The following is a 57,671-nucleotide window of genomic DNA, read 5'->3' as shown; positions in this document are numbered from 1 at the left end:
TCCCCTGATTGTTGGCAGTGGTGCTGAAGTTGCAGAATATCTCATTGAACTACTCGATCAAACTGGCATTGATGGTTTTAACCTGACTCGTACGGTTGCACCTGAATCACACCATGATTTCATTCGACTGGTGATCCCTGAGTTACAGCAACGTGCACGTTATAAAACTGAATATGCCACAGGATCATTACGCAATAAGCTATTTGCACAAGGTGATCATTTGGCCACAAGTCATCCTGCTGATCAGTTTCGATGTAGAACGCATAACAACACACATGACCTAAAAACAATCGAAGAAATTAGTGCTTAGCATTTAAACATTTAAGAATAGAATTGGAGAAATATATGGCTCAAACAGCCTCTAAAAAATGGTTGGGTATTGGCCTTGTCATTGTTGTTGCGATTATTGCCTTATTGATTTGGAATAAACAAAGACAGAACCAGAGCAGTGAACTGGTGATTGGGATTAGTCCTTCTTTTGCCCATCCACTGCAAGTTGCAGCGGATGAAGCCAAACAGCAAGGTTTGAATGTCAAATTGGTCGAGTTTTCCGACTGGAATACCCCAAACATCACTTTGAATCATGGCGATATTGATGCGAACTTTTTCCAGCATCAACCTTTCTTGGATAATGCGATTAAGGAAACGGGCTTTAAATTAAAATCCTTTGCTGCAGGTGCAGCATCGCATGTCGGACTGTATTCAAAAAAATATAAAAGCTTTGATGAACTACCAAATGGTGCAACGGTTGCCATTCCAAATGATCCTGTGAATCAAGGTCGTGCTTTATTGCTATTGCAACAAGCCAAGCTGATTGAACTGAAAGACAGCAATAATCACCTTTCTGCTCTGAAAGACATTACTGCAAATCCGAAGAACCTGAAATTTACCGAAGTTGAAGGCCCACAAACTGCACGTGCCATTGATGATGTTGATCTGGCGTTTGGCTATCCACATTACCTACGTTTAGCCAAAACAGCTGATCCTGAAAGTGCCTTATTGTTTGATGACAATACCAATAAGCGCTATGCGATTTTATTTGTGGTGCGTGATGACTATCAGGACAAGGACAATAAACTACAGAAATTTGTCGAGATTTATCAAAACTCACCCAAAGTTAAAGCTGCCCTGGATAGCGATTTCGGCCCAACGCTTTGGTTCCCTGGCTGGAAATAAGGAGAATAATGATGGTGAGTTTTGGTTCACAGGTCGATTTTTCAGTTCCACATCTGAAAATACGCGGTTTAAATAAATTTTATGATGTAAATGGCCAACGCTTACACGCCTTAAAAGACATTAACCTTGATATTCCCAACGCACAGATTGTTGGGATTATCGGAAAAAGTGGTGCAGGAAAATCCTCCCTACTGCGTACCTTAAATGGCTTAGAGTCGATTGATACAGGCAGTATTTTGATTCATCAGCAAAATATTGCTGAACTCAGCCATGCAGAGTTGATTAAAACTCGGCAGAAAATTGGCATGATTTTTCAGCATTTTAATTTAATGTCTGCCAAAACGGTGTGGGAAAACGTGGCTTTACCGCTACGTATTGCGGGTTATGAAAAGGCTGAGATTGAACAGCGGGTCAGTGAGGTACTGACGCTAGTGGGATTAGCAGCAAAGCGAAATGATTACCCTGCTCAACTGTCTGGTGGACAGAAACAGCGTGTAGGGATCGCGCGAGCCTTGGTTTCTCAGCCTGAAATCCTGCTTTGTGATGAAGCCACTTCCGCACTGGATCCTGAAAGTACAGCCAATATTCTGTCTTTATTAAAACAGATCAACCGAGACCTTGATTTAACCATCGTCTTGATCACCCATGAAATGCAAGTCATTCAAGAGATTTGCGATCAAGTCATCGTGATTGATCAAGGTGAAATCGTTGAGTCTGGACAAGTTTGGTCGGTATTTTCCAATCCACAACAACAGATCACACAGGAATTACTCAACTTTGAACAGGTGAATTTACCCTTTGAGTTGAGCCAAACCATTCTGCCTCAGAGTACGCATCAGATTTTAAAATTGAAATATGTCAGTGAATCGAAATCGGTGCCTGATTTATATGAACTATTGGATGGCTTTAATAGCCCTGTTCAGGTTTATCACAGTCAAATTGATAGCATTCAGCAACGTACCATCGGCTCATTGATCATCGGGATTCGTAATCTCGACTTTGATCTAAACCACTCACAATCTGAAAAACATCCTGCAATAACACAACTTGAGGTGATCGGTTATGTCCAATCAACTCATTGATCTGTTACTGACAGGCACGACCGATACTTTAATCATGGTCGGTGTTTCTGCGATTCTCGCCTTTTTGATTGGTCTGCCAATTGCTTTAATTCTAGTGAGTACTGCTGATTTTGGGATTTATCCTTCTAAGAAAATCAATCAGTCATTGGGCTGGGTGATTAATATTACCCGCTCTGTACCTTTCCTGATTTTAATGGTGGCATTGATTCCATTTACCCGATGGATTGTCGGCACCAGTTATGGGGTCTTGGCTGCGATTGTCCCCTTAACCATTGCAGCTATTCCGTTCTTCGCCCGTATTGCGGAGGTCAGTCTACGTGAAGTTGATCAAGGTTTGATTGAAGCAGCACAAGCGATGGGCTGTAACCGCAAACAGATTCTTTGGCATGTATTGCTTCCTGAAGCTTTGCCGGGGATTGTTGCAGGTTTTACCGTGACTATTGTTACCATGATCAGTTCATCTGCTATTGCAGGTGCGATTGGTGCAGGTGGTTTAGGCGATATTGCCTATCGTTACGGCTATCAACGCTTTGATATGCAAGTGATGCTGGCGGTGATTTTAGTCCTGATTGTTTTGGTCATGTTGGTACAAACGACAGGCGATAATATTGCCAAACAGCTCGATAAACGCAAAGTTTAAGCTCGAATTATTAATCCACTCAAGCCATGACCTGACTTTGTCATGGCTTTCATGTAAAATCAGCAGCAATTTTTAAATAACACATTTGTGAGTGGTTTCATGGGTTTTAATTGCGGTATTGTTGGTCTGCCAAACGTAGGTAAATCTACATTATTTAATGCATTAACAAAGGCAGCGATTGCTGCTGAAAACTTTCCGTTCTGTACCATTGAACCGAATACAGGCATTGTCCCTGTTCCAGATCCACGTTTAGACAAACTTACAGCAATTGTTAAACCGCAACGTGTTATCCCGACCACAATGGAATTCGTTGATATCGCAGGTTTGGTTGCTGGTGCATCAAAAGGTGAAGGTTTGGGTAACCAATTCCTTGCCAACATCCGTGAAACAGATGCTATTGCCCATGTAGTTCGTTGCTTCGAAGACGAAAACGTGATTCACGTAAATGGTAAAATTGATCCATTAGATGACATTGCAACCATTAACACTGAACTTGCTCTTGCTGACCTTGATACCGTTGCAAAAGCCTTGTTACGTTTAACTAAAGCAGCAAAAGGCGGTGATAAAGAAGCACTTGCAACTAAAGCAGTTTTAGAAAAAATCCAACCTTTGCTTGATGAAGGTAAACCAGCGCGTGCGGCTGACCTTTCAGATGATGAACGTAAAGCGGTTCGCGGTTTCGGTTTAATGACGCTTAAACCAACCATGTACATTGCTAACGTAGCAGAAGACGGTTTTGAAAATAACCCACATCTTGAAGCGGTAAAAAAACTTGCTGCTGAAGAAAATGCGATCGTTGTACCGCTTTGCAACCAGATCGAAGCTGAGATTTCATTATTAGAAGATGAAGACCGTGCTGAATTCTTGGAAGCGATGGGCATGGAAGAACCAGGACTAAACGTCGTGATTCGTGCAGGTTATAGCTTACTTGGCTTACAAACTTACTTCACTGCGGGCGTACAAGAAGTTCGTGCTTGGACTGTGAAAGTTGGTGCAACTGCGCCGCAAGCAGCGGGTGTGATTCATACCGACTTCGAAAAAGGTTTTATCCGTGCTGAATGTGTTGCCTATGATGACTTCATTCAATACAACGGTGAAAGCGGTGCCAAAGAAGCAGGTAAATGGCGTTTAGAAGGTAAAACGTATATCGTTCAAGATGGCGACGTATTGCACTTCCGTTTTAATGTATAAATCAGTGTTTTGATTTTCAAACCGCCAGTAACGATCTTATTGGCGGTTTTTTTATTTAAAAAATTCATGTTAAATAAACACTTTATCAAAGCCTATGCGTATAGATAACACCCCAGTAAAGATGCTCATTTATAATTTTTATCAAGCCATTTTTTAATAGTAGCAATATCTTTGAATTTAAAATGCATATAATCATCAGACACTCCCTCCAACCCACTCTGAGAGTTTCCAAGAATATTACTTATATCAACTAACCTAACTCTTTTCCCAGTTAAATAAATTTCATATAAGTTAACATTATAAAGGATACCATTGACTGTTGGAGAATCCCATACTTGTGTATGAAGTGTAATTAACAATGGTCTCTGATTATCTTTTTTATAAACACTTACAGCTTCCAACTTTGGCAACCACTTCCCTATATTTATATCATATTTATTAATAAATATTTTTTGATCACCTCCTTCTAAATAATTAATCACAACTGGATTTTCGTCATTACAAGATTTACTTACTATTCGAAAATCATCTTTCACCTTAAGACTTATTTTCGTATATTTTACATCGCAGCCTTCATAAGTATCTTTCGTTTTTGCATTAGTACAACCAATCATTAAAAATGAGTATTGTAACTAACAGAAATTTCATAAAACCTCACTATTGAAAAATACTTTTAGACTTATCAAAAAAAGAACGTCTATCTTCTATTATTTTTGAGATTGATCCAGCATTAATACTTCCCCGACATTTCAAATAGGAAACGATTTTATAATATTTATGGATAATTACTTTAAAATAAAAAAAATAATTATTGAAATCAACAAATAACAAGAGGAGTGAAGAATATTGCTCGTAACAGATTTATACCATTTTCCGTGATTATTTAGCAATAAATTAAGATTTTTATCATTCATATTCGGGGATAAAGGTAAGTACCCTTTAGAAAAGACTGAATTTCTTTTAAGTATCTTCAACTCTCTAAACCTTAATGCGGCGATAGAACCTACAGCCATTTCTATTAAAAAGTGATTAGCCCAATCCAATTTTCTATAATATTTAGAATCTCCAAAAAACAAAAGAGAGATAGATTGAAGATTTTTTTTAACATATTTATAGCTTTTAAATACAGCGATAGGATAACTGACAAATAAAAGTGAGATTGAAATAGCTAATATTACTTTCAGAATATTCTCTAACATTTTATTTAGTCATCCATTCTATACTACGATCAGCACCACTACCAACCTGATATGTGCTGAATTAGCAGGAGACTTTCACTTGGGATATGCTAGGCAGCTAACCGATAAAAGTTCTCTGCTATTTGATTTGGCGTTTTAAAATCCAAACTCTTTTGAATTCTTCGCTGATTATAAAATAACACAATGTATTTTGTAATATCTGCTTTAGCTTCATCTCTGGTTTTATAGTTGCAATGATGCCCACTAATTCATTCTTGAGTATGCCCCAGAAACTTTCAATCGGTGCATTATCGTAACAGTCCCCACGTTTGCTCATTGAACCTTGAAAATCACATTTTTCCAGTATCTTTCGATATTCATGGCTGCAATATTGGCTGCCTCTGTCCGAATGAACAATTAAGCCTTTCGTTGGTTTTTGATTACGAATCGCCATAGTCAGTGCATTGCAAACAAGTTGTGCGGTCATACGCTCATTTAAGCTATAGCCAACCACTTGTTTCGTGTACAGGTCTTTTACTGCTGCCAAGTATAACCAACCTTCAGCAGTCCAAATGTATGTAATATCGCTTGACCATGCAAGATTGGGCTTAGTCATTGAAAACTGTTGCTCTAGTAAATTTGCGTAGATCGCTCGATTATGATCACTCTTCGTAGTTCTTTTGAAACGCTTATGACGCTTACAATACAGCTGGTTGAGCTTTTTTATTTGACGTACAGCATACGTACTGATTTTGATACCTTGCGCTTGTAAATGCTTAGTTAATCGAATATAGCCATAGCTTTGTTTAGTTTCCTCATGAGCTATTTTGACCAAAATTGTCTGTTGATTTCGCTGAACCAATCTTTTATTCATGCCTCGTTTTAGCCAATCATAAAATCGTGACACTGAAACGTGAAGTAATCTAGCCATAAAGCTAATCGGGAATAAATGTCTTTGCTGTTTCATATAGGCGTACCTTACTGACTTTCTTTCGCAAAGTACGCTGCTGCCTTTTTTAGAAATTCACGTTCCATTTCAGCTGTTTTGAGCTGTTGTTTGAGCTTTTTATTTTCTTCGAGTAAGGCATTTAGATCAGGTGAATATTGTTTAGTGCCTGCTAAGGTGCCAGTCTTTGCTTTATTATTCCAATTTGAAAGAGTTTGCATTGAAATGCCAAGTTGTCTGGCTGTTTCCGATACATTGCCTTGATTGGCTTCAATCAATTTTATTGCTTCAACTTTAAATTCTGCGGTGTAAGTCTTCTGTTTCTTGCTCATGGTAAACTCCTGATGAGTGTCTATAGTTTACCAAGTTAAAACCTCCTGTTTTCTCAGCACACATCAACCATTTCACCTATCCATCCTCCAAAAATCCCACCTCCTATTCCTCCTGCAACAGCACAAGCACCGATAACAACTAATCCAACACCCCCTGTACCAACACCCAATACTAAAACGGCAGTCGCAGTAGCTGCTACAGCTCCCATCCTTCCACCTACTAAACTCCCTCCTAGCTTTAAGGGTTCTACTAAGACTGCTTTTCTAATTTTTTTATTCTCCCCCGTCTCAGTTGCTTGGTAAATATTAATTCCAGCTTCTGCAATTCCAACCCCAATCATAAAGTTACCACCTTGTTTAAGAACACTAGTCACACGTCCAACCTCATTCATATTCTTTAAATAGGCTGGCAATCCACCTTGATAATAAGCGCTTTTTACAAATGCCGTACTTTTCAAATTTTTTCTTAAATTTGATGTTTGTATTCCTGTATCCCACTTAAACATCCTTTGGGAAATGCTATTTTCAAAATCTTTCAGCAATGCTGTGTTGGCCGCTTCAAACTTATTAAAGTGTTTAGGATTAGCTAAACGCGTTTTCTTCTGATGTTCTTGGGCATAATTTTTTACTAACTGAGAATAAGCCCCCAAAGTTCTATTTTTAGTTTCCTCAACAAATAATAGTGCCCCGTCTACTGTATTTTTTGCTGTTGTTGCTAGCATCGTACCAGTACCATCAACATTTTCTATAGGTTTGTGGCTAAGACCAACATAATCCTCATTTATTAAGGAGTTATAAAAAAATTCATAGTTTTGTGCAAAAAACTCGGCATCAAAATCTTTATCCTTTTTCATTTCCTCTAAGTTTTTAAATGCATCTTGAGCATCCTTTTTATATTTTGGAAGCTCTTTTGCTGTGGTTGAATTTGAGAGAACAATGACCATTCCAGGTGACAATATTCGAATTGGCACGATATTCGAAATATGTGGGTTGTTTGCCCGTAGTATATCCCAATCTGATGCGATTAAAGGCCTTTTAAAAACTCGTTTAGACCAGTCATGCATGGTTTCTGCCTTTTTAACCAGATACCAAGCAACTTCCCCATCATCTAAATAAATTTCCTTAATATTCTGTTTCACCTTCTGCGTTATTTCTGTAGTCATTTTAATGGTAAAGGTGCTATGCGTTTTTTTATTTGGATAAGCTTTTACAGCAATTTTCTGTAAACTTTCACCACGCAAATAAACTTCATAAATTAACATAGTATTTAAGTTATGTATTTCAGTCCAACCTGTTAAACCGTGCTCATCAAAATTACCTTTAAATGTTGTTGTTTTCTTAGTCACATTATTAATCACAAAGAATTTATAAGTTAAATCTTTCAATTTGAGAGGGGCTTGAACACTGAGCTTTAGACGACTGAAATAGGTATTCATAGTTGATCTCCAGAGTCTTCTTCTCCAGCGTGTTCAATTTCATTCATCATTACTAGAGTCGTAATTTGTTGAGCAGATGGCGATGTTTTTAGCTTCATAAATCCTTTTTGATCAGTTTTTCCCTTTTGAACATTTCCCTCTTCATCAAATAAGATGTAAGGTTTATCAGCCATGACCTGACTTTCTTTATTTTTTACCAAGTATTGTAAAACATAAAGATTTTCTACATCGGGTAATACTGAAAGAACTGTATTTACTTTCGCCCCACCCATAAACACATGCTGACCTGCCTTCACTTCAAATTTGCCACCTGTGGTAGCAACAATTCCTGAACCATTCAGTTTCAGTTGAGAGTTTTTGCCTGTAATCACAATTTCTTTTGCACTAATAATTTCAATCCGATCTTCAGTCGAAATAATTTGAATGCCTTGTTTGGAGAACAAGTCTATGCCATCCGTTTGCGCATGGACTTCAAACTTTCCTTTCGCCGCAACCTGTTTAATACCTGTTTGGGCAGCAAACAAACTAATCCTGTTTTGCGCATGGGCAATCAGATTTTTTTGTGTACTCAGATGAATACTCTCGCCAGCGATCTGATTGATCTGTCTATCTGCCGAGAAATGAATATCTTCATGGCTACTCAGGCCAATACCATCGGGTGAACTCAGTAACAGCAATGCTTTATTGAACTTGGCAATCTTTGCTTCGATCTGTGCAGCGAACGCTTTTAACTGTGCCAGTGACTCAATTTCATCTGTCTGCTGATTTTTAGCGACGTCACTCAGTGCTTGGGCATTATTCTGGTTCGCTTCAAGTTGCTGTCTGGCTAACTGTGCATCCAGATGTTCGCCTTGTGCTTGGTCTTGCTTATGGGTTGAAAGCAATAAACCTTTTCCCGCACGTACTGCACCCCATAAATCGGTACGCAGTTCAAAGCCCTCGCCACGGTCTTCGCTTTCAGCCTTGTCTTTTGGATGACTGAGCTGACCGAGATTTAATTGACTGGCGGCATGGCTACTTTGCAGTTGTGTGCTGATCTGCCCTAAGCTGTCATCAAAACGCAGTTGATTAAAGCCTTCACCTTTGTATTCGCGTGATCGAATGCCTGACAGTTTTTTGGTCTCAGGGAGTTTTCCTATTCGATCAAACAGTGTGGGTGAACGCTGCGCTTCATGAATCCTCCCCAGCACAAAAGGACGGTCAAAGTTGCCATCAAAGAAGTCAATGACCACAATTTCACCGACGCGTGGCAAAAACCGTGCACCAAAACCTTCGCCAGCCCAAGGGGTCAGGACATCGACCCATGCTGAGTCAGTATCATCATTGTTGGTTCCCGCACCACCATCATGGCTATGGTCTTCTGTACGGGTAAATAGAAAACGAACTTTTATACGCCCCCATTCATCCACATGGATTTCCTCTCCTTCAGGACCAACAATTCGGGCTCGCATTGGGTGAGCAGTTGGCCTATGAGTTAAGGGGTTATATTCAGGTACGATTTTGATATTACGGCGTTGTAGTGTCAGTTGATTTGCCTGACGTTGTTCAGAGCCAATATTCTGTTGTTGCCACTGACTTTGGTTAATCAGATCTTGGATCTGTTGGCTTAGGTCTTTTGGTAAATTATTCTGACTATAAAACTGCTTGGCAATGATCAGGAATTGCTTATCATCCCCTTGATGTTGATCTATTTCAGGGTGTCCTGCCAGTTCAAACCAATACCCGACATGGGTGTCTCGAACGGTGCTATTCGCCACAAATTGCTTTGCTTGTAAGTCGTGGTATTGCCCAATCTGCTGGTTAAACCTTTCAATTTGCGCATGGCCTGACGGTGTTGCACCATCTTCACCCTTTAGGTCCTGCATCCATGCTGGACTGAAATGCCATGCATCTTCGAGTCCCAGTGAGGCTGCATCATCGCCTTCAATGTGCTGATGTTTGCTTTGCACACTGCCTGCTCCATCCTCTTGTTCCAGTGCATCGGCTTGCCAACGCTGGATATGCACGGCGGTCGGCTGTAAGCTGCGTTCTGCCCTCAGTTTGGTCATGCTGTCGTATTGTTCGGTGGCATCACTACGATGGTAACGAATCGTTCTTCTCGCTAGGGCTTGATACTGGCTATTGTCATCAATCAAACGTAGTTTTTGCGGTTGGATTGGACTATTGGTAGTTGGAACAATAAGCTGGGCTTCGTCGACCAACCAGCTCAGCCCTTCACTCCGCATCAAAAATGTTAAAAACTCTGCATCGGTCTGATTATGTTGCATAATAAAGGGCCGAACATCATAGTCTTTGCTCAACCCACTTAAATCCAGTGTCAAGCTTGAAGCAAATAATAGGCTCCTTTGTTGCCATTCCTTAAATATGACTTGCACCACCTCACACACGCTTTTATTAATAAATACGCGAGAATTTCGTCTTTTATGCCACAGTGCGGTTGGATCTTCTAAAGTCAGTTTATAGAGGCTTAAACTGCCGTCAGATACGCCTTGTGATGCTTGGGTGATAATCCCAGTGACACGGCTAAACTGCCCCTGATCAGTCATTGTATCAATCGCAGCCTGACTACCAATAAATTGCTTGAGCGGGATGGTAGCATTCGTTGACAGACAGATTAGTTCAGCCTTGAGTCCTTGATTAAGGCCATGAACGCCCTCAATATACTGCAAAAAAATTTGAGAATTTAAACTCTGATTTTCAAACTGAATATGAATGGCACGTTTATGTGCAGTCAGCCCTATTTTTTCAAATAAGAGCTCAATATTATTTAATCGCATATTAATCTTTTTATATAAAAATAAATCCATTTAATTATTTATTGTAGTTCAGCTTACTGTCTTTTATTTGCTACTTTAGGACATTTTATAAAACAACTTATTCCTTTATTTACCCAAGATAAGATAATAAAATTTTCGATGTGTTTTTTATTTTATACGTTAGCTTTCAAGCTATAAATTCAATTCGAATTAAAATAAATAAACTGCATAAAAAAACCCCTAAAAATTAGACATTTTCAGGGGTTTTATGCAGGGCTTTTACATCAAACTGACGACTTAAGACACAGTCTGTGGCTTCATATCCATTTCAGCACGTTTCATTTGTGCCTCTTTTAAAATGCGCTGATGTAAGGGCTTACGGAAACCAAGTAAGAAGATAAACTCTGCTAATACAAATAATGGCCCAATGGCGAGACCAATCACATCATCAACAAAGGCTGGTTTTTTCTTTTCAAAATAATGACCCACAAATTGAAATACCCAACCCACCACAAAAATACCGATACTCGCACCTAGCCAGTTCCACGTTGCTAAAGCCGCAATTTTCACAGCCAGTGGATATGCCAAGACAAATAAAACCAACATCAAAAGACCGAATAACTTATCCAATGAAATATAGTAAATGCTACTTAGAACGATGAGCAACATGGCTAAAGTGATTGAAAAGCCCGAAATTTCTACGCCAGCACGTGCAGTTAAACATAGAATAGAAAAAACAATTAAGGGAATTCCCACAAAATGGGTCACAACATTATTTCGATCTAAGTGATAAGCCGCATATTGACTAAGTAGACGTTCCAAATTTGTCATTTATCATTCCTCATATAATTCGTTTATGCTGTTAATCTATAAGAAATATTGCAGCGAAGTTGTCATGTAGCTGACAAATGGATTTATTTTTATCAAAGGAACTCATTGTGCTAGATTCGATTTACATCCAACATTTGCAGCAAAATTCATGGTTTAGCCACTTAGCCGAGCCTTTTCAAAATTTTATTATTGAACATGGTAAGAAGCATATCATTGAGAAAAATGCAGCTGTTTTTAGTGCGCAAGATCGATTTGATGGAGTTTATGGCGTATTGGAAGGCTCAATTAGCTTGGGTTATATCGATGTCAATGGCAATGAAGCCATCGCTGCAATTGCGGAACCGATCATGTGGTTTGGTGAGATTTCCCTCATCGACCAGCAGCCCCGTTCACATGATGCGATTGCATTAAAAAAAAGTGTGGTGCTGCAAATACCCGCACAACCACTCAATGATTTCTTGCTCCAAAATCCATATTACTGGTACTACTTTGCTCTGCTAACCAGTCAAAAACTACGCTATGTATTTTTAGAGCAAATTGCGATTCAAACCCAAAGCATTACTCAGCGTCTGGCTCAACGCTTACTGTTTATTTTAGAAGGTTATGGCAATCGTTCCTTTATTCAGGATTTTAGTATTCAGATCTCACAAGACCAATTGGCCAATATGTTGACGGTATCTAGACAGACTGTAAATCAAGAGCTCAACCAGTTTGAGAAACAAGGCGTCATTCAATTAGGCTTTAAAAAAATCGAAGTGCTGGATTTAGAGCGACTCAGAAAATTGGCAACGGTGGGTTATTTGAAAGAGTGACCACCATTCTTGTATTTTAAATGCATAAGCACAGCATTTTTTGCAATATGCTTTTAAGCTTAAACATAAATTAAAAGATAAACTCTCACTATAAAATACTACTGATGCCCTAAAATATTTCACAAAATCAGTCTGCTTTCCTGTCTTCAACACGCCTAAATTAAAGCTAAGCACTATCGCTTAACCGATGCAGATGACAATCATGAGAAAAATTGCAACGATTCTAACAGCAGGCCTATTTACCGTACTCAGCGCTAGCGCATTTGCCTGCCCGAAAGGAACTCAAATTCAAGGTGGTACAGGACCAAACCACAAAGGCGGTAAATGTGTTGCAACAAGCGTGGTAAAAACCAAGAAAGAAGCAACCAAGACAACCGACACTGCAAAACATGACATGGCGAAAATGAAAGATACAGCCAAACACGACACAATGAAAGCAACCACAGATACTAAAAAAGTGGCCAGCACAACAGCAAGCAAAGCCAAACAGGAAACAGCAAAAACGGTAAAAACCTCATAGCCGTTTGATGACTTTAACCATAAAAAAGCGAGATAAAATATCTCGCTTTTTTATTGAAATAACATCCAGCCATCCAAAGCTACCAATCTAAGCTGGGGATAAACTCCAAATGAGATAATTTCAATTTGAAGCTTTGGCCAATTTCATTTTTTTGACAATATTGTTAGCCTGACGCAATTGCTCCTTGGCTGGTAAGCGATCATCAATCAGGAAACACCATAATTTTCGATCTGAAATAGGTCTGTAAACCCCTTGTATAACCGTTGCAGGCTGACCATCAATCATAACGCCTAAACCAATCATCTGATTAAATAGACCTTGATCTTGGCTTTCTGTATTTCTGTTGGCCAACTGATTAAACTTTTTCTGTGCCGAAGCCGAAATTTCGATTTCAACAACAGCCCTTCCTTCAACAAGAATCGCCTTTGCATTCACTAACTCATTGGCATTAAAAAAAGGAGACAGACTAACAAATCTAAATAAACGATCATTAGAAAAATGTACAGGCTTCGTCTTCGGCATTTGCACCTGATACGCAAGATGAAAATCTACTTGGGCATAACTGGTGTTTATTCCCAACGGACTAAACAGAATCAAGAAAGCCGATAAAATACGAAGATACATTTTTCACTCCTACTTTGGAGAGGTATTACCTAGCGCAGGATTATCAATTGCGTCCTTACACTGCGCTTTATCACGCTCATAATCTGCCTGTTTCTGAGTCGATGAATTCGCATTATCTTTTACATCACGTGCCCATGTATCCAAACTGGTCAGTGCTTTACGGCACAAGGCATATTTCCCTTCAGTCACGGAATCGGTCATTTTGACATTGATACGCCAATCAGTACTGAGCTGACGCAATGGCTTTCTGACTTTGTCTTCAATCTCAGTGAATTGTTTATTATAAACAATTGGATCGATGTCATTAATCAACTTCCATGCTGTATTGGCATAGGTGGTTGCATCATTGTTAAGTTTCGGCGCAGGTTTGATTTCTACCTTTTCTTTTGGCTCATTATTTGAGTTTCCGCAAGCTGCCAATAAAAAGGCACTACACATCAGGATTGCGGTTACACGAGAGTTTGGACTAGACATAGCAAATCGCCAATGAAACATTTGGCCATTATGCTAGTCAATTTGGGAATAATTCTCAATGCTTGTTACTTATTTACCCATCAGAATACTTTTTATTCTAAGCAATTGATTTTATGCTTTTATTCAGCATACTGTCAGACTTGTTCATATATAAAAAATTAAAACTTCAAGAAGGAAGAAATCAACAATGTCACAAATCAAGATTTATGCCTTACAAACCACTATCAAACAGTTTAGGAATCAACTTTCTCATGCCGTACATCAAGCACTGGTTGAAAGCTTACACTATCCCGTCGGAAAGAAATTTCAGCGTTTTATTGCGCTTGGGGAAGAAGACTTTATCTATCCCAATGATCGAAGCCAGCATTATCTAATTATAGAAATTTCGATGTTTGAAGGCAGAAGCACTGAAGCAAAAAAACAGTTGATTCAAAGTATTTTCACTTATATTGAGCAGCAATGTGGGATTTCAGCACAAGATATTGAAATTACAATTTTTGAAACACCAAAATGCAATTGGGGAATCCGTGGTCAACATGCAGATGAATTACAACTGAATTATCAAGTGGATGTGTAAGCAGGCAAATCGCAGATGAAGTGCAATTTTCTGTCTAACAAAAAGCAGGTTTTTTGTGTCGGATAAGCTTAATTCAGCAAAAAGTTCTGCTATGCTTAAACGCAAATTACTCAGGATAGGATTATTCGCATGAGCGTCACTCTTGGAACTCCACTTCAATCTTCTGCATTTAAGGTTTTACTGTTAGGTTCTGGAGAGCTGGGTAAAGAAGTGGTGATTTCTTTACAACGCTTAGGTGTCGAAGTTCATGCTGCAGATCGTTATGATCACGCACCTGCAATGCAAGTGGCTCATTATTCGTACACGTTGAATATGGCTGATCCAGCCGAATTAAAACAACTGATTGAAAAGATTAAACCCAATTTAATTGTTCCTGAAATTGAAGCCATTGCCACCGAAGTTTTAATTGAAATTGAACAAAGCCAAACTGCAACGGTGATTCCATCTGCAAAAGCAGTTAACCTCACCATGAATCGTGAAGGCATTCGCCGTTTAGCAGCTGAAGAACTCGGTTTACCGACCTCTGCTTATCGCTTTGCTAATACCCTAGAAAGCTTCCGTGCGGCATGCGATGACATTGGTTATCCAAACTTTGTAAAACCTGTAATGTCTTCTTCTGGTAAAGGTCAATCTCGTGTTAAGAGTTTTGATGAAGTGGATGCTGCTTGGGATTATGCGATGCAAGGCGGCCGCGTAAATCAAGGCACCGTGATTATTGAGTCACAAATCGATTTTGATTTTGAAATCACCCTGCTCACCGTGCGTGCAAAAAATCCAGAAACAGGTGAAATCGAAACCCATTTCTGTGATCCAATTGGACATCGACAAGATGCGGGTGATTATGTCGAGAGCTGGCAGCCGCAACAGATGACGCCTGTTGCCTTACAAGAATCAAAACGCATTGCCAATAAAATCACTGTTGCTTTAGGCGGCTGTGGTATCTTCGGTGTAGAGCTCTTTATTAAAGGCGATAAAGTTTGGTTTAGTGAAGTTTCACCTCGTCCTCATGATACAGGTCTAGTCACTTTAGCTTCACAATTCCAAAGTGAATTTGAATTACATGCCCGTGCAATCTTAGGTCTACCTGTCAATACTGCACGCCATAGTGTCGCTGCAAGTGCCGTGATTTATGCAGGTGTTGATGCTAAAAACTTGAGTTTCACTGGCTTGAATCTTGCTTTAGCAAATCCAAACACAGACTTACGTCTATTTGGTAAACCTGAGGGCTTTAAACGTCGCCGTATGGGCGTTGCAACTGCCCGTGCTGAAACAACGGATCTTGCACGTGAATTGGCACAACAAGCCGCAGACCAAATGAGTGTACAAACCAACGCTTAAGTTGACCTTAGGTTATTATCATCACAACTTCCCCTCTTTTTAGAGGGACTTTGATAGAAGATCCAGCTTTATGATCAAGACCTCTCCTTTGTTGAACTACGTCACCAGTCTTCATGATATTCAAGCCATTAACCAATGGCGTACGGATGTAGAAAAGCAATTACAGGAGAGCTATGAAAATGGTCAACCTATTCGTGAAGTAATTGGAGCGCGTTCAGACTCTATTGATGAAGCCCTGATCTTTCTTTGGAATCATGCAGGTTTAGATCAAACTGAACTGGGCTTGTTTGCAGTGGGTGGTTATGGTCGCCATGAAATGTTGCCCTATTCAGATACCGATATCATGATTTTATCTGAGGATGAAATCAGTGAAGAACAAGAAAAACTGATCTCGACCTTTATTTCATCTTTATGGGATGTAGGTAATTTCAAACCGGGCATCAGCGTTCGTACCATTCAAAACTGTGTTGAACAAGCCATTAATGACTTAACTGTTGCCACTACGTTGATTGAAGCACGCCTCATTACAGGTAATCAGCAACTGGCAAAATGGCCACGCCGTATCGTTGCGCAAACATGGACAGATCAAACTTTCTATGATGCCAAAATGGTTGAACAAGCCAAACGCTACGCACAACACAACAATACAGAGAGCAATTTAGAACCTGATATTAAAAATGCCCCAGGGGGTATTCGCGATATCAATCAGATTGGCTGGATTGCCAAACGTCACTTCCGTGTCAATCGTATTTATGATTTGGTGCATTTGGGTTTTATCACTGAATTTGAACTGGGTGTATTGGAAGAGGCCGAAAGCTTTTTATGGGAAATTCGCACCCATTTACACCGTTTAGCCAAACGCGATGAAAACCGCTTATTGTTCGAATATCAACGTGATATCGCTGCAAAATTTGGCTATGTTCGTGAAGAAGGTCAACCTGTTAACTTTGCTGTTGAACAGTTCATGAAGCGCTACTATCGTACCGCGCAGCAAGTTTCAACACTCAACGAAATGCTACTCGCCTATTTCAATGAATCGGTGATTACCCCACGTCTACCTGATTATGAACGCCACATTATTGATATTAATGAACGTTTTAAAATTGTCGATGGAAAATTGGCTGTTCAACATCACAAAGTATTTTCAGAAGAACCGATTGCCATCTTAGAACTGTTCTATCTGTTGGCAAATCGACCTGAAATTACGGGTATTCGTGCCCGTACCTTACGCCTGCTGGTGCTTGCTGCAAAACGGATTGATCAGCGTTTCCGCGATAATCCAGAACATCAAGCCTTATTTATGTCGATTATTCGCTCACCACATTTGTATGACACGATGGTGGCGATGAAGCGTTATGGCGTGTTGGGTAATTACATTCCTGCTTTTGGACAGATTACAGGTTTGATGCAATATGACCTATTCCATATTTATACCGTCGATGCACATACCCTGTTATTACTGCGTAATTTAAGTCGCTTTAAAGAACCTGAATTTGCCAAAGAATTCCCAGTGGTCAGTTCTGTATTCCAGCGGATTGCCCGCCATGACATCGTGTATATGGCCGCGATTTTCCATGATATTGCTAAAGGTCGAGGTGGTGATCATAGTGAGCTTGGTGCACTGGATGCAATTGAATTTTGCCGCACCCATGGCTTTACCGAGCGTGAGTGCAAACTGGTTGCATGGCTGATCAACAATCATTTACTCATGTCACTCACGGCTCAGAAGAAAGATATTTCCGACCCTGATGAAGTCAAAGACTTTGCTGAAAAAGTCGGTGATATGGAGCATCTCGATTATCTCTACACCCTGACGGTTGCTGATATTAACGCAACCAATCCGAAGCTGTGGAATACATGGCGTGCGTCCTTGATGCGTCAGCTGTATACCTACGCACGTGATGTGATTCGCTCAGGCTTAGGTCGTCCAGTTGACTATCAAATGCTGATTGAAGATACCAAGTTTGCTGCCAGTGAACTCTTGGTCAATGACTTCTCTCTGGCTGAAGTTGAAAAAGTTTGGCAAGAGCTGGGCGATGAATACTTTGTAAAAGAGTCAGCCAATGAAATTGCTTGGCATACCCAAGCAATTTTGCAACACGGCGATAATCCAGAACCCTTAGTTCTATTACGTGCACATCGTAATGCTGCTGATGATGCGGTTCAGATCTTTATCTATACCCGTGATCAACCCAACCTGTTTGCCACCACGGTTGCGGTACTGGATCGTATGAATCTTGATGTTCAAGATGCACGCATTATCACCGCCTCAACTTCATTCAGCTTAGACACTTATCTGGTCCTTGATCGTTTTGGTACATTGTTGACTGATCCAGATCGCGAGCGCAAAGTGAAAGCTGCTTTAGTCGATGCTTTAAGCCATTCAGATCAATATCCGGGTATCATGCAACGCCGTATTCCACGTCATTTGCGTCATTTTGATGTGCAAAATACTGTAGATATTGTCTTAAACCCTACGCTACAGCAACACATGGTTGAAATCTCAACCCTCGACCATCCAGGTCTGTTGGCGCGAATTGGTGGTTTATTCATGTTGCAAGGTTTGGATATCCATTCTGCAAGAATTGCCACACTGGGCGAACGTGCCGAAGATATTTTCTTCGTCACCAAGAAAAATGGTGTCTTGCTCACCGATGAAGAAGTGAAAACTTTTGCGGAAAGCTTAAAAGCCGCTTTAGATGAAGCATCGAATCAAATTTGTAATCCATCTTAAATTTTATTGTTTGGTAACTGTTTAAATGAACTCTAGCTTGTCGTTATTGCATCCCTATCCTTTTGAAAAGTTAAATCAACTTTTTAAAGATGTGCAACCTGCCAATTTACCGTTGATTCCTTTATCGATTGGTGAGCCTAAACATCCTGCTCCAGAGTTCGTTAAACAAGCGATTATTGATAATTTTGCTCATCTATCGACCTATCCAAACAGTAAGGGTCTGCCTGAGTTGCGCCAAAGCATTGCACAGTGGCTCAGCAATCGCTTTAAGTTGAATCATATTAGTGCGGAAGATCATATCCTGCCTGTTTCTGGTACACGTGAAGGTATTTTCTCTTTTGTACAAGCCTTGATTAAGCGTGAAGATGCACCGTATGTGGTGATGCCAAATCCGTTTTATCAGATCTATGAAGGAGCAGCCCTGCTTGCAGGTGCAAAACCCTATTTCATTAACTGTACCGAAGAAAATGGTTACCTAGGTGACTTTGATGCTGTCCCTGCGGAAGTATGGGAAAAAACAGCATTACTGTTTGTGTGCACGCCAGGTAATCCAACAGGAACGGTTCTATCAAAAGAACAGTTTAAAAAGTTAATTGCCTTGTCTGATCAATATGATTTCGTGATTGCATCGGATGAATGTTACTCGGAACTTTGGTTTGATCAAGCGCCAATCGGCCTGTTAGAAGTCTGTGCCGAAATGGGACGTGATGATTATAAAAATTGCATCGTATTCCATTCACTTTCTAAACGTTCAAACTTACCAGGCATGCGTTCTGGTTTTGTTGCAGGTGATGCCGCTTTATTAAAACCATATCTGCAATACCGTACTTATCACGGCGCCGCGATGCCGGTACAAAATCAATTGGCTTCAATTGCGGCATGGAATGATGAAGCACATGTTGAAGAAAACCGTCAGCAATATCGTGCTAAGTTTGATTTATTCCAGTCTGAACTTGGTCATTTATTGTCTTTACAAAAACCAGATGCAGGTTTCTATTACTGGTTAAAAGTCGATAACGATGAGACTTTTGCCAAAATGCTAATGGAAAAAGCGCATATCAAGGTTTTACCGGGTCGTTATCTGTCTCGTGACACAGAACAAGGTAATCCGGGTGAAGGTCATGTCAGAATGGCATTGGTTGCAGATTTGGCTCAATGTGAAGAAGTGGTTAAACGCCTGAAAGCAGTTTTATAAGCTTTTATTTGTTGTTTCAAATAAATGAGGCTAAATCTGATTGGATTTAGCCTCTTTCTTGTTAAACGTGATATTTCAAATTACCACTTATAGTTGACACGTAAATCAACTGAACGACCTGCGCCATAATAACAATAGAAAGAACAAGCACTCACATATTTTTTATCGCTTAAGTTTGTTGCATTGACTTGGACATCCAACTGCTTATTGAGCGGATAACTGGCCATCGCATCAACAAGAGTATAAGACTTCACTTTATAGTCTGGATAATATTGCTCATCATTAGTACTTCCTACATAACGCACACCTGCTCCTAAACGTAGTCCATTTAGGAAGGTCATATCTGTAAATAAATAACTAAACTTTGCAGCAATTTGATCATTCGGAATTAATGGCGTACGAATGGTTTTTCCACCATCAAGATCCTGTTTAGAATCATTATGCGTATAAGCAAGTTGAGTTGATAAATTATCCGTTAATTTTAAATCTGCTTGGAGTTCAACGCCTTTATTGGTACGTTTCCCCGCCTGTGACTGCACATTAGAAGCATCACTGACAAAAGCATTTTTTTCAGTTAAATCGAAATACGCAAGGGTAATCTGACCATTGATCCAGTCTGGAGCGTATTTGACACCCACTTCATACTGTTCACCTTCATAAGGCTTATAAAAACGGCCTTGCCCATCTTTACCTGTAGATGGTCTAAATGACGTTGAATAGTTTAAATAAGGTGAAATACCCAAAGGTGCGTGATACATCACTCCTGCATTATAACTGGTATGATTCACATCGTAAGCTTTGCTATTGTCTACAGTAGACTCCGCTTGATCATGACGCACCCCAAGATTAACATCGATAAGATCATTAATATTGGTTTGGTTTCCTACATACACTCCCAACTGTTCTGTTTTAAGATTATACGGTGCTCCTGTTACTGCAAAATCTGGTGTATGTACAGGATTAAACATATCGATTTGAGGAACAAAGCCAAATCCGTTATTCACCCCATCAATTTTGTTATGTTGGTAATCCATACCCAACATAACTTTATTTGAAACAGGGCCAAAGTCAAAGTCTTTTACAAGACGGTTATCAACGGAATAAGTATCAGAAGTGCCATTGGTATAAGAATAACCACGATTTGCCAAACGATTATTATCAGAACCCCAAGCAAATGTAGTGAGTTGATTTAAATCAAGACGTCCCCAACGAAAATTCTGACTTGCAACCAAACCATTTTCAAATTCATGTGAAAGTTCATAGCCAATCGAAGTTTGTTCGAGTTTAGAATAATCTCTTTCAGGTTCACCTAGATTAGTTTTAGGATTAATTTTACCGTAAGGTGTATCTAGAACCGTCCCGTACAACGGCAAGAAGCCAGATGTAGGTACACCATCTTTTTTGAGAAAACTGGTCAATAATGTGAAATGTGTCCGATCCGTGATGTCCCATGCAAAGCTTGGTGCAACATAATAATGATCCATCTCTGAACCTTTTTGCTGACCATCTGCCTGACGGAATAAGCCGACTAAGCGATAACGAACATCATCTGTTACTACACCACTATAATCAGCTCCAATCTCACGCTTATCCAAACTACCAACTGAATATGTCACTTCACCCTGTGGTTCTAATTTTGGGCGTTTTGATACTAAGTTTACATTACCACCGGGCTCGGATGCACCATAGTTAAATGAGCTCGCGCCTTTAACAATTTCCAAACGCTCCAAGCCATAAATTTCAGGCTCCCAAACAAAGAATCCGTTCGGTGCTAAGGCTGTCCCATCAAGCGTCTGACTGGCATCAAAACCACGAATCTTAAACCATTGCGATTTATTATCTTTTCCATAAGGCTGCGCTAATATTCCAGCTTCATAAAATAAGGCATTATCTAATTTATCAGCGCCACTGTCTTTAAGCTGTTGCTCACCAATAATACTCGTAGATAACGGTTGTTTAAGTAATTCTCCGCCATCTTTAGCCGCAGAACCAACAATAACGATTGTCGGTAAAGTCTGTGTTTCCGTTTGTGAATCTTCTGCAAAAACAGCCGTTGTCCCCATTGAAGCACATGCCATCATCAGCACTAATGGTTTAAGTTGTCTACCCATGATCTTTATCAGCCGACTTAAAAAACGCATAATAAATGAGAATTGATACGTTTTACACTATTTTTTACCTCTATGTGCCACTGTACAATTTTATGATTTTGGAATCTCAAACCCTATTAAAATTAAGATCATGAATTCAATAATGATAAATTTAAACCGTTATAAATAGGTAGAATAGAACATCTATTTTAAATTTGCCCAATAAATAAAATTGCTGCGATCAACATCATCAATCCTCCCGAAATACGACTGACTGCTTTTACAGCACGTGGTCTGCTCCTGAGTAATTTTTTGGCTGCGAATCCCACAAACATATACACCACAGCACAACTGATCAAATGAATGAGTCCCAGCAAAATTATTTGTGTTGTTGGTGAAAATGCCATTTTCGGGTGAATAAATGGGGGCAATAAGGCAAAAAATAACAACAAGACTTTGGGGTTTAAACCACTAATTCCCACCCCTTTAATCCACCATGAACCTGCAGAATCAAGTGATTGCATGATATCGGTCTCAGTTGAAATCGTCGCTGGATGTATAAATAGATTGATCCCCATCCATAACAAATAACAGGCGCCCATAATGGTCATCACAGTGAGCAAAATTGGATAATGCTGTACCAATGCACCCACTCCTGCTGCAACACATAAAATCGCCATGAGATGCCCAAACACCAAACCAGTGACGGCATTCAGAATAAATTTACCTTTGATACCTGCAAGAATGACATAAGCCCAGTCCGCACCAGGCGTTAATACGAATAAGATCGAAACACACCAAAAAGCAAAAATAACACTGAGTTCCATAAGCAAAGCCCTTCCCACATCAACAATACGATCTTTGATCGTTTTCTTTTTCACCATTTGGTGAAGATTGTTGAGAAAGGATATGCTTTAATGGTGAAAATGTTATTCCAAATACTTCTATATCTTCAAAGCCCGAGGGGAGATTCTTCTAAATGGATCGCATTGATAAGAAAATTATTGCTGAACTACAAGCAAATGGGCGATTATCTATCACAGAACTGGCAGAACGAATCGGTCTAAGCCTTTCTCCTTGTCACCGTCGTGTTAAGGCATTAGAAGAAAGTGGAGTCATCAAAGGCTACCATGCAGATTTAGAAGCCTCAAAAATTGGCCTTAATTTCTCGGCGATTATCTTTGTCACCTTAAAAGATGGAGATAAAAAAGCACTTTCTAGCTTTGAAGAAAAAGTCATTGAAATTGGCAATGTCATTCAGGCACAACGTTTATTTGGAAATCCTGATTATTTACTGCATGTTGTTGCTAAAGACTTGGCCAGTTTCCAAAAACTCTATGATGACAGCCTCTCAGCCTTACCCAATGTCCAGCGTTTGACCTCAACCATTGTCATGAAAAATGTGGTTTCGAATCGATTATTGCCGCTCTAAACCACCTTTACCTTTTGGGCAAAATAAAAGGTGTGGAATTGAAACAATTCACACTTTTACTCGGCTGAAAAGCAATAAACATAAGCGACTTTATTAATTTTTTTATCTGTCTATTTGCCAGTTGAAATCTTCGTCTATACTTAGCCATCAAAACTTGATGACTATGGAAAGATGACTTATCAAACTCCCAATAAAATAAAGAAAAAGGGTTGGCTCATTTTAGCAATTGCAGTTGTACTTTTAATTATTGCCGTTGTGGTTTGGCAGACTGGAACTGCTAAAAAATCAGTGAATCCTGAAAAAGCTAAAAATGCAGATACCACCGAACAAAAAACCGCTTTAACCGTAACAATTGTTCAACCGCAACAACAAAATTGGGAACAAACCTTTACTGCCAATGGCAACATTGCAGCATGGCAAGAAGTGGTGATTGGCAGCGAACTTTCAGGCCAACGTCTCACCCGTGTGAATGTCAATGTCGGTGATGAAGTACGTCGTGGTCAGGTCTTAGCTGAAATTAATAGCGAAACCATCCGTGCCGATTTGGCAGCAGCCAAAGCCAGTTATGCAGAAGCACAAGCGGTACTGGCAGATGCGATTACCAACAATAAGCGTATCCAGCAACTAAAAAATACAGGCGCAATTTCAGCACAAGAGTCTACTCAGTATCAAACATCTCAAGCAACAGCCCAAGCACGTTTAGATGCAGCTAAAGCACAAATTGAAAGTAACCTATTACGCTTAGCACAGACTCAAGTGGTTTCACCTGACAATGGCGTGATTTCAGCCCGTACAGCAACAGTCGGATCTCTTGCACAAACAGGTCAAGAGCTGTTCCGTCTGATTCGTGATCATCGTTTAGAATGGCGTGCCGAAGTGACCACATCAGATTTATACAAACTCAAACAAGGCATGACCGCACATATCGTTTCACCTGACCCTGCGCAACCTGCCGTAACAGGCAAAGTCAGAATGATTGCACCTGTGATTGATCCACAAACCCGTTATGGCTTGGTCTATGTGGATATTCCAACAACTCAGGCAGTCCGCATGGGCATGTTTGTTAAAGGTGAATTTGATTTAGGTCAGAAACTCGCATTGACAGTTCCACAAACAGCCCTACTGTTGCGTGATGGTTTTTCCTATGTCTTTATTGTCAATGACAAGAATCGTGTCACCCAACAGAAAGTAAATGTTGGTCGCCGTTTGGGTGATCGCGTCGAACTCTTGAATTTACCCGCGAATGTAAAACTGGTTTCTTCGGGTACAGGTTTCTTAGCTGATGGCGATCTGGTCAGTATTGCCAAAGACATTCCAGAGACACCGCTAAGTAAACAACTTGTGACCTCACAGGAGAAATGATATGAATTTCTCTGCTTGGTCAATCCGAAATCCAATCCCCGGCATTCTGTTATTTATTATGCTAGGTTTGGCTGGGTTGCTCTGTTTTAAATGGATGAAGATCCAACAGTTCCCTGACATTGAACTACCTATGGTCACTGTCACAGCGGCATTACCCGGTGCAGCCCCACCACAACTTGAAACTGAAGTCGCACGTAAGATTGAAAACTCGATTGCAACCTTGCAAGGTTTAAGGAATCAGTACACCAATATTCAAGATGGCGTCGTCACTGTCACAGCGGAGTTTCAATTAGAAAAACCACTACAAGAAGCTGTGGATGATGTGCGCAATGCGGTGTCACAAGTTCGTTCTGACCTTCCTGCCGATCTACGAGATCCGATTGTCAGTAAGATCAATCTTTCAGGTTCTCCAATCCTGACTTATACCATCCAATCGCCAAAGATGGATGAAGAAGCACTGTCATGGTTCGTAGATTATGATATCGCCCGCGCGATGTTACAGGTCAAAGGCGTTGGTGCTGTCGCTCGTGTTGGTGGTGTTACGCGTCAAGTTGAGGTCGAACTCGATCCTGAAAAACTGTTGGCGCTGAATGCAACTGCAACCGACATTACCCGCCAACTACGTTTGATTCAACAAGATGCCTCTGGCGGTCAAACCAAAATCGGTGGTAGTGAACAATCCATCCGTACCATTGCGACAGTTAAAACTGCTGATGAAATTGGCGCAATGGATATTGCTCTCAGTGATGGCAGACATATTCGTCTGGATCAGGTTGCAAATGTTCGTGATGGTATGGCTGAACGGCGTTCTGCTGCACTCTTGAATGGTCAACCTGTGATTGGCTTCGAAATCACACGAAGTAAAGGTGCCAGTGAAGTCGATGTTGAAAAAGGTGTCGTCGTCGCATTAGATAAACTCAAAGCCGCACATCCCGATATTAAAATCAACGAAGCCTTTAACTTTGTAAAGCCTGTCGAGGATAACTATAAAGGCTCGATGTCACTGTTGTATGAAGGTGCGATATTAGCAATTTTGGTGGTGTGGCTGTTTTTACGTGACTGGCGTGCCACCATCATTGCTGCAACTGCCCTGCCATTATCGATTTTACCTGCCTTAATTGGCATGTACTTCTTTGGCTTTACCCTCAATACCGTTACGCTTTTAGCCATGTCATTGGTGGTGGGTATTTTGGTCGATGATGCCATCGTTGAGATTGAAAATATCATCCGGCATTTACGCATGGGGAAAACGCCCTATGAGGCAGCCATGGAAGCAGCCGATGAAATTGGTCTCGCCGTGATTGCCACTACTTTCACATTAATTGCCGTATTCCTACCTACTGCTTTTATGAGCGGTATCGCAGGTAAATTTTTCGTTCAGTTTGGTTGGACGGCGGCCCTTGCGATCTTTGCCTCACTGCTTGTTGCGCGTTTACTCACGCCAATGATGTCTGCCTATATTCTGAAACCATGGGTTGGTAAGGTTGAACCACAGGATGAATCAACAACAGTACAAACAGCTACTGATCAAGGTACAAGCAGTCTAGCCAAAGACCGTGCTAAAGACGGCAAAGTTATGCGTGGCTACATGCGTTTGGTGACATGGTGTCTTAATCATCGCTGGATCACTTTAGCTGGTGCAATTACCTTCTTTATCTGCTCAGTCATGCTCATTCCATTACTGCCTACAGGTTTTGTCCCACCACCCGATACAGGACAAACTCAAGTTCGTTTGGAGCTCACCCCGGGTTCTCAGTTTGGAGATACACTTAAGACTGCCGAATATGCACGTACTCTGATTAAAGACCATCCCGAAATTAAAAGCATCTATACCACGATTGGTGGCGGTGCTGCTGGAACAGATCCATTTGCTGGAGGTGCATCAAGCGAACCGCGCAAAGCAACGCTCACGATTCAAACCACTGAACGTTCTGATCGTAGTGCCAGCTTACAAGACATTGAAGATCAACTACGTCAACGTCTCGCCCCACTCCCGGGTGCACGCATTCAAGTTGGTTTAGCGGGCAATAACAGTCAATACCAACTGGCGTTATCAGGCGATGACCCCGAGGCCTTAATGGCAACTGCACGTAGCCTTGAACGTGAATTACGTACTATTCCAAATGTAGGCAGTATCACCTCGAGTGCAGCCTTGATTCGTCCTGAGTTAGTGATTCGTCCTGATTTTGCCAAAGCGGCTGATTTAGGTGTAACGACTTATGATATTGCTGAGACTTTACGAATCGCAACCGCTGGTGATTTTGATCAAAACCTTGCGAAATTGAACTTATCTCAACGCCAAGTGCCTATAGTAATTAAATTACCACTTGCTGCCCGTCAAGATCAGGAACTCATGAAACGATTGATGGTGAAAGGTAGTCGAGGTCCTGTGATGCTCGGCACCATTGCAGATGTCAATATCGAGAGTGGGCCATCACAAATTGACCGCTTCAACCGTTTACGTAACATTAACTTCAATATTGAATTGAATAATCAACCGTTGGGAGATATTGCTGCCAAAGTTGATCAGCTACCAACCATGAAGAATTTACCACCTACGGTGAAGCGTACCAATATTGGTGATGCTGAAGTGATGCAGGAACTGTTCTCTAGCTTTGGTCTAGCAATGCTCACAGGGGTACTGTGTATCTATGTGGTTCTAGTATTGTTATTTAAAGATTTTTTACAGCCAATTACTATTCTCGTGGCCTTACCTTTATCTCTAGGTGGTGCATTCGTGATGCTGCTGTTAGCAAAAAGTAGTTTCTCGATGCCAAGTTTGATTGGTCTGATTATGCTGATGGGGATTGCCAGTAAGAACTCGATTCTACTGGTCGATTACGCGATTATCGCAAGGAATGAAAAGCATTATTCGCGATTCAATGCCCTGCTCGATGCCTGCCATAAACGGGCACGTCCAATCATCATGACCACACTGGCAATGGGTGCTGGCATGCTACCAATTGCGCTCGGGATTGGCACCGATCCGAGTTTCCGTGCACCAATGGCAATCTCGGTCATTGGTGGCTTGATTACCAGTACCTTCTTATCGTTACTGGTGATTCCTGTGGTGTACACCTTTATCGATGATATTAATCGTAAGATTCATAGCTTTAGGAAGACACCACATCAACCTGTTGAACCGACTCAATAAACTTGCATAAAAAGACGGTCAAATGACCGTCTTTTTATTTAATATATGATCAGTACCAACATAAACAACAAAAAACTGAATCCTGCTAAATAATATAAACGGCGCATATGCCGATTTAACCACGACAGGTAAATACTTGAACCGATCAATTGAACAATAGTGAGATTCCAGATCAACACTAACCCAACCATCCAAAAACACAGCAAAGTATTTTGAACAAAATTATATTGCGGATAAATCAAGATCACCAATACGCTATAGAACATCAAATTTTTCGGGTTCAATAAACTGGAAAGTAATCCCGATAGAAACGCCTTCAGGTAAGCATGCTTGTGCAGTTGATGAACGCATTGCTCAGCAAGTTCATTGACCCTCTGTACTGATTGAGCCAAACGAAAGCATTGAATCGCCAAATAGGCAAAATAAACAACACCCAACCACTTCATGAGAATGAATAATTCGGTATTCACCTGACCAATGATAAATAGACTCAAATAGATGCAGATCAATATGATGGCATTCCCAAGTGCGATGCCCACACAGGTGAATCTCGCGGCCTTTTTCTGGCTCTGTATCAAGGTCTTTAAAATTAAAAAGAAATCTGCGCCAGGTGTCAGTAATGCAATAAAATGCGTGATGGCGATGGTTAGAAACAGCTCCATAGATGCTCTCCAAGTGAATGGGAGTCAGCTTAAAAAGCTATAGGGCTTAATTCTTGTATAAAATTGCGTGGACTAAGATTTTTTATAATATTGCTTAGGCGTTATACCAGTGTGTTGTTTAAAAACGCGATGAAAATGACTTTGATCGGTGAAATCGAGTTCGTATGCCAATCTTGCTAAATCACGATCAGGTTCTCTTAAACGCTGCCGAGCTTGGTTTACCTTATAGTTCAACTGATAAGCATGTGGTGTTAATCCAAAGTAATGTTTAAATAATCGTATCAATGCATAACGACTCATGTTCATCTTTTCGGAAAGCTCGTGCAAAGACAGATTCTCAATATTGTCTTCAAGACATCCCAATAAGTCTGGAAGATGCTTCTGAAAATAATGAGAGGAATGTATCTTTTGCCAATGAAAACTTGGTATTAGAATCTCAGTTAAGGTTTGAATTAAACCCTGTTCTTTTTCAAGTATTGAAATCTGATCGTTAAATAGTAGCCGATTCAATGAAGTAAATGCGTCGTAGGCTTTTACATCATGAACAATAGTTGGTCTTAACTGAGGGAGATATATTGTTTGTCTATCAATCTCCAAAGCAATATCTTGGTGTAGTTCTTCAATCAAGGTCGTTAACCAAGCGGCATCCAAATGAATCATCTGGTAACTCCATGCCTGATCAGGTAAAGGATTACAAGAATGTTCTACATGCGCAGGAATAACCACCAAAGTCCCTGTCTGAATGACTTGCTCTTGTGCAAAAGTACTTGAAAAGCGGCTCTGTCCAATATCAACAGCACCGATTGAAAAAGTAGGGTGGCTATGGGATTTATAGCAGATTCGACTTTGACATGCCCTACGCGTTTCGACATAAGGCATGTGTGGATCACTCCAGAATTCAACAGTTGAGTCCAAAAGAATTCAAACCTCAACCAAAAACTTTGCGCATTTATTTCTTCGCCAATGCTTTTTCAATATCAGCTTCTAAAGCTTCAGGCTTCGTGGTTGGCGCATAACGCTCTAAAACCTCACCATTACGCCCCACCAAGAACTTAGTAAAGTTCCATTTGATATTTCGACTCCCCAAAAGACCTTTTGCCTCACGAGTCAAATAACGAAAAATCACATGTGCTTCAGGTCCTTTGACATCCACCTTGGCAAACATAGGAAAACTCACCCCATAATTACGCTGGCAATATGCGCCAATTTCTTTATTTGTCCCTGGATCCTGTCCTCCAAATTGATTGCACGGAAATCCTAAAACCTCTAAACCTTGAGCATTATATTTTTCATAAAGTTTCTCAAGTCCCGCAAACTGCGGAGTAAAACCACACTTGCTTGCAGTATTTACAATCAGCATGACCTTGCCTTTATAATCAGCGAGCGCTTTTGTTTCTCCCTCTAACAATTCAGCTTCAAACTGATAAATGTTACTCATGGATACGTTTCCTCGTCGTTCTTTTCTTCTGTTTTAAGTTGTAATGATGCCGAATTCACGCAATAACGCAGTCCTGTCGGCTGTGGACCATCCTCAAACACATGGCCCAAATGAGCATCGCAATCATGGCAGACAATTTCTGTTCTGACCATACCGTGTGATAAATCTTCATGTTCTTCAATTGCAACGCCGTCAATAGGCCTAAAAAAGCTTGGCCAGCCACATCCACTATCATATTTCGTGTCAGAGGAAAATAATTCCGCACCGCAACAACGGCAAACATAAGTGCCATGTTGTTTATTGTTCCAATATTGCCCAGTAAACGCGGGTTCTGTGCCCTTTTGACGAGTTATGCGGTATTCTTCAGGTGATAATTCTCTTTGCCATTCCCGGTCTGTTTTATTCACTTTTCCCATAACCTGCACCTTTTATTCTGATGTTAGAACTATCTTAATGATCAGGTTTTATATTTACGCCATTCAAAAAAAAAACTCTAGTCTCAGATCGTATAATTTGGTGAAATTTAAGCAATAAAATCATTAAAAGCAAAAAGAAAGCAAACTAAATTCATGTAGTAAGCAATTTTTAACAATATTGTCTTTTGCGTGAGCAAATATGGTGTTATTCTAATTTCGCACGGTTGTATAGGACAAACAATGTCTCAGAAAAAAAGTGTGGTTTTCCAAAATCTATTACCAACCATCAGACAATATCAACAATCAGGTTTTACCCATGAAAAAATTGTTGAATTGTTGAGAGATCAACACGATCTGAATTTGGTAAGCGTTGAAACCTTTAAAAGTTATTTATACCGATATGCAAAAGTGAATCCAGCTATGTCAAAAAATACTGTTGTTCCCCAGTCTACCCATTCAAGCCGAGAAATTAAAAAATCATCTAAGCTTGAGCATGTTTGTTACGACATCCGTGGACCAGTATTACGTGCCGCCAATGAAATGGAAGAGCAAGGACATAAGATCATCAAGCTAAATATCGGCAACCCTGCACCTTTTGGTTTTGAAGCCCCTCAAGAAATTATTAACGATGTTGCATTAAACCTTCCAAATGCAATTGGCTATACCGACTCAAAAGGGATTTTCCCTGCACGTAAAGCCATCTGCCAGTATTACCAGCAGAAAGGCATCTTTGATATGCATGTCAATGATGTGTATGTCGGCAATGGTGTTTCTGAACTGATCGTGATGGCGATGCAAGGTCTGCTTGATGACGGCGATGAAATGCTGGTACCTATGCCCGACTATCCCTTATGGACTGCTGCAGTAAATCTTTCAGGGGGTACTGCGATTCACTATAAATGTGATTCTGAAAACTATTGGTATCCAGACATTGCAGATATGGAAAGCAAAATCACACCGAATACGCGTGGTATTGTGATTATCAACCCGAATAACCCAACAGGTTCAGTCTATCCACGTCATGTGTTAGAGCAAATTGTTGCTCTAGCGAAGAAACATGACTTGATTTTATTTGCCGATGAAATCTACGACAAAATCGTTTATGACGGCATTGAGCATGTGGCGGTTGCTGCTTTAGCTGGTGATCAACTGTGTATTTCATTTAATGGTTTATCAAAAGCGTATCGTATCGCAGGTTATCGTGCAGGATGGATGGCAATCACGGGTAATAAAGCGCGTGCAGCAGACTATATTGAAGGCTTAGACATGTTGGCTTCAATGCGTTTATGTGCCAACCACCAAGCACAATATGCAATTCAAACTGCTTTAGGCGGTTATCAGTCAATTAATGATCTAATTCGCCCAGGTGGTCGTTTATACGAACAGCGCAATATTGCGTGGGAAATGCTGAATGAGATCCCAGGTGTGAGTTGTGTTAAACCTGATGGGGCGATGTATTGCTTCCCGAAACTCGATCCAGCAGTTTATCCGATTGAAGATGATGAAAAATTGATGTTGGATTTATTAAAAGCCGAAAAAGTTTTGTTGGTCCAAGGCACAGGTTTTAACTGGCCTACACCAGATCATTTCCGTGTGGTGTTCTTACCAGCTGAAAATGAACTACGGGAAGCGATCAATCGCTTGAGTCGCTTCTTAGCCAAGATGCGTTAATAAAAAAAAGCCCCCTTTAATTTACGGGGGCTTTTTTTATTTAAGAATCCGAATCCTGTAACTCGTCCCACTGCGCTTCATATTCTTTCGATTTTTTTAGGTTTTTAGTCAAACCATAGCCACCTTTTTCGTATATTCGTGCTAAATCCAGCAACGCTTCATTTTCACCCTGTGCCACAGCGAGCTCATAAAACTCTGCTGCTTTTTTATAATTCTTTGCAACACCTTTAGCTTCTTCATGGATATACGCAATATTAGAAGAACCCAAACCATTTCCTGCACCCGAAGCTAAGCCAAATAAGCGTAAAGCCTCTTTATAATCTTGTTTTAATCCAGCTTTGCCTTCTAAGTAAAAATACCCAAATTATTAATGGCAGAAGACTCATCTTGTTTCGCAGCCAACTGATAATAATGCAGTGCTTTTTTAAGATCTTGTGGCACCCCTTCCTCACCATCATTATATAAATGACCGAGTTCTGCTTGCGCCATATCCAAACCAGCATCAGCCGACTTGGTCATCCACTCCACTCCTTTTTTGGTATTTACACTCACACCATCATCGCCATAAAGATATAAATAACCCAAATAGTATTGTGCATAGAGCTGACCCTTTTGTGCCGCTTGGGTATACCATTTCAAAGCAGTCAGGTTATCTTCTTCTACACCTTCGCCATAATCATACATATAGCCGACTGAAAAAATCGCATCTGTATTGCCTTTTGCTGCCGCTTTTTTGAACCACTCCAATGCTTTACCAAAATCTTGATCAACCTCATTTCCATAATAATAAGCATCACCTAAATTGTTCTGTGCAGTTGCATCACCCGCTTTCGCTTGTTGTACAAGTTCTTGACTAAAAGACACATCATCTGCATGACTAAAGGTAAATAAACTACTGGTCAATAATATTGAAAATACGATGTTTTTTAATTTCATTATTTCGCTCACATTGCTACATTTTTATTCGATTACATTCTAGCGGTAAAACACTTTGTGTAAACAGATATTTATATTTACTGAAAAATCAAAAACTAATTTTTAATATTTTATAAAAATAACAAAGCAAACACACGGTTTGCCAAAATATTAAGCATGTCATTTTCGGTTTGCATGCTAAACTATGCGTTGCTTTAAAAAAGGATAGTCCTTCTATGCGGTTTGTTCATCTCGGTATCCACACAGAATTTTCGATCACGGAATCGATTGTTCGCATACCTGATTTGGTCAAAGCTGCCGTAACAGATGAAATGCCCGCACTGGCATTGACTGACTTATCGAATCTACATGCAGCAGTTAAGTTTTATGAATCGTGCTTAAAAAAAGGCATTAAGCCTATTTTAGGTAGTGTCATTCGCCTCAACGATGCTGAACATCGTGCAACGTTATTGGCCATGAGCAGTACAGGTTGGCGTAATCTGACTGAAATCGTGTCGCGCGGTTTTATTGAAGGCCAGCAACTCAGTCTTCCATGTGTACAAAAAGAATGGGTACTTGAGCAAGCTGAAGATCTAATTGTCTTACTGGGCCAACACAGTGATGTTGGTAAAATGCTCTGCTCTTCCAATCCACAAAAAGCTGAACCTTTATTAGAAGCATGGATTGAAAAATTTGGAAATCGTGTCTATTTAGCTTTAACACGGACTGAACGTGTTGGTGAAGAGGATTTCATTCAGCAAGCAGTAAAACTTGCCGCTAAATATCAAATTGGTGTAGTCGCACATAATGATGTGCACTTTGTTAAACAAGACGATTTTGAAGCACATGAAGCTCGTGTTTGTATCGCCGACGGCTATGTTTTAGGCGATGATAAACGTCCTAAAAACTATAGTACTGAGCAGTATTTCAAAACTGGCGAACAAATGTCTGAGCTATTCTCAGATATTCCAAGTGCGATTGAAAATACCTACCATATTGCAAGACGTTGTAATGTTGCATTGCAGCTAGGTACTTATTTCTTACCTGACTTCCCGATTCCAGATGGCTATACCATCGACACCTATTTTGAACATTTGTCTCGTGAAGGTTTAGAAGAACGTTTAAATCATCTTTATCCAATTGCTAAACGCGATGAGGATTGGGCTGAGATTCGGAAGCCTTATGATGAACGCATCAAATACGAAGTTGATATCATTCTCAAGATGGGATTCCCTGGCTACTTCCTGATCGTCATGGACTTCATTCAATGGGCAAAAAATAATGGTGTGCCTGTCGGTCCGGGACGTGGTTCAGGTGCAGGCTCATTGGTTGCGTATAGTTTAAAAATTACCGATCTTGACCCATTACGTTATGACCTGCTCTTCGAACGTTTCTTAAACCCAGAACGTGTTTCAATGCCCGATTTTGACGTCGATTTCTGTATCGCAGGTCGTGACCGTGTCATTGAATATGTTGCCCAAAACTATGGCCGCCAAGCAGTATCACAGATTGCGACCTTCGGTACCATGGCAGCAAAAGGTGCGATTCGAGATGTAGCACGTGTCCTAGGTAAGTCTTATGGCCTTGCTGATCGTATTTCAAAAATGATTCCAACAAAACCGCTTGGTGTCGATTTGGTCACAGCGATTGACATGGAGCCGCAGCTTAAAGATATCGTCACCAACCCTTCGAATCCTGATAATGATGATGCTGCTGAAATCTGGGAAATGGCACTCAAACTTGAGGGTATTACCCGTAATACAGGTAAGCATGCGGGTGGTGTCGTTATTGCACCTGGTAAAATTACTGATTACTCTGCGGTACTGTGTGATGCAGACGGTACTAACCGTGTCGCACAATACGATAAAGATGATGTTGAGGCTGCGGGTCTGGTTAAGTTTGACTTCTTGGGCTTGCGTAACCTGACCGTAATTGAAGATGCGGTTCAAAATATTAATAAAAGAATTAAGTCTGAAATACCGCTTAATATTGCCAATGTCCCCTTAGATGACAAAGATGCGTATCTGGTCTTTGCCAATGCAAATACCACTGCGGTATTCCAGTTTGAATCCGTCGGCATGAAAAAAATGCTTAAGGAAGCAAGACCAAGCAAATTTGAAGAAATTATTGCCTTCGTTTCATTATATCGTCCAGGCCCAATGGACCTTATTCCAGACTTTATCCATCGTATGCATGGTGGTGATTTTGAATACCTACATCCGTTACTCGAAGGTGTGTTAGAACCAACCTACGGGATTATGGTTTACCAAGAACAAGTTATGCAGGCTGCGCAGTTCTGTGCAGGTTATACCCTTGGTGGTGCGGATTTACTTCGTCGAGCTATGGGTAAAAAGAAACCTGAAGAAATGGTCAAACAGCGCCAGATCTTTATTGAAGGTGCGTCGAAAAAAGATATTGATGAAGCAACCGCTAACCATATTTTCGACTATATGGAAAAATTCGCAGGTTATGGTTTTAACAAATCCCATGCCGCAGCCTATGCCCTAGTTGCCTATCATACGGCTTGGTTAAAAGCACATTACCCTGCTGAGTTTATGGCGGCCGTTTTATCTTCGGAAATGCAGAATACGGACAGTATCGTATTCTTGATTGATGACTGCCGTAATAATAAACTCGAAGTACTGCCACCTTCCGTGAATATGTCTTTGTATCATTTCCATGCTAGCGATGAGCAAACCATTGTGTATGGTTTGGGCGCGATCAAAGGTGTTGGTGAACAAGCGATGCAATCCGTGATTGATTCACGCATCAATGAAGGTCCATATAAAGATTTATTTGATTTCTGTCATCGTATTGATCTGAAAAAAATCAATAAACGTACCTTAGAAGCATTAATCCGTGCGGGCGCACTCGACTGCTTAGGTATTGAACGCTCTAGTTTAATGGCTCAATTACCTGAAGCAGTCCAAGCAGCTGATCAAGCCCGAAGTAACCGTGAAACGGGCATTATGGACTTGTTTGGTGAAGTTGAAGAAGTTCAGCGTAAACCTGCCAAGCCTGTAAAACCATGGGCTGATGAAGTTCGCCTCAAAGGTGAAAAAGACACACTTGGCTTGTATCTCACAGGTCACCCTATTGATGTTTACCGCTCTGAATTAAAATCATTCATTTCTGCCAAACTGAATGAACTGACTCCGACACGTCGTGGCGTAACTACGGTTTTTGCAGGTCTGGTGGTTGATATTGCCAACTTCCCGAACCGTATCATGATCACACTCGATGATGGTACAGCACGCGTTGAAATTAGCTGTAACCATGAGCGTTTCCAACGCTATAAAGATATTGTTCGTTTAGAACAGGTTGTGGTGATTGAGGGTGAAATTTACGAGCGTGAAGGCTTTGATCGCCCGATGGCACGATTAAGTAAAGCTTTTAATTTGAATGAAATTCGCCAAAAACGGGCACAAAGCATTCAAATCCGTCTCCCTCAAGATTTGATGACCAAATCTTTGGCCAAGGATCTACAGGCGATCCTGTTACCTTATTGTAATATCGATATGTGTCAGCATATTGGTCTGCAAATTCTGCTTGAACAAAACTTTGCAACTGCTGAGTTACATTTAGGTGCACAATGGAAAGTTGTACCATTAGATGAATTACTTGGAAAGTTACGCGATTATTTTGGTAAAGAAACTATTTTCATCGAATACCAAGTGAAATCGAAGGCTGCCAAAGCAGCTGAGGCACCTAAAGTTGCAACTGTAGCTCCTCCACCAGACAATATGTCAATGGATGAAGCATTGGATCTTTATCAAGCTGAAGTCTCTCAATACTCTTAATTTTGGATAATATATGAACCTGTTTGACTCAAACAACGTGTCCAAACATTTGGATCATGTGCGTATTGTTATGGTCAATACCACCCTACCAGCCAATATTGGTAGTGCCTTACGCGCAATGAAAACCATGGGTTTATCAAAACTTGTGCTCGTCGCACCTAAGACATATCCACATCCGGATATTGATGCACTGGCAGCAGGCGCTCAAGATTTAATCGAAAAAATTGAAATTGTTGAAACCTTAGAGCAAGCCATTCAAGATTGCCATATGGTATTTGGAACCAGCGCGCGTAGTCGTACGATTCCATGGCCATTGCTAGATGTTCGACCTGCTGCAAAAGAAGCATTAAATGCTGCAACCAAACAACAAAATATTGCAATTGTGTTTGGCCGTGAAGATCGTGGACTCACAAATGAAGAGTTAGCCTTAGCCAATTATCACTTAACCATTCCAGTAAATCCTGAATATGGCGTGCTCAATGTCGCACAAGCTATTCAAGTGATCTGCTATGAGTTAAGAATGGCTGCGCTTGAACAAAATACTCAGATTCAAGACAAGCCTGATGACCACATGCAACTGAAGCAACAACAAAGCATGGAATGGGATGAACCATTGGTTACACAACAACAAATGGAACAGTTTTATCCTCATTTAGAAAAAATGTTGACTGAAATTGAGTTTTTAGATCCAAATAATCCCCGTTTACTCCCATTACGCTTGCGTCGTCTATTCGGAAGGATACAATTAGATCGTATGGAGTATCATTTATTGCGTGGAATCTTTAGCCGCGTACAGGCATTAGCCCAAGGTTCATGGAAAAAGACCAATACGGAGGATCATAATCATGATTAAACAGCTTAAAGAAGATATTGAGGCTGTATTTGCACGTGATCCTGCAGCTCGAAATACACTAGAAGTTCTCACAACCTATCCAGGTATCCATGCACTGATTATGCATCGCATGGCGCATGAGCTTTGGAAAAAAGAATACAAAGGCACTGCCCGCCTACTTTCTTCTTTTAGCCGCTTTGCAACTGGTATTGAAATTCATCCTGGTGCAAAAATCGGTAAGCGTTTTTTTATCGATCACGGCATGGGGGTGGTGATTGGTGAAACAGCTGAGATCGGTGATGATGTAACGCTTTATCATAGTGTCACCTTAGGTGGAACCACATGGAATAAAGGCAAACGTCATCCAACACTTGAAGATGGCGTGGTTGTTGGTGCTGGTGCAAAAATCTTAGGCCCATTTACAGTACATAAAGGTGCTAAGGTTGGTTCAAATGCCGTCGTTACCAAAGAAGTACCTGCAGGCGTAACTGCCGTTGGTAACCCTGCCCGTTATATTTTCAAAGACAAAAGTCAAATCGAACAAGACGAAGTCAGTCGCCGTGACTACGCAGAAAGTATTGGTTTCGAACCTTATGCGACAACACAAGATCAGTCAGATCCTATTTTAGAAGGCATTCGCGTTTTACTCGATCGTATGCAAAAGAACGAAAAACGTATGAACATACTTTGCCAACGTCTGTCTGAACTTGACCCGAGCTTCACCTCGCAAAGTTCAAAAACTCAACCATTGAGTAAAGAAGAACTCAAAATTATTGAAGAAGTTAGGCGTGAATGCGAAGCACAGAACAAAACTTCGGCAACCTAATCAAATATATAAAAAATGTAACAAGCTTCTCATTGCAAGTTGGTTTTGCTTTTCCTAGACTGGTGAAACCAACGATCTACTTCTCATTTAACTAAAATTAATGGATGTAAAGCATGAATTTTAAGCCTTTGGCATTACTTGTACTTTCAACTTCTTTTTTGACGGCCTGTGGCGTTGCCCCTGTTAAAAAAGAGAAGGTTGCTGAACCCTTTGTGTTCAAGGAACCAGATCCAACTCCTCCATTCTATGCTTTAAATCCAACCAAGTATGATGCTCCACCAAGTTTTGAAGTCGCAATTAAAGATGCTGCTGCTCAACCTGTCACGAAAATGGTGGTGTCTTTACAAAGCGATCCAACCAAATCAACCACACTAGACATCAATAAGTTGATCGTCCCAACCATTGACAACAAACAACGCAACATGAAATATGCGGTTCTTGCTGGTGAGAATGAAATTGATGTCACTGAAATCGATGACTTTTTACAATTAGTTGAAGGTAAAGCACGTCACTACCCACCTCGTTTCCCAGAACGTCAAGAACGTAAGGGCTATGAAGTGAAGTTAAAAGAAACCACGCAGAAACTGGATGCTTTAGCCGAACAGCCAAATGCTTCTTTAGATATCTTGACTCGCGCATTTAAAGCAAGCGTGATGGCACGTAACTTAGACTTAGGTACATCTTATACCTCAAAGTCATTAACTTATGCACAACGTATTCTTGCGATCAGCCCAAATGACCCTGAAACAAACTTCTGGTTTGGTTTTGGCTTATCAGAAGGCGGTGGCCAACGTGAGGCAATTCCATATTTAGATAAAGCAATGAAAGGTGGCGTTCAAGAAGCTTATCTTTCTGCTGCCAACAACTATTTATGGTTAGAGCAAAAGAAAAATGCGCTTCAAACCTTGAAAAACTATAAAATCAACTATCCTGATGAAGCAGAAGTGACAGACCGCTTGATCAAAGAAGTTGAAGCTGGAAAACGCTGGAATGTGTGGCAAGTTCTGAACTAATTGGGCTTGTAGAATCGCATTACAAAAATAGACTGCTGTGTGCAGTCTATTTTTTTATCTATGATTGAAAAAACATTCGATTTTCGTATTATAGCTACAATCTTCCAGCGAACTTGCTGACATACCATGCTAGCATTTACACCGAAAAAGCGTCTATTTTTTATCTCTCTCCTAAGCACCGCCGTGATGAGTGGCTGCCAAGTTGTCAGTATCAAACAACAAGCTCTCAATGTGACGATTGCCAACGAACGTAATAGCATTCTTACGCAAAAGAAGCTCAGTGAAGCCAGCCTCAATGTCTTGTCGATGTCTGGCAAAGAAGCCAAAGTGTGTATGCAAACACCAAATGAGTGTATTGCAGATCTACACAAAATTCCGCAAATTCAGGATGAGCAACTTTTATCTACAGCGAGCGAGCTCTATCTCTCAAAAGCGCTGAGTCTGTCCGACGCGTCCGAATGTAAAATCAGCAAACTGACAAAACACAAACCTGAAGAAGAACAGAAAGCCATACAAAAGACATACGAGCAATGCTTAGATCAAGAGCTTGAAGCTTTAGATAAAAGCATCCGTTATAGCTATGCATATTTGTTCAAAACGTCACGTCAGCCGCAAGAACGCATTTTTGATAACCGTCAGGTCCAGATTCGAGACTTTTACAATCAAGCTTTAACCAAATTGGTGAATGTGCATAGCTTAAGAAATCCTTCTAAAACCATTAGCCCGACCATTCAAATTGGCAAAAGCACCTATACAATAGACATTCAATCTTATCAACGCTTACAAAATATGAAGCTGGAGAAATTTATTTCCAGCTATAACATGAACTTTTCAGGATTAAGAGCCATTAACCGCCGAGATGGTTTCGGTTCAGATTTCGTAGCCGTGTTTCCTTCAACAGATGCTGCCCATGGGGAAAATAAATATATTCTTGATCCATTAAGTTATAGTTATCCAAATGGAATTAACCCTAATATTCATAAAGCACGTTATTTGGCTGCGACCATTATTGCGCAACCCAAGAATGCAGCCGCAACCATTAATGATGTTTTAAATAATCCAGACTTTGAAGTAAAGGTTTATGACCCTTATAGCGTTGAGAAAGTCAGTATTGCAGGTAAAGAATATTCGCTTGCAGCCAATTTCTCTGCACCTTATGGACTCTGGTTAGCTGAGAATAATTTAGGTGCAGCGGCTTATTTAACTTTAATTGATCGTGATCAGCATCTGACCATGCCACATCTCTATATGCTTGAACCATATAATCCGAACAAGAAAGTGATTGTATTGGTACATGGTCTTGCCAGCAGCCCTGAGGCATGGATTGCAGTGACCAATGATATTATGGGTGATGCGGTACTACGTGAACACTATCAAGTTTGGCAAGTGTTTTATTCAACCAATATGCCAATTCTAGAAAGCCGTTTTCAAATTTACGCCTTATTAAAACAAGCCTTTGGCTCACTCAACAATAAAGATGCTGCAGCACAAGATGCGGTTTTAATTGGGCATAGTATGGGAGGCATTATCAGTCGACTCTTGGTGAGCAATGCTGATATTTCCAAACAAGCTCTGACCATGATGAGTAGCCGTCAACAAACTCGTTTGCGTAAACACCCTGTGATTGGTGAACGACTTAAAATGGAACCGATAACCAATTTTGATCGTGCCATTTTCTTGGCTGCTCCACATAAAGGAACTGACTTTGCCGATCGTTGGTTTACACTGGCCGCACGTAAAATCATCAAACTCCCTGCAACCTTCTTGACTACTTTGGCAGATACACTCACCAGTGATGACATGGATCTTAAAGATTTTGTCAAAACACTGACCAATGATGTGATTCAAAATGGTCCAAGTGATCTCAGTAAAAAATCCAAGTTTATGGAATTAACCGCGTCTATTCCGCCAGAAAATGGACTGGTTTTTCACTCGATTATGGGGAACATTACCAAGAGTAATGATCCAAATATCATTACAGACGGGATTGTTCCTTATAAAAGTGCACATTTAGATGGTGCTGTTTCCGAGAAGATTTTCACTGGCGGTCACTCGATTCAGGAAACACCAGAAGCGGTGTTGGAGTTACGCCGTATCTTACGTGAACACCTTGTCGATCACGGTTTATATAAACCGAAGAACTAAACACAATAAAAAAAGCCCCAACTGTGTGGGGCTTTTTTAGATCAAATCATTTATACGCCAGAACGGATCATATAATCAAAGGCAGATAGAGATGCTTTGGCGCCTTCACCTGTGGCAATGATGATTTGCTTGTACGGTACTGTGGTACAGTCACCCGCAGCAAATACACCTTTGACATTGGTTTCATTGCGATCATTAATCACGATCTCACCACGGTTGCTGAGTTCAACCGCACTGTTCTTTAAGAAATCCGTGTTTGGCAATAAACCAATTTGTACGAAGATCCCTGCAAGTTCAACCGTGTGTTCAACCTCAGTGCCGCGATCTTTGTATTTCAGCGCTGTTACTTGTGAACCGTCACCGACCACTTCTGTACTGAGTGCATTCAGGATTACAGTGGTATTTGGCAAGCTATTTAGCTTGTCCTGCAATACTTGGTCTGCACGAAGTTTGGTATCAAATTCAACCAAAGTCACATATTCAACAATGCCAGCAAGGTCAATCGCGGCTTCGACACCTGAGTTACCACCACCAATCACCGCAACACGCTTGCCTTTGAATAGTGGACCATCACAATGTGGGCAATATGCGACACCACGAGTACGGTATTCAGCTTCACCCGGTACATTCATTTCTCTCCAACGTGCACCTGTAGACAGGATGATGGTTTTCGATTCAAGCTTGGCACCATTTTCCAGTTCAACCTCAACCAGACCATTGGCCGTTTGATCTGCACCTGTGATCTTGCTGACACGTTGTAAGTTCATGATATCCACACCGTATTCACGGACATGTGCTTCCATATCTTGAGCGAACTGAGGACCCACAGTTTTTTGAACAGTGGTAAAGTTCTCAATGTCCATGGTATCCATCACCTGACCACCGAAGCGTTCAGCCACGATACCAGTTTTAATGCCTTTACGTGCTGCGTAGATTGCCGCAGTACCACCCGCAGGGCCACCACCAATCACCAACACATCAAATGCATCTTTGGCATTGATTGCTGCTGCATCTTTCTCAGCTGAATTGCTATCCAACTTGGCAACGATTTCTTCCAAAGTCATACGCCCTTGACCAATGTGTTGGTTGTCTTGGAACACCATTGGCACCGCCAAGATTTTGCGTTCTTCAACTTCATCTTGGAAGAAAGCACCATCAATCATGGTTGCCGTGGTATTTGGGTTGTTAATCGCGATTAAGTTGAGTGCTTGCACTACATCTGGACAGTTATGGCAGCTCAGCGATACAAACACATCAAAGTTTGCAGTTAAGTTGAGGCCTTTGATCTGAGTGAGTACGTCATCAGACACTTTAGGTGCATAACCTGATACTTGTAATAATGCCAAGATCAAAGAAGTAAACTCATGTCCCATCGGCAAGCCAGCAAAGAACACACGTGGTTGTTCACCTACTTTAGCTACACCGAAACTAGGACGGCGAGCGTTTGAACCGTCAAAACGCGCCGTAACTTGGTCAGAAAGTTCAGCAATTTCAGTCACCAGTTCTTTGATTTTTTCTGCTTTGTCTGAGTCATCTAAAGCAGCAACCAACTCGATTGGACTTTCTAAACGTTCTAAGTAAGCTTTTAATTGAGTTTTAATATTTTGATCTAACATGTATTTCTCCAAACGCTAAGATTTTTAAATCAGCTAAATTCATTCATTAAGGCTATAGTACGCAAAAGTACTAAACAGGTAAAACAGTATGTTTTTATAGTTTTAATCGGATAAACCGAACATTGATTTACAAGACATCAAGCTTCTGGGTAATTCGAACACGGCGATTTTTCAAATTTTTGGCAAGTACATATAAAATTGCACTTAAAGCAACTGCCAATACAATCACCCCCCATAAAATCATGTTCACAATCTGAGAAACACGCTCTGCTTGCTGAGCACGTTGATCTAAAGGTTGAGTGACTGAAGTAATACTTTTGCCGTACAACTGCTGCTGCATGACCCATAATTGCTCAGGCTTGAAATCATAGCGCTGAAACTGATCAGGATTAGCCTTCTCGGTACTAATTAACTGATTCACATAAACATTAGCAGTCTTTCGATCAATAGGTTGGTGCAACAACGCGACTTGTGCCAAGACATAGGCTTTTTCAGTTGCGTCTATATCTGCTTGTTGTAAATCTTGAGCAATCTGACTTTCAACAATATTGTTTTGATAGCTCATCCATTGTTGATAAGCCTGCTTAGTTTCATCTTTCCAGTCATACTGGATGTAGGTCAGACCTGACCAAAGTAAAATAAATGAAATCACCCACGCCAGAATACGCTGTGTCCATGCCTGAAAACGTTGCTGAAAAAATTTAAATTTCTTCGCCCAACTGACCAATAAAAAGGCACCAATGAATGAAACAAAAATTTTTAGAAACAACCAACCAAACCATGACAACAAATTAAAGAAGTAATCCACAGGTTGTTTAAATGGCACCAATTCTTGAACATGATAAGGTAAATCCAAAGCCTGAACATGTGTGGAAAGATCAAAGAAACGATAGATAAATTCTTTTTGCAAAAATAACGATGCAACCGTAACAACGACTAAGCTACTGGCGAGAACAAACCAGATCATTAAATGACGCTGACGCTTTTTTAACACATCTAAACGCTGGTCTATCGGTTGTACACTAAAATCTTCTATGGGTGACAATGATCTTTCCTTTAACAACTAAAAACATATCAAGATTTAGGTGGCTGGCTATTCTCAAGCACCAAATGATTCAAACTCTCCTGCAAAGCACGCAAACGTGTGGTCGCTTCGGCACGCTTTTGCATCCCTTCTTTTTGGATTTGAATCACATCATTCACTGTTTTAATGAGGGTGTTTTGCACATGTTCAAGTGTTTCCACATCAATCACTGAACGTTGATTGGCTTTTGCGGTATCTACAGAGTTCTGATGCAATAACTCAGCATTACGACGTAATAATTCATTGGTGGTGTCATCAATCGCTTTTGCCAACTGCACGCTGTTCTTCTGCTCTTGTAGTGAAATCGCCAGACTAATCTGATTTTTCCATGCAGGTAGCGTAATGTTCTTGATGGCATAGAACTTATCCACCAACATTAAATTATTCGACTGAATAATCCGAATCATCGGCAAAGTCTGCATCGCAGATTGTTGTAGAACCTGCAAATCACTCACTCGTTTTTCAAGGTTATTGGCTAAATGATTAAGATCATAGATCTGTTGAGTAGTTTGCTGATCTTGCTCCTGTGTCGTGAGCGTCGAAATCTGCTGTTGAATATCTTGCTGTTTCAATTGCCCCGCAGCGATATAAACACCAAGTTGTTTATATTCATCCTGTACCGCATCGAACATTTTATCTAGCGTTCCAACACGTGCTTTTAAACCTGACTGTGAACTTTCAATCTCTTTAACCAACACATCGATCTGTTCTTTGGTCGTATTAAAGTGCTGATCAAAATTTTGCTTAGCACCCTTAAATTTGCTCAGTAAACCACCGAAAAAACCCGAGTTTTTAGACTTATTTAAAATACTGGAAGTATTGAGTTGCTGTGCAACCTGAACCACCTCATTCAACTTTTGCCCTGTGGCATCTAAGTCCTTATTTTGAACCAAACTCAATAATTCATCGGTATAAGCAGATGTCTTATTGGCAATATTTTTGCCGTATTCTGCAACTGCAGTGGTACTGATATCGGCCAGTTCTTTATGCGCATCCATCACTTCAGCAAAATCTTGAGGTTGTAGACCTAAGTCTTTTAAGTTCAACTGCTCAAAACGTTGCTCTGGCTTAATTTCAAGCTCATGAGATGCTTTGCTAAGTTCTGAATCTGACATCATATTTCCCTCTTATTTCTGTAATGATTTTTTCAAATTTTGAATGAGATCTTCTCGACTCTTATCGAGTTGATCCAATGTTGCCGTCGAGTGCGATTCTCGACTTTGCTTTAAGTAATATTGCCAAGCAGGAATCAAGACCTGTTGCGCCTCTTTAAAACGGTCCAGAAGGTTAAAAGACAAATGCTGTGACAATTGCATTTGCTTCATGGCAATATCATTACTGCTTTGCAATGTTTGTAAGGTATTAATTTTTTTAGATAGTCGCTCGACAAAATGATCAAGTACTTGCTGTTTGGTAAATTGAGGATATTCTTTTAAAAACTCATCAGCAGCCTGAATATAGGCAGCCATCTGTTCCCTTAAACCCAATGCCTGTTGCAAACGAGACTGCGATTTTTGAATTTCGATTTGCAAGCGTTGGCTTAAATGATTGGCCTCATTAATTAAGCGGTCAAGATCTTTGACATACTTCACCTGCCCTGCATCGTACTCAATATCAATCCCGAGCCATTTTTGTAGTGCATTAAAACGTCGTGTGCCCAAATGTTTTTTTGATAAAGACAGCTGCTGAATAATCTGAGTAATCACTTTACTCAACTGTTGATTCAGCTTAGGATCAACCCCATTCAATAAGACACTTTGGGCTTGTACTAAATGATCCGCATAATGATTGAGGCGATGCGGGTCATTGAGTAAAGGTAATAAATCATTGCGCTTAATCGCTAAAATATGTTCTTGATTTGACTCAATTTGCGATAAAGGTGTTAAGTCGTGCGGTAGCGTCATATCAGTCGGAAATCATAAGAACAAATAAATTTGAACATTTTTAGTTGTAGCATGTTCTTAGGCTTTCGCATACTTAAATGTTGTTATGATTTTTAACAATTTCTACTGACTTATCAATAAAAAAACCCTCTCAATTACAATCAATAAAGAGGGTTCATGAATCAAATCATGCGTTACTCATCATTGAGGGCACATTCAAAGTTGTTTGGATTTTGTTTGCAGCGAACTTTTTTCAAGAAGTTCATCATTTTTGGATCATAAATTCCTGCTTTAGTGAGTGAGATACGTGCTTCACGCATCATCTTCATATAGTTGACTTGTTCTTCAGGTGGGATAATCATCCAGTACTTAGTTGGAATTTCTTTTTCGTATTTTGAAATAATATTAAAAGTACGACCGAGTTGCCCCGCAACCCATTCACGCGATTTCTGCCCAAACCCTTCAGGAAATTTATCCTTTCGAATAATGAAATTTGCCGAGATTTGCGTCAGTGGAAATTTGACAATTCCGCCTTTATCGCCAAGTCCCTTATAAAGCTCAAAAGGCTTATAGGCAACAATTGGCGCAGGCACAATATCAATTTGATGATTATTAAATTTCGCCCCTGCATTGGTCACATCGACTGAAACAGCTTGTGCACCTATTTGTGCAACCAATTTCGGTTGAGCTTCATCATAAGCAAATACACCAACTTTCTTACCTGCAGCCTTAGCCAAAGTATTTATACTACGATCAGCAACAAACAAATACGCAGGACCAATCGTTCCAAGACCCGCAATTTCATAAGGGCCATTGATCATACTTTTTGCCGCTTGTGGTTTAGAGAGCAATTGATAAGCAAGAATTGCCGTTTTCAAATCAGTTAAAGCGCCAACTGCATCAAGTGAACCGACATATTTATTGAATTGTCGACCACGTAATCCACTGATAATTGCGCCATCACATTGCCCTACTTTTAAATCTTCTGCCGCAACACGCTCATCAACATAAGCACGCAAATCAATCTCTGCGCCCCACTTTTTTGCTTCTAATGCATAATCTTTTGCCAGTGCAAATGCATCACCCGATTTACCCACTGGATCAAAGACACAAACCGTTTGCTTCGCCTGCGTTGCTGCAGCGAATCCGAATAATGCCAAAGCAATTAAACCGTTTTTAATAATCATCTCGTTCTTCCCAGATAAGATTTGTTTTATCTCTTTATCTCAACTTATTTGTTGACACTATCCTATGACGAGATTTCTATTTTTTAACGGATTTACAGCCAATCATTCAATTGATGCGAGTATTTTACCAATCTAAATTACGCTGAGGAACTAGGAGGAAGTGCATAAGTCCCAATCACATGCGCAACAGGCTCTTCATCGTCAAGCGAGTATAGCCATACTTCACCTGTGACCAAAGTTTTGCCAACTTTAATCAACTTACACACAGCTCGAATATCTCGCGTTCCATCTGGTTTACGAAAGAAGTTAATGGTCATGTTGGTGGTGACAGCCATCGCAACCAGTCCCAGATGTCCCAAGATGGCAATATATAGTACATAATCTGCAATCAACATGAGCGTTGGACCAGAAACGGTTTGTCCTGGACGTAAATCTCTTGGATCGACGTGATAAAGCAATTGAGCACCCTTAGGCGTAATCTCTTCAATACTGCTTTTCTTAAGTGCCTGTGGAAATTCTTGTGCTAAAAACTCAATGATTTCTTGTTTATCCATTGCCATATACTTTCCAAATTATTTATCGTGTTGTGTATAAAAATCTAAACTCCAAACCTAATCGACTTGATCTGAAAGCTCATTCAATACCTGCCAATAAGTCGGTGGCGCAGATACATGTCCACGTTCACGTAGCATCTGATGCATTCTTGGCAATTTAAAATAAGGTACAGCTGCCATTAAATGATGTTCTTTATGATAGTTAACATTAATCGGTGCGACCAAAGCTCGGGCCAGATAACCCGCCTTTGTGGTACGGGTATTGGTTAGAGCACTATTGCTGGTCTCCATTCCAGCATGCTCTGCCATTGAACGAACACGCAAGAATAATGGAAATGGCGTTAAATATGCCACAACCCACAATGCATAGAGTTTAGGATGACCCGCTGCCCATAATGCTGAAAATAAAGCCGCATTGGTTGCAATTGCACCACCACTATTTTTAAGAAAAGTTTTTGGATAATCTGTCCAATGTCGTCCTTCTTGAGAAATCCAGCGACGATCATTTGATACCGTCCACTCCATTTTCCCAATATCCATCAACACTCGACCGACCGCAAACTTGAATCCAGTCACACCCGATAGATCACGCATAAACTTACGCATCAGTGATTTTTTAGTGGTTGGAAAGCCCGTTACAAGTGATAAGTCTGGATCAGCTGGCGTTGAGGTTTTACTATGGTGACGCATATGATGGGCACGATATTTATGTAGATCATTCCAAATCGGACGTGCACATAGCCAATCCGTCAAAGTATCATTCAACCATTTGGTTTTAAATAAACTTTGATGGGAAGCATCATGCATGATGATCGCGAGTGCCAACTGACGGCCAGCCAAAATGACCAAGGCTGCAACACACATGAGTAATTTCCCCCAAGCAGGTAAATACTCCCAAGAGCTAGCCACAGCCGCAAAAGTTCCACCAATAACAGCCCATGTTGAAAACACAGCCCAACTGCCATGTGCATCAGACTTGGTTGTTAACTCGGCGATTTCTTCTCGCGAGAATAAATCGCTAATCGCTACACGTGTATTCATATCCCTATCCTGCATTTGTTTTATTTTAAAACTACACAATTTCTATTTTTATTTTAAATTAAGTAATATTTCTGTCAATAAATTAAAATTTAAATTATTGTAATATTTGTAATGAATATTTACTCAAGACTACTTTCATAAAACTTCTGCCAAGCGTCCAGACCTGTCTGATCCAGCTGCTGAACACTCTGTGCAAATTGCTCACGAAGCTGCACATCAACAAAACCTTCTGGCAATAATGGATCATTCATCAATAAGGAAATAGTTTGTCGTCCCAATAATAAAGACTCTCGCGCTGCGTCTTCTAAACTGAGCTGCTCGACAGTCGACAACCACTGTTGAATCATTTGACTATATTTTTCGTAGTTAAAATTTAAGGTTTGAGTGGACCAAAGCTCAACAATCGTAGTCAACGTTTCGGTATCAAAATGGTTAATTTGGCAAAACTTTGCACTACTCTCCAAACCTGAAGCTTTTAACTCCATAATCAGTTGATCAAAACTAATCACCAAATTATCAGGACGGATATAAATACCTTGCTCTAATTCTTTAAAACCAAAATGCTTGAGTGCTCTTTCACGACGATTTAATGCAGTACGATCAACCCGCCCAAGCTGACCCGTAAAAACTGCCAGATATTGCTGATTCCATACTTTGGTTTGTTTAATACCATGCTTACGATTCAGCATGACATTTGCCCATTCATGTGATTGAACTGTAAATTGATAGACGCCACGTTCAAGGGCTTCAATCACGCCATCACTGGATAACCGTGTCACAGCAACCCGAATGCTATTTTCACTGATTTCAAAAAGCCGCGCTGCAATAATGATTTGTTTAATTGAAATCGCTCGACCTTGAAGTCCTAACAGCAAATCAATAATTAAGTCTCGAGCATTCATTTTCGCTATTGTCATTGTGCTATTGAACCAGATTTTAAATCGTTGAAATAATAAACAGGGATTTTAACTGAGAATCTCCCTTTTCGCAGTTGCCAAAAGGGAGATGTTTTTATTTTTATAAGAAGACAAATAATAGAATAATACCAAGAACGATACGGTACCAAGCAAATACACGTAAGGTATGGCGTTCAACAAACTTCACTAATGCACTGACCACCAATAAAGCAGAAATGAACGCAGCTACAAAACCAACGGCAATATTCAGCATATTGTCTTGCGTCAACACATCAGCATTACGTGCTAAATCAAATACCGCAGCACCTAACATGGTTGGCATGGCCAAGAAGAAAGAAAACTCGGTTGCCGCCTTACGAGACAAGCCTGCAAACATCCCGCCCACAATCGTCGCACCTGAACGTGATGTTCCAGGAATCATGGCAACACACTGTGCGCAACCCACCAAGAATGCTTGTTTATAGGTGATTTTGGTGGCATCTGTAGTTTTGTGATCAAAGTTCTTTGACTCTACCCAGAAAATGATCAAACCACCAACAATTAAAGCGACTGCAACCACAAGTGGGCTAAACAAAACGCTTTTAATGAAATCAACCGCAAAAATACCAATCACGACTGCTGGAATAAAAGCGAGTAAAACACTAAAGGCAAAGTGCCGTGCTTCCGCATCACCACTAAAAAAACCTTTAACCAAGTCAAAAATCTTTTGACGGTATAGCCAGCACACAGCCAAAATCGCGCCAAGCTGAATCACAACTTCAAAAACACGACCATCATCGGAATGAAAGTCGATCATATGACCAAATAAAATCAAATGACCTGTACTTGAAATGGGTAAGAATTCGGTAAGACCCTCGACAAAACCTAAAAATAAGGCTTTTAAAATTTCAATATGTTCCATAACTTACTCAAAAGAACGTAATAGCAGAATAAAAATAAACGGCAAGCTTAACCTGAAATGTAGCCACTTTATGTGATTGTCACGTAACGGTTTAGCAAAAAAGATTCGGACAAATACCTGAATTTCTATTAAATAATCATCAGACTATTTTTCTTTTGCATCTGTTCGACCACTTCATGGGTATCAAAGCCCAACCGCCAATATAAAAGCTCTAAAACATCTAATTCGTCTTGGGTAATAATCCGATCATTCCAGAGACATCTTTCTGCAATTGACAAAATATTAAGGCGATCACGCAGCAGCAAGCCAGAAACATCATTTAAAATTTCTGCTAAATCTAGAGGTTCATCTGAAATATCGGCATAAGTTTTCATTTCATCCTCAGTCAATAGCATTTGCAAAATACGCTCACGTACTTCAAGCTGATTCGGGCTATTGATCTGCTGTACATGCAGTAAGGCATCAATCAAATGCACGATCTGTGATTTCACATCTTCAAAAGCCGCAGGCAAATGTGCAGGCATTAAATTGAGTTCATGCTTCACACGTTCCAACAATAATGCATCAAGCAAACCGACTTCACCATCTTCTTGAATGATACACGCCAGCTTAGTTAAAAATTGACGTGCGATACTGGTCGGCATATGCCCAATATTTTTACAGGCGTCGTGAAAAATCTGCACATGAATACGACCATCTAAATTCAATAAAGCATCGACAATCGCATGACTGACAGGTGCTTCTTGCGGAATAAATTCGCGGTACTGACGAATCATCAAAATCGCGACCATCACTTCACGTGAGCCTGTTGCTGTTTGCATCGCTCGTTGAATTAACTCAGGACGTTTCTTATTCTTACGCACTTCTGGATTAAGTGGCTTGATTGCATCATTCAATGCAAAACTAATCGGTGATAAACGCAATAAAGGTAATGGCTGTGGCGAACTCCATGGCATGGTAAGCTCAGCACTTTCCTCCTCTAACGAACGAAACAGGCTGAATAAAGGGCGATTACGGAGCTTACGTAGATTTTCTAATTGTAGATCTTGCAACAAAGTTGGATTTAATTCGTAAATTCGTTCTTTAATACTGGGATGAATATTCATCCAACTCTGCGGACTCAGCGAGTTAGCAAAGCACATGTGCGAAATCGATTCAGAATAAGCACTATGGATCTGTGACCCCGAGTGATGCACATAAATCCGTAACAAGGTTTGAATATTGGCATTATTGTTCATCAAGCGCATGGTCTTGAGATCATTACGGAAGGTCCGACCACTTAAGGTCAAATATTTAATACAACGGGTAATTAAAATGCCTAGACTACCGATCAGCCAAATTACCCCACCAATCGCAACAAAGATAGTCTCAAATTTATTTCGATAAGTCGTTGCATAGGGATTATAACCCGCTTGAGCAAGCTTACTGCCCCACTGACTAAAAGTAGTTAAACCACTATATAGAATTTTTAGCTTGGTATTTTCAACAGCTTCACCCGATAGAATCTGATTAAACTCATAACTGAGTAAACCATAAAGTTCAAGTTCATCCAGATTTTGCAAAGCACCCCAAGTCAAAATAATCACAATATCCTGTGATCTAAACCCTGCGGTTAAAGCATTTACCCCAACCTCATCGGGAAGCACATAGACCGCTGGCGTATCAATATCAAAACTTTTAGCAACCTGTTCTACAACTTTTAAAGCGGTACTTTCTTCTGGCGTACTTCCATCGAAAACCAAGCGACGTGCTTTTAGCTGCTTTGCCAGCGAGTGACCACCTTCCCGCAGTACATAAAGTTCAGCACCCACCGACCAGAACAAGACCAAAACAAGTAAGCCGATAAAATATGGGCTAAGTACATGCCACCAAATCGGTTGGGTATAATCAAAGAAATGAACAACCAAACCCAAAATTAAATTGAGAATAAAGACGGTTAACAACATTGCAATAAGGCAGAAACTGACTGACCATGCAATATTTTTATTTTCAATTAAATAATGGCTCATTTCTTTCAATGTAAGTTTTCCCGATTACATTGTTTCAGTTAGGGTTTCCGTACCCACTATCATAAAATAAAAAAGCGGGAAATTCCCGCTTTTCTATAGATTAAGATGAGATTACTCTTCTTTGATCCCAGTTAAGTCAACTGATGCTGCATCAATATTCACATCGATATAGCCATCTGATTTGCTTTTCGCAGCATCACTACGTTTTTGCTCAAGTGCATCAAGGTATGCCTTATCGATACCACCAGCGACATAGACGCCATCAAACACAGAACAATCAAATTCAGTTAAATCTGGTACTTTGCTGGTACGAACCGCATTTTTCAAATCTTCCAAATCTTGGAAAATTAAACGGTCGGCACCAATATTTTCACGAATTTCTTCGACTGTACGACCTGACGCAATCAGCTCAGCCTTCGCAGGCATATCAATACCATACACATTTGGATATTTTACCATTGGCGCAGCTGAAGCAAAGAACACTTTCTTCGCACCAGAATCACGTGCCATCTGGATAATTTCATTACATGTGGTACCACGAACAATTGAGTCATCGACCAACAGCACATTCTTGTCTTTAAACTCAAGTTCTACGGGGTTCAATTTTTGACGAACTGATTTTTTACGTTGCTGCTGACCCGGCATAATAAAGGTACGTCCGATATAACGGTTTTTCATAAAACCTTCACGGAATTTCACACCTAAAATATTTGCCAGCTCTAATGCAGAGGTACGACTGGTATCTGGAATTGGAATCACAACATCAATATCATGCTGCTCACCCCATTCTTTCAAGATTTTATACGCCAGCTTTTCACCCATTTTTAAACGGGCTTTATAGACTGAAATCCCATCAATAATGGCATCTGGACGAGCAAAATACACGTATTCAAAAATACATGGACGATATTCAGGATTTGCAGCACATTGTTTGGTGAACAACTGCCCTTCTGAATCAATAAAAATCGCTTCGCCTGGTGCAATATCACGTTCAACTTTAAAACCAAGTGCTGTAATCGCAACAGATTCAGATGCGATAATATATTCAACACCTTGTTCAGTTTCACGAGAGCCATAAACCAAAGGACGAATCCCGTTTGGATCACGAAAACCGACCAAGCCATGACCTGTGATCATCGCGACAACACCATAAGCCCCTTTACAACGCTCATGTACGCGAGATACGGTATGGAAAATATCATCTGGGCTTGGGTTTAATGTTCTAATCTTCTGTAACTCATGTGCAAACACATTAAGTAAAACTTCAGAATCAGAATCAGTATTCATATGACGTAAATCTGTTTTGAACAGATCGTCATGAATTTCGGCAGCGTTGGTCAAGTTCCCATTATGAGCAAGGGTAATGCCATATGGAGAGTTCACATAAAATGGTTGCGCTTCAGCACTGCTTGATGAACCAGCAGTTGGGTAACGAACATGTCCGATCCCGTAGTTACCAAGCAATGCACGCATATGACGCGTATGGAATACATCACGTACCATACCGTTATCTTTGCGGAGGAATAAACGCCCTTGATGGCAGGTTACGATCCCTGCGGCATCTTGTCCTCGATGTTGCAGCATCGTTAAGGCATCAAATAACATTTGGTTCACTGGTGATTTACCGGCTATCCCAACAACTCCACACATAGCAACCTCGCGACAAGCTAGCGATTAATAAAAAGGATTTTTCGTCGAATGATCAGAACGCTCATCAACTGAAGCTCGTTCTGATTGGTCCATTTCGGTCGAAGGGCGATGTAACAACGCGCCTTCTGATGTCATTTGATTTAAAGCTTGATTTGCTGCATCTTTGGACAATTCGGTTGCCAAAGGTGCATAAGGTAATAGAATTTGTACAAATTTAGACTGTTTCCAGTGCGGTGAACTTTCAACCCAAGGCCCTAAACCCTGCATTGCGATCAGTACAATCAGTAGCCCTTTGAGAGAACCAAATGCTCCACCTGCTAAACGATTTAATGGGCCCAATTTCAAACTTTTCAAGAGCCCATTGAGTAATGCAGACACAATCCATGTACACACCACAATGATCAACACAATAAAGGCAAATGCCGCAATTTTTTGCACAACAGGGTCTTGGCTTAGACTGCTCATCGCAGGTGCCAAAACCACAGCGTATTTTGCCCCAACGATCAATGCGAATATCCATCCGATCAAGTTCGCAAAGGCTTTGATAAATCCTTGACGCAAACCGTTCAGCCCTCCAATGAGCAAAATGACCAGAATGATGATATCAAGTGTGTTCATTTCACACAGTCATCGCATTAACACAATCTTTCACAAGTGTTGGGCCGGTATAAATCAACCCGCTATAAACTTGCACTAAGCTCGCTCCAGCTTGCTGTTTGGCAACTGCTTGTTCGCCAGACAAAATTCCACCGACACCAATCAATGGAATTTGACCCGCCAACACTTTGGCAAATTGACCTAAACATTCGGTACTCTTTTCAAATACAGGTGCACCTGACAAACCACCTGCCTCGTTTCCATTTGGCAAGTTTTCAACACCTTCACGTCCAAGCGTCGTATTGGTCACAATCAAACCATCAATTTTGAACTGCAATAATTGTGCTGCAATGAATTGAATATCTTCTGAAGTTAGATCAGGCGCAACTTTAAGAACCAGGGGAACATAATGATTATATTGATTTGCCAGTTCGAGTTGACGATCTTTTAAAGTCTGTAACAACTCAGTGAGCGCATCACCACTTTGTAAACTACGTAAATTTTTTGTATTTGGCGATGAAATATTAACAGTAATATAAGAAGCGTAATTATAAACTTTTTCTAGGCAAATCAAATAGTCAGATACTGCATCTTCAACAGGTGTATCCGCATTTTTACCGATATTGATGCCTAAAACACCTTTAAATTTTGAAGCTTTTACATTTTCAATCAGTTTATCCATGCCATCATTATTAAAACCCATGCGGTTAATAATGGCTTTTGCTTGAGGGATACGAAATAAACGTGGTTGAGGATTACCTGCTTGTGGGCGTGGAGTAATGGTTCCAATCTCGATAAAACCAAAACCGAGTGCAGCTAAAGCATCAATATGCGCACCATTTTTATCTAAACCAGCCGCAAGACCAACAGGATTTGGAAATTCAATTCCCATACAGGTCACAGGTTTTGCCGCAACTTTCTGATGCATAAAGCCAATTTTATGGGCTTTATCTAGCATAGAGAGAGTCAGTTCATGTGCACGCTCTGGTGCTAAAGTAAACAACAAAGGGCGAGCCAATGAATATAACATACCAATCACAGTCTACTGATTTTCAAGTAGGCATATTATAGGCATAGGCGTATCAAAACACCATGCCTGACATAGGGTTATTTTGTAGAGTACTTGCTCTTATGATTCATGATTAGACAACTTTATGAATTTCTAATGACCAACTGTCAACTTTTGAATTAATTTTGAAGGTCATAATACTTAGATCATAAAAAAGTAGATGCTCTTATTCAGACACACCTACTTCTACTTCATAATCACCAACTAAGTTAAGTCTTCAATTATTTCCAAGAATATGAAACACCTGCACCGACAGCAGCAGTATTACCACTACTAAAGCCACTTGAAAATGCACCTTTAATCGCAACCCCATTGTCAAAATAATGACTTGCACCAACCGCAATTGCAGACTGACTATCATAATAGCCCATACCCACGCCAACAGATGAAGTACCCTGTTCAGCAGGCATTGGTATATTGGTCATTGCACTAATACCTGCGATACCCTGCGCTGCGATCTCGCGATTCTTGCGAACATCTTGACTGGTTTGATCAACACGTTTAGATACATCTCTAAAGCTATTTTCGAGATCAGTTACTTTGGTATCGGTATATGCTTTGGCATCAGATAAAACTTTCGCATCTGCTGTCTTATATTCTTGACGCATCATAGTCTCACGTTCATTGGTATACGTTTTAGCACTACTCAAAGTTGTTTTATCCCCAGCATCTGCGTGAGCTTTGGCATCATCAAGTACTTTTGCATCAGCAGCGATATAATCTTTACGAATACTCACCTCTCGTTCATCAGTATAAGATTTAGAACTATTTAAGGTTGCTTTATCCCCAGCGTCAGCATATGTCTTCGCTTCAGCTAATGTCTGAACATCAGCATCTTTCATTTGTTTTAAATTCACAGCATCTGTATCAGCCGTACCTGCCGCTACATTTATTATCTGGCGTTCTTTATTCACAGCTCCAACGGAAACAGTATTATCTCGGTTTGATGCAGAATTATTCCCTAAGACCACTGAATTTTTCGCTGAGGTATTAACGTTATTACCGACAACAAAAGTATTATCACCTGTAATGATATTGTCATTACCAATTGCATAGCTACCATTCGCTTGAACCACATTTGGATCACCAAATGCTCCTGAACGGTTGCCTTCCACTTTATTTCCTTTACCAATAACAGTATTTGCTGCTCCCTTAGCTGAAGCACCAGCACCAATCACAGTGTTATCAGCACCATCGGCATTTGTACCATCACCAAGCGCAATTGCTCCGCTACCCGTTGCTTTGGCCCCTGAAGTTGTACTATTCGCGTTAGCATCAAGGAACGGATTTTTCCCTCCTTGCTCTGCCAACCATTCTTGCTCAGTACCTGTAAAGCCGTTATCTACAGCGATATCAAAAGCACTCTTACCTGTAGCACCAACATCTCCTTTGTCCCCCTTATCTCCTTGGACACCTTGGGTTCCTTGAGCACCTGTTGCACCTTTCACGCCCTGAGCACCTGTCGCACCAACATCGCCTTTGTCACCCTTATCGCCTTGGACACCTTGAGTTCCTTGAGCACCTGTTGCACCAGTATCACCTTTCACACCCTGAGCACCAGTCGC

General features: G+C 40.5%; 47 protein-coding genes and 2 pseudogenes (1 of these 49 running past the window's edge). 20 read left to right on the top strand and 29 right to left on the bottom strand.

Features of this window, described 5'->3' with window-relative positions; all coding sequences use genetic code 11:
* The 5 genes from F896_RS11475 to ychF form a co-directional block, all read left to right on the top strand.
* A protein-coding gene (locus F896_RS11475) for an LLM class flavin-dependent oxidoreductase (protein WP_016163411.1) crosses the window boundary here: on the top strand, positions 1-310 show its final stretch. 1,103 nt of this gene lie to the left of the window's left edge; 310 of the gene's 1,413 nt are visible here — the last part of the coding sequence; the start codon falls outside the window, past its left edge; its stop codon occupies positions 308-310.
* Between the two features lie 35 nt (positions 311-345).
* Entirely contained in the window at positions 346-1,176 is an 831-nt protein-coding gene (locus F896_RS11480; RefSeq protein WP_016163410.1) for a MetQ/NlpA family ABC transporter substrate-binding protein, read from the top strand.
* 11 nt (positions 1,177-1,187) lie between these two features.
* On the top strand, positions 1,188-2,258 hold the full coding sequence (locus F896_RS11485) for a methionine ABC transporter ATP-binding protein (RefSeq protein WP_016163409.1): 1,071 nt from the start codon (positions 1,188-1,190) through the stop codon (positions 2,256-2,258).
* Positions 2,239-2,898 carry a methionine ABC transporter permease gene (locus F896_RS11490; RefSeq protein WP_016163408.1) on the top strand — a complete coding sequence of 220 codons (660 nt, stop codon included), beginning with the start codon at positions 2,239-2,241 and terminating at the stop codon, positions 2,896-2,898. The genes F896_RS11485 and F896_RS11490 overlap by 20 nt, the downstream gene beginning before the upstream one ends.
* A gap of 99 nt (positions 2,899-2,997) precedes the next feature.
* Positions 2,998-4,089 (top strand): redox-regulated ATPase YchF, encoded by a 1,092-nt coding sequence (gene ychF, locus F896_RS11495; RefSeq protein ID WP_005271118.1) that lies wholly within the window; start codon positions 2,998-3,000, stop codon positions 4,087-4,089.
* 125 nt (positions 4,090-4,214) lie between these two features.
* Here the strand turns inward: ychF and F896_RS11500 are convergent, their stop codons facing one another.
* The 6 genes and pseudogenes from F896_RS11500 to F896_RS11530 all read right to left on the bottom strand — a co-directional run bounded on the left by F896_RS11500 (position 4,215) and on the right by F896_RS11530 (position 11,568).
* On the bottom strand, positions 4,215-4,625 hold the full coding sequence (locus tag F896_RS11500; protein WP_171069659.1) for a hypothetical protein: 411 nt from the start codon (positions 4,623-4,625) through the stop codon (positions 4,215-4,217).
* A 249-nt stretch (positions 4,626-4,874) separates the two neighbouring features.
* On the bottom strand, positions 4,875-5,288 hold the full coding sequence (locus tag F896_RS11505) for a hypothetical protein (RefSeq protein ID WP_016163406.1): 414 nt from the start codon (positions 5,286-5,288) through the stop codon (positions 4,875-4,877).
* An 89-nt stretch (positions 5,289-5,377) separates the two neighbouring features.
* Positions 5,378-6,545: pseudogene (locus F896_RS11510) on the bottom strand (IS3-like element ISAba21 family transposase).
* A 53-nt stretch (positions 6,546-6,598) separates the two neighbouring features.
* A complete protein-coding gene (locus F896_RS11520) occupies positions 6,599-7,981 on the bottom strand; it encodes a hypothetical protein (protein WP_016163404.1) in 1,383 nt (460 codons plus the stop codon).
* A complete protein-coding gene (locus F896_RS11525) occupies positions 7,978-10,758 on the bottom strand; it encodes a type VI secretion system Vgr family protein (protein WP_032882361.1) in 2,781 nt (926 codons plus the stop codon). The genes F896_RS11520 and F896_RS11525 overlap by 4 nt, the downstream gene beginning before the upstream one ends.
* Positions 10,759-11,034: 276 nt before the next feature.
* Positions 11,035-11,568 (bottom strand): Mpo1 family 2-hydroxy fatty acid dioxygenase, encoded by a 534-nt coding sequence (locus tag F896_RS11530; RefSeq protein ID WP_016163402.1) that lies wholly within the window; start codon positions 11,566-11,568, stop codon positions 11,035-11,037.
* A 107-nt stretch (positions 11,569-11,675) separates the two neighbouring features.
* Here F896_RS11530 and F896_RS11535 point away from each other — a divergent pair, with 107 nt between their 5' ends.
* Complete coding sequence (locus F896_RS11535) at positions 11,676-12,380, top strand: Crp/Fnr family transcriptional regulator (RefSeq protein WP_016163401.1); 705 nt, start codon at positions 11,676-11,678, stop codon at positions 12,378-12,380.
* A 202-nt stretch (positions 12,381-12,582) separates the two neighbouring features.
* Positions 12,583-12,900, top strand: coding sequence for a hypothetical protein (locus F896_RS11540; RefSeq protein ID WP_016163400.1), 318 nt, complete (start codon positions 12,583-12,585; stop codon positions 12,898-12,900).
* Positions 12,901-13,020: 120 nt separating this feature from the next.
* On the opposite strand, the gene F896_RS11545 is transcribed toward F896_RS11540, so the two are convergent.
* Together F896_RS11545 and F896_RS11550 are read right to left on the bottom strand one after the other, a co-directional pair.
* A complete protein-coding gene (locus F896_RS11545) occupies positions 13,021-13,524 on the bottom strand; it encodes a hypothetical protein (protein WP_016163399.1) in 504 nt (167 codons plus the stop codon).
* Positions 13,525-13,533: 9 nt separating this feature from the next.
* On the bottom strand, positions 13,534-13,998 hold the full coding sequence (locus F896_RS11550; RefSeq protein ID WP_016163398.1) for a hypothetical protein: 465 nt from the start codon (positions 13,996-13,998) through the stop codon (positions 13,534-13,536).
* Between the two features lie 187 nt (positions 13,999-14,185).
* Between F896_RS11550 and F896_RS11555 the strand changes: the two genes are divergently transcribed.
* The 4 genes from F896_RS11555 to dapC all read left to right on the top strand — a co-directional run bounded on the left by F896_RS11555 (position 14,186) and on the right by dapC (position 19,842).
* Complete coding sequence (locus F896_RS11555; RefSeq protein ID WP_016163397.1) at positions 14,186-14,575, top strand: tautomerase family protein; 390 nt, start codon at positions 14,186-14,188, stop codon at positions 14,573-14,575.
* A gap of 120 nt (positions 14,576-14,695) precedes the next feature.
* Entirely contained in the window at positions 14,696-15,913 is a 1,218-nt protein-coding gene (gene purT / locus F896_RS11560; protein ID WP_171069675.1) for a formate-dependent phosphoribosylglycinamide formyltransferase, read from the top strand.
* A 70-nt stretch (positions 15,914-15,983) separates the two neighbouring features.
* Positions 15,984-18,647, top strand: a complete 2,664-nt coding sequence (gene glnD / locus F896_RS11565; protein WP_005189443.1) for a [protein-PII] uridylyltransferase — start codon at positions 15,984-15,986, stop codon at positions 18,645-18,647.
* Between the two features lie 25 nt (positions 18,648-18,672).
* Positions 18,673-19,842, top strand: a complete 1,170-nt coding sequence (dapC, locus tag F896_RS11570) for a succinyldiaminopimelate transaminase (RefSeq protein ID WP_016163395.1) — start codon at positions 18,673-18,675, stop codon at positions 19,840-19,842.
* A gap of 80 nt (positions 19,843-19,922) precedes the next feature.
* Here the strand turns inward: dapC and F896_RS11575 are convergent, their stop codons facing one another.
* Both F896_RS11575 and F896_RS11580 read right to left on the bottom strand, forming a co-directional pair.
* The gene (locus tag F896_RS11575) at positions 19,923-21,953 is read right to left on the bottom strand and encodes a TonB-dependent siderophore receptor (protein WP_032882161.1); all 2,031 of its coding nucleotides are present in this window, start codon (positions 21,951-21,953) and stop codon (positions 19,923-19,925) included.
* Positions 21,954-22,141: 188 nt separating this feature from the next.
* Positions 22,142-22,759 carry a LysE family translocator gene (locus F896_RS11580; RefSeq protein ID WP_016163393.1) on the bottom strand — a complete coding sequence of 206 codons (618 nt, stop codon included), beginning with the start codon at positions 22,757-22,759 and terminating at the stop codon, positions 22,142-22,144.
* Between the two features lie 152 nt (positions 22,760-22,911).
* Between F896_RS11580 and F896_RS11585 the strand changes: the two genes are divergently transcribed.
* The 3 genes from F896_RS11585 to F896_RS11595 all read left to right on the top strand — a co-directional run bounded on the left by F896_RS11585 (position 22,912) and on the right by F896_RS11595 (position 27,880).
* Entirely contained in the window at positions 22,912-23,364 is a 453-nt protein-coding gene (locus F896_RS11585; RefSeq protein WP_004653055.1) for an Lrp/AsnC family transcriptional regulator, read from the top strand.
* A gap of 171 nt (positions 23,365-23,535) precedes the next feature.
* The gene (locus F896_RS11590; protein WP_016163392.1) at positions 23,536-24,726 is read left to right on the top strand and encodes an efflux RND transporter periplasmic adaptor subunit; all 1,191 of its coding nucleotides are present in this window, start codon (positions 23,536-23,538) and stop codon (positions 24,724-24,726) included.
* Position 24,727: 1 nt separating this feature from the next.
* Positions 24,728-27,880 (top strand): efflux RND transporter permease subunit, encoded by a 3,153-nt coding sequence (locus F896_RS11595; RefSeq protein ID WP_016163391.1) that lies wholly within the window; start codon positions 24,728-24,730, stop codon positions 27,878-27,880.
* 38 nt (positions 27,881-27,918) lie between these two features.
* On the opposite strand, the gene F896_RS11600 is transcribed toward F896_RS11595, so the two are convergent.
* The 4 genes from F896_RS11600 to msrB all read right to left on the bottom strand — a co-directional run bounded on the left by F896_RS11600 (position 27,919) and on the right by msrB (position 30,396).
* A complete protein-coding gene (locus F896_RS11600) occupies positions 27,919-28,542 on the bottom strand; it encodes a LysE family translocator (protein WP_016163390.1) in 624 nt (207 codons plus the stop codon).
* A gap of 72 nt (positions 28,543-28,614) precedes the next feature.
* Positions 28,615-29,421: a helix-turn-helix domain-containing protein gene (locus F896_RS11605; RefSeq protein WP_016163389.1), complete on the bottom strand. Its 807-nt coding sequence runs from the start codon at positions 29,419-29,421 to the stop codon at positions 28,615-28,617.
* A 70-nt stretch (positions 29,422-29,491) separates the two neighbouring features.
* Positions 29,492-29,980, bottom strand: a complete 489-nt coding sequence (locus tag F896_RS11610) for a glutathione peroxidase (RefSeq protein ID WP_004653049.1) — start codon at positions 29,978-29,980, stop codon at positions 29,492-29,494.
* Positions 29,977-30,396 (bottom strand): peptide-methionine (R)-S-oxide reductase MsrB, encoded by a 420-nt coding sequence (gene msrB / locus F896_RS11615; RefSeq protein ID WP_016163388.1) that lies wholly within the window; start codon positions 30,394-30,396, stop codon positions 29,977-29,979. The genes F896_RS11610 and msrB overlap by 4 nt, the downstream gene beginning before the upstream one ends.
* Positions 30,397-30,636: 240 nt before the next feature.
* Between msrB and F896_RS11620 the strand changes: the two genes are divergently transcribed.
* Positions 30,637-32,067: a pyridoxal phosphate-dependent aminotransferase gene (locus F896_RS11620; protein WP_016163387.1), complete on the top strand. Its 1,431-nt coding sequence runs from the start codon at positions 30,637-30,639 to the stop codon at positions 32,065-32,067.
* A gap of 40 nt (positions 32,068-32,107) precedes the next feature.
* Here F896_RS11620 and F896_RS0119765 read toward each other — a convergent pair.
* Positions 32,108-33,003: pseudogene (locus tag F896_RS0119765) on the bottom strand (tetratricopeptide repeat protein).
* Positions 33,004-33,218: 215 nt separating this feature from the next.
* On the opposite strand from F896_RS0119765, the gene dnaE reads away from it, so the two are divergent.
* The 5 genes from dnaE (at position 33,219) to F896_RS11645 (ending at position 41,598) form a co-directional block, all read left to right on the top strand.
* A complete protein-coding gene (gene dnaE / locus F896_RS11625; protein WP_016163384.1) occupies positions 33,219-36,782 on the top strand; it encodes a DNA polymerase III subunit alpha in 3,564 nt (1,187 codons plus the stop codon).
* Positions 36,783-36,795: 13 nt separating this feature from the next.
* Positions 36,796-37,635: an RNA methyltransferase gene (locus F896_RS11630; RefSeq protein ID WP_016163383.1), complete on the top strand. Its 840-nt coding sequence runs from the start codon at positions 36,796-36,798 to the stop codon at positions 37,633-37,635.
* Positions 37,628-38,440: a serine O-acetyltransferase gene (gene cysE, locus F896_RS11635; protein WP_016163382.1), complete on the top strand. Its 813-nt coding sequence runs from the start codon at positions 37,628-37,630 to the stop codon at positions 38,438-38,440. The genes F896_RS11630 and cysE overlap by 8 nt, the downstream gene beginning before the upstream one ends.
* Before the next feature lie 113 nt (positions 38,441-38,553).
* On the top strand, positions 38,554-39,453 hold the full coding sequence (locus F896_RS11640; protein ID WP_016163381.1) for an ABUW_2363 family tetratricopeptide repeat lipoprotein: 900 nt from the start codon (positions 38,554-38,556) through the stop codon (positions 39,451-39,453).
* A gap of 126 nt (positions 39,454-39,579) precedes the next feature.
* Positions 39,580-41,598 carry an esterase/lipase family protein gene (locus tag F896_RS11645; protein ID WP_016163380.1) on the top strand — a complete coding sequence of 673 codons (2,019 nt, stop codon included), beginning with the start codon at positions 39,580-39,582 and terminating at the stop codon, positions 41,596-41,598.
* A gap of 50 nt (positions 41,599-41,648) precedes the next feature.
* Here the strand turns inward: F896_RS11645 and ahpF are convergent, their stop codons facing one another.
* The 14 genes from ahpF to F896_RS20230 all read right to left on the bottom strand — a co-directional run.
* Positions 41,649-43,214 carry an alkyl hydroperoxide reductase subunit F gene (ahpF, locus tag F896_RS11650; RefSeq protein WP_016163379.1) on the bottom strand — a complete coding sequence of 522 codons (1,566 nt, stop codon included), beginning with the start codon at positions 43,212-43,214 and terminating at the stop codon, positions 41,649-41,651.
* 127 nt (positions 43,215-43,341) lie between these two features.
* Positions 43,342-44,259, bottom strand: coding sequence for a hypothetical protein (locus F896_RS11655; protein ID WP_016163378.1), 918 nt, complete (start codon positions 44,257-44,259; stop codon positions 43,342-43,344).
* A 29-nt stretch (positions 44,260-44,288) separates the two neighbouring features.
* A complete protein-coding gene (locus F896_RS11660) occupies positions 44,289-45,413 on the bottom strand; it encodes a toxic anion resistance protein (RefSeq protein WP_032882360.1) in 1,125 nt (374 codons plus the stop codon).
* Positions 45,414-45,425: 12 nt separating this feature from the next.
* Positions 45,426-46,202 carry a hypothetical protein gene (locus F896_RS11665; protein WP_016163376.1) on the bottom strand — a complete coding sequence of 259 codons (777 nt, stop codon included), beginning with the start codon at positions 46,200-46,202 and terminating at the stop codon, positions 45,426-45,428.
* A 173-nt stretch (positions 46,203-46,375) separates the two neighbouring features.
* On the bottom strand, positions 46,376-47,368 hold the full coding sequence (locus tag F896_RS11670; protein WP_016163375.1) for a putative solute-binding protein: 993 nt from the start codon (positions 47,366-47,368) through the stop codon (positions 46,376-46,378).
* 137 nt (positions 47,369-47,505) lie between these two features.
* Positions 47,506-47,928, bottom strand: coding sequence for a PaaI family thioesterase (locus F896_RS11675; protein ID WP_016163374.1), 423 nt, complete (start codon positions 47,926-47,928; stop codon positions 47,506-47,508).
* 51 nt (positions 47,929-47,979) lie between these two features.
* Positions 47,980-48,963, bottom strand: coding sequence for a fatty acid desaturase family protein (locus F896_RS11680; protein ID WP_016163373.1), 984 nt, complete (start codon positions 48,961-48,963; stop codon positions 47,980-47,982).
* A gap of 119 nt (positions 48,964-49,082) precedes the next feature.
* Positions 49,083-49,880 (bottom strand): phenylacetic acid degradation operon negative regulatory protein, encoded by a 798-nt coding sequence (locus tag F896_RS11685; RefSeq protein WP_016163372.1) that lies wholly within the window; start codon positions 49,878-49,880, stop codon positions 49,083-49,085.
* Positions 49,881-49,980: 100 nt separating this feature from the next.
* The gene (locus F896_RS11690) at positions 49,981-50,781 is read right to left on the bottom strand and encodes an undecaprenyl-diphosphate phosphatase (RefSeq protein WP_016163371.1); all 801 of its coding nucleotides are present in this window, start codon (positions 50,779-50,781) and stop codon (positions 49,981-49,983) included.
* Positions 50,782-50,909: 128 nt separating this feature from the next.
* Entirely contained in the window at positions 50,910-52,799 is a 1,890-nt protein-coding gene (locus tag F896_RS11695) for a M48 family metalloprotease (RefSeq protein ID WP_171069658.1), read from the bottom strand.
* Between the two features lie 102 nt (positions 52,800-52,901).
* The gene (gene purF, locus F896_RS11700; RefSeq protein ID WP_004807897.1) at positions 52,902-54,440 is read right to left on the bottom strand and encodes an amidophosphoribosyltransferase; all 1,539 of its coding nucleotides are present in this window, start codon (positions 54,438-54,440) and stop codon (positions 52,902-52,904) included.
* Positions 54,441-54,464: 24 nt separating this feature from the next.
* Positions 54,465-55,058: a CvpA family protein gene (locus F896_RS11705; RefSeq protein ID WP_016163369.1), complete on the bottom strand. Its 594-nt coding sequence runs from the start codon at positions 55,056-55,058 to the stop codon at positions 54,465-54,467.
* A 1-nt stretch (position 55,059) separates the two neighbouring features.
* A complete protein-coding gene (locus F896_RS11710; RefSeq protein ID WP_016163368.1) occupies positions 55,060-56,067 on the bottom strand; it encodes a quinone-dependent dihydroorotate dehydrogenase in 1,008 nt (335 codons plus the stop codon).
* A gap of 260 nt (positions 56,068-56,327) precedes the next feature.
* Positions 56,328-57,671: YadA-like family protein (locus F896_RS20230; protein ID WP_016163367.1), on the bottom strand; the 1,344-nt coding region annotated here is incomplete at its 5' end.

Source organism: Acinetobacter genomosp. 15BJ (assembly GCF_000400715.1).
GTDB lineage: Bacteria > Pseudomonadota > Gammaproteobacteria > Pseudomonadales > Moraxellaceae > Acinetobacter.
This window is presented reverse-complemented; position numbering and strand designations above follow the sequence as displayed.

Excerpts from the sequence above, each read along its gene's own strand:
- F896_RS11575 (WP_032882161.1), bottom strand. The coding sequence starts at position 21,953 with ATGGGTAGACAACTTAAACCATTAGTGCTGATGATGGCATGTGCTTCA.
- msrB (WP_016163388.1), bottom strand. The coding sequence starts at position 30,396 with ATGGGAAAAGTGAATAAAACAGACCGGGAATGGCAAAGAGAATTATCA.
- dnaE (WP_016163384.1), top strand. The coding sequence starts at position 33,219 with ATGCGGTTTGTTCATCTCGGTATCCACACAGAATTTTCGATCACGGAA.
- F896_RS11490 (WP_016163408.1), top strand. The coding sequence starts at position 2,239 with ATGTCCAATCAACTCATTGATCTGTTACTGACAGGCACGACCGATACT.
- F896_RS11555 (WP_016163397.1), top strand. The coding sequence starts at position 14,186 with ATGTCACAAATCAAGATTTATGCCTTACAAACCACTATCAAACAGTTT.
- F896_RS11685 (WP_016163372.1), bottom strand. The coding sequence starts at position 49,880 with ATGACAATAGCGAAAATGAATGCTCGAGACTTAATTATTGATTTGCTG.
- F896_RS11505 (WP_016163406.1), bottom strand. The coding sequence starts at position 5,288 with ATGTTAGAGAATATTCTGAAAGTAATATTAGCTATTTCAATCTCACTT.
- F896_RS11645 (WP_016163380.1), top strand. The coding sequence starts at position 39,580 with ATGCTAGCATTTACACCGAAAAAGCGTCTATTTTTTATCTCTCTCCTA.
- F896_RS11525 (WP_032882361.1), bottom strand. The coding sequence starts at position 10,758 with ATGCGATTAAATAATATTGAGCTCTTATTTGAAAAAATAGGGCTGACT.
- dapC (WP_016163395.1), top strand. The coding sequence starts at position 18,673 with ATGAACTCTAGCTTGTCGTTATTGCATCCCTATCCTTTTGAAAAGTTA.
- F896_RS11660 (WP_032882360.1), bottom strand. The coding sequence starts at position 45,413 with ATGTCAGATTCAGAACTTAGCAAAGCATCTCATGAGCTTGAAATTAAG.
- F896_RS11485 (WP_016163409.1), top strand. The coding sequence starts at position 1,188 with ATGGTGAGTTTTGGTTCACAGGTCGATTTTTCAGTTCCACATCTGAAA.
- F896_RS11545 (WP_016163399.1), bottom strand. The coding sequence starts at position 13,524 with ATGTATCTTCGTATTTTATCGGCTTTCTTGATTCTGTTTAGTCCGTTG.
- F896_RS11585 (WP_004653055.1), top strand. The coding sequence starts at position 22,912 with ATGGATCGCATTGATAAGAAAATTATTGCTGAACTACAAGCAAATGGG.
- F896_RS11705 (WP_016163369.1), bottom strand. The coding sequence starts at position 55,058 with ATGAACACACTTGATATCATCATTCTGGTCATTTTGCTCATTGGAGGG.
- F896_RS11610 (WP_004653049.1), bottom strand. The coding sequence starts at position 29,980 with ATGAGTAACATTTATCAGTTTGAAGCTGAATTGTTAGAGGGAGAAACA.
- F896_RS11710 (WP_016163368.1), bottom strand. The coding sequence starts at position 56,067 with ATGTTATATTCATTGGCTCGCCCTTTGTTGTTTACTTTAGCACCAGAG.
- F896_RS11550 (WP_016163398.1), bottom strand. The coding sequence starts at position 13,998 with ATGTCTAGTCCAAACTCTCGTGTAACCGCAATCCTGATGTGTAGTGCC.
- F896_RS11675 (WP_016163374.1), bottom strand. The coding sequence starts at position 47,928 with ATGGCAATGGATAAACAAGAAATCATTGAGTTTTTAGCACAAGAATTT.
- purF (WP_004807897.1), bottom strand. The coding sequence starts at position 54,440 with ATGTGTGGAGTTGTTGGGATAGCCGGTAAATCACCAGTGAACCAAATG.
- F896_RS11600 (WP_016163390.1), bottom strand. The coding sequence starts at position 28,542 with ATGGAGCTGTTTCTAACCATCGCCATCACGCATTTTATTGCATTACTG.
- F896_RS11640 (WP_016163381.1), top strand. The coding sequence starts at position 38,554 with ATGAATTTTAAGCCTTTGGCATTACTTGTACTTTCAACTTCTTTTTTG.
- F896_RS11630 (WP_016163383.1), top strand. The coding sequence starts at position 36,796 with ATGAACCTGTTTGACTCAAACAACGTGTCCAAACATTTGGATCATGTG.
- F896_RS11665 (WP_016163376.1), bottom strand. The coding sequence starts at position 46,202 with ATGACGCTACCGCACGACTTAACACCTTTATCGCAAATTGAGTCAAAT.
- F896_RS11480 (WP_016163410.1), top strand. The coding sequence starts at position 346 with ATGGCTCAAACAGCCTCTAAAAAATGGTTGGGTATTGGCCTTGTCATT.
- F896_RS11530 (WP_016163402.1), bottom strand. The coding sequence starts at position 11,568 with ATGACAAATTTGGAACGTCTACTTAGTCAATATGCGGCTTATCACTTA.
- cysE (WP_016163382.1), top strand. The coding sequence starts at position 37,628 with ATGATTAAACAGCTTAAAGAAGATATTGAGGCTGTATTTGCACGTGAT.
- F896_RS11590 (WP_016163392.1), top strand. The coding sequence starts at position 23,536 with ATGACTTATCAAACTCCCAATAAAATAAAGAAAAAGGGTTGGCTCATT.
- F896_RS11605 (WP_016163389.1), bottom strand. The coding sequence starts at position 29,421 with ATGCCTTATGTCGAAACGCGTAGGGCATGTCAAAGTCGAATCTGCTAT.
- F896_RS11670 (WP_016163375.1), bottom strand. The coding sequence starts at position 47,368 with ATGATTATTAAAAACGGTTTAATTGCTTTGGCATTATTCGGATTCGCT.
- F896_RS11680 (WP_016163373.1), bottom strand. The coding sequence starts at position 48,963 with ATGAATACACGTGTAGCGATTAGCGATTTATTCTCGCGAGAAGAAATC.
- F896_RS11540 (WP_016163400.1), top strand. The coding sequence starts at position 12,583 with ATGAGAAAAATTGCAACGATTCTAACAGCAGGCCTATTTACCGTACTC.
- F896_RS11520 (WP_016163404.1), bottom strand. The coding sequence starts at position 7,981 with ATGAATACCTATTTCAGTCGTCTAAAGCTCAGTGTTCAAGCCCCTCTC.
- ychF (WP_005271118.1), top strand. The coding sequence starts at position 2,998 with ATGGGTTTTAATTGCGGTATTGTTGGTCTGCCAAACGTAGGTAAATCT.
- F896_RS11690 (WP_016163371.1), bottom strand. The coding sequence starts at position 50,781 with ATGGAACATATTGAAATTTTAAAAGCCTTATTTTTAGGTTTTGTCGAG.
- F896_RS11595 (WP_016163391.1), top strand. The coding sequence starts at position 24,728 with ATGAATTTCTCTGCTTGGTCAATCCGAAATCCAATCCCCGGCATTCTG.
- ahpF (WP_016163379.1), bottom strand. The coding sequence starts at position 43,214 with ATGTTAGATCAAAATATTAAAACTCAATTAAAAGCTTACTTAGAACGT.
- F896_RS11620 (WP_016163387.1), top strand. The coding sequence starts at position 30,637 with ATGTCTCAGAAAAAAAGTGTGGTTTTCCAAAATCTATTACCAACCATC.
- F896_RS11580 (WP_016163393.1), bottom strand. The coding sequence starts at position 22,759 with ATGGAACTCAGTGTTATTTTTGCTTTTTGGTGTGTTTCGATCTTATTC.
- glnD (WP_005189443.1), top strand. The coding sequence starts at position 15,984 with ATGATCAAGACCTCTCCTTTGTTGAACTACGTCACCAGTCTTCATGAT.